Source organism: Shewanella sp. ULN5 (genome assembly GCF_030731885.1).
Lineage (GTDB): Bacteria > Pseudomonadota > Gammaproteobacteria > Enterobacterales > Shewanellaceae > Shewanella > Shewanella holmiensis.
The window spans coordinates 1-57,471 of the sequence record NZ_JAPJEE010000017.1 but is presented as its reverse complement, the minus strand read 5'-3'; the positions used below and the strand labels follow the sequence as shown (position 1 = coordinate 57,471).

Annotated in this window: 47 protein-coding genes; 38 read left to right on the top strand and 9 right to left on the bottom strand. The window is 42.9% G+C overall.

The window, feature by feature from the left end; translation table 11 throughout:
• The 34 genes from ORI98_RS14850 to ORI98_RS14685 all read left to right on the top strand — a co-directional run.
• The coding region (locus ORI98_RS14850) for a FimV/HubP family polar landmark protein (protein WP_306135749.1) at positions 1-413 on the top strand (413 nt) is incomplete at its 5' end.
• Between the two features lie 148 nt (positions 414-561).
• The gene (gene rpmE / locus ORI98_RS14845) at positions 562-774 is read left to right on the top strand and encodes a 50S ribosomal protein L31 (protein WP_261299027.1); all 213 of its coding nucleotides are present in this window, start codon (positions 562-564) and stop codon (positions 772-774) included.
• Positions 775-1,170: 396 nt separating this feature from the next.
• Positions 1,171-2,409 (top strand): malic enzyme-like NAD(P)-binding protein, encoded by a 1,239-nt coding sequence (locus tag ORI98_RS14840; RefSeq protein WP_261299026.1) that lies wholly within the window; start codon positions 1,171-1,173, stop codon positions 2,407-2,409.
• 345 nt (positions 2,410-2,754) lie between these two features.
• Entirely contained in the window at positions 2,755-4,665 is a 1,911-nt protein-coding gene (gene csrD / locus ORI98_RS14835) for an RNase E specificity factor CsrD (protein ID WP_306135748.1), read from the top strand.
• Between the two features lie 351 nt (positions 4,666-5,016).
• A complete protein-coding gene (locus ORI98_RS14830) occupies positions 5,017-5,898 on the top strand; it encodes a biogenesis protein MshI (protein WP_306135747.1) in 882 nt (293 codons plus the stop codon).
• Positions 5,895-6,500 (top strand): PilN domain-containing protein, encoded by a 606-nt coding sequence (locus ORI98_RS14825; RefSeq protein ID WP_306135746.1) that lies wholly within the window; start codon positions 5,895-5,897, stop codon positions 6,498-6,500. The genes ORI98_RS14830 and ORI98_RS14825 overlap by 4 nt, the downstream gene beginning before the upstream one ends.
• Positions 6,497-7,159 (top strand): MSHA biogenesis protein MshJ, encoded by a 663-nt coding sequence (locus ORI98_RS14820; protein ID WP_306135745.1) that lies wholly within the window; start codon positions 6,497-6,499, stop codon positions 7,157-7,159. Before ORI98_RS14825 ends, ORI98_RS14820 begins: the two co-directional genes overlap by 4 nt.
• A 28-nt stretch (positions 7,160-7,187) precedes the next feature.
• On the top strand, positions 7,188-7,460 hold the full coding sequence (locus ORI98_RS14815; protein ID WP_306135744.1) for an MSHA biogenesis protein MshK: 273 nt from the start codon (positions 7,188-7,190) through the stop codon (positions 7,458-7,460).
• A 13-nt stretch (positions 7,461-7,473) separates the two neighbouring features.
• The gene (gene mshL, locus ORI98_RS14810; protein ID WP_306135743.1) at positions 7,474-9,156 is read left to right on the top strand and encodes a pilus (MSHA type) biogenesis protein MshL; all 1,683 of its coding nucleotides are present in this window, start codon (positions 7,474-7,476) and stop codon (positions 9,154-9,156) included.
• Positions 9,157-9,180: 24 nt separating this feature from the next.
• Positions 9,181-10,134: an ExeA family protein gene (locus ORI98_RS14805; protein ID WP_306135742.1), complete on the top strand. Its 954-nt coding sequence runs from the start codon at positions 9,181-9,183 to the stop codon at positions 10,132-10,134.
• Positions 10,131-11,414 carry a lipopolysaccharide assembly protein LapB gene (locus ORI98_RS14800; RefSeq protein WP_306135741.1) on the top strand — a complete coding sequence of 428 codons (1,284 nt, stop codon included), beginning with the start codon at positions 10,131-10,133 and terminating at the stop codon, positions 11,412-11,414. Before ORI98_RS14805 ends, ORI98_RS14800 begins: the two co-directional genes overlap by 4 nt.
• Positions 11,411-13,171: a GspE/PulE family protein gene (locus ORI98_RS14795; RefSeq protein WP_306135740.1), complete on the top strand. Its 1,761-nt coding sequence runs from the start codon at positions 11,411-11,413 to the stop codon at positions 13,169-13,171. Before ORI98_RS14800 ends, ORI98_RS14795 begins: the two co-directional genes overlap by 4 nt.
• Positions 13,172-13,173: 2 nt before the next feature.
• Positions 13,174-14,388 (top strand): type II secretion system F family protein, encoded by a 1,215-nt coding sequence (locus ORI98_RS14790; RefSeq protein ID WP_306135739.1) that lies wholly within the window; start codon positions 13,174-13,176, stop codon positions 14,386-14,388.
• Between the two features lie 33 nt (positions 14,389-14,421).
• Positions 14,422-15,015, top strand: a complete 594-nt coding sequence (locus ORI98_RS14785; RefSeq protein ID WP_306135738.1) for a hypothetical protein — start codon at positions 14,422-14,424, stop codon at positions 15,013-15,015.
• A 112-nt stretch (positions 15,016-15,127) separates the two neighbouring features.
• Complete coding sequence (locus ORI98_RS14780; protein ID WP_306135737.1) at positions 15,128-15,733, top strand: prepilin-type N-terminal cleavage/methylation domain-containing protein; 606 nt, start codon at positions 15,128-15,130, stop codon at positions 15,731-15,733.
• Between the two features lie 92 nt (positions 15,734-15,825).
• Positions 15,826-16,344 carry a type II secretion system protein gene (locus ORI98_RS14775; RefSeq protein WP_306135771.1) on the top strand — a complete coding sequence of 173 codons (519 nt, stop codon included), beginning with the start codon at positions 15,826-15,828 and terminating at the stop codon, positions 16,342-16,344.
• A 385-nt stretch (positions 16,345-16,729) separates the two neighbouring features.
• Positions 16,730-17,215, top strand: coding sequence for a prepilin-type N-terminal cleavage/methylation domain-containing protein (locus tag ORI98_RS14770; protein ID WP_261299013.1), 486 nt, complete (start codon positions 16,730-16,732; stop codon positions 17,213-17,215).
• A 488-nt stretch (positions 17,216-17,703) separates the two neighbouring features.
• Positions 17,704-18,189 carry a type II secretion system protein gene (locus tag ORI98_RS14765; protein WP_306135736.1) on the top strand — a complete coding sequence of 162 codons (486 nt, stop codon included), beginning with the start codon at positions 17,704-17,706 and terminating at the stop codon, positions 18,187-18,189.
• Positions 18,179-18,733, top strand: coding sequence for a prepilin-type N-terminal cleavage/methylation domain-containing protein (locus ORI98_RS14760; RefSeq protein WP_261299011.1), 555 nt, complete (start codon positions 18,179-18,181; stop codon positions 18,731-18,733). The genes ORI98_RS14765 and ORI98_RS14760 overlap by 11 nt, the downstream gene beginning before the upstream one ends.
• Positions 18,733-19,572: a PilW family protein gene (locus ORI98_RS14755; protein ID WP_306135735.1), complete on the top strand. Its 840-nt coding sequence runs from the start codon at positions 18,733-18,735 to the stop codon at positions 19,570-19,572. Before ORI98_RS14760 ends, ORI98_RS14755 begins: the two co-directional genes overlap by 1 nt.
• Positions 19,562-20,011 carry an MSHA biogenesis protein MshP gene (locus ORI98_RS14750; RefSeq protein ID WP_306135734.1) on the top strand — a complete coding sequence of 150 codons (450 nt, stop codon included), beginning with the start codon at positions 19,562-19,564 and terminating at the stop codon, positions 20,009-20,011. Before ORI98_RS14755 ends, ORI98_RS14750 begins: the two co-directional genes overlap by 11 nt.
• 1 nt (position 20,012) lies before the next feature.
• Entirely contained in the window at positions 20,013-24,617 is a 4,605-nt protein-coding gene (locus tag ORI98_RS14745) for a DUF6701 domain-containing protein (RefSeq protein ID WP_306135733.1), read from the top strand.
• 181 nt (positions 24,618-24,798) lie between these two features.
• A complete protein-coding gene (locus tag ORI98_RS14740; protein ID WP_261299007.1) occupies positions 24,799-25,848 on the top strand; it encodes a rod shape-determining protein in 1,050 nt (349 codons plus the stop codon).
• A 78-nt stretch (positions 25,849-25,926) separates the two neighbouring features.
• The gene (gene mreC, locus ORI98_RS14735; RefSeq protein WP_261299006.1) at positions 25,927-26,904 is read left to right on the top strand and encodes a rod shape-determining protein MreC; all 978 of its coding nucleotides are present in this window, start codon (positions 25,927-25,929) and stop codon (positions 26,902-26,904) included.
• Positions 26,901-27,392: a rod shape-determining protein MreD gene (gene mreD / locus ORI98_RS14730; RefSeq protein ID WP_306135732.1), complete on the top strand. Its 492-nt coding sequence runs from the start codon at positions 26,901-26,903 to the stop codon at positions 27,390-27,392. Before mreC ends, mreD begins: the two co-directional genes overlap by 4 nt.
• 68 nt (positions 27,393-27,460) lie before the next feature.
• On the top strand, positions 27,461-28,045 hold the full coding sequence (locus ORI98_RS14725; RefSeq protein ID WP_261299004.1) for a nucleoside triphosphate pyrophosphatase: 585 nt from the start codon (positions 27,461-27,463) through the stop codon (positions 28,043-28,045).
• Between the two features lie 86 nt (positions 28,046-28,131).
• Positions 28,132-29,622, top strand: coding sequence for a ribonuclease G (gene rng, locus ORI98_RS14720; protein ID WP_188842533.1), 1,491 nt, complete (start codon positions 28,132-28,134; stop codon positions 29,620-29,622).
• Positions 29,622-33,833, top strand: a complete 4,212-nt coding sequence (locus tag ORI98_RS14715) for a YhdP family protein (RefSeq protein ID WP_306135731.1) — start codon at positions 29,622-29,624, stop codon at positions 33,831-33,833. The genes rng and ORI98_RS14715 overlap by 1 nt, the downstream gene beginning before the upstream one ends.
• Positions 33,757-34,590, top strand: a complete 834-nt coding sequence (locus tag ORI98_RS14710) for a carbon-nitrogen hydrolase family protein (RefSeq protein WP_306135730.1) — start codon at positions 33,757-33,759, stop codon at positions 34,588-34,590. Before ORI98_RS14715 ends, ORI98_RS14710 begins: the two co-directional genes overlap by 77 nt.
• 38 nt (positions 34,591-34,628) lie before the next feature.
• Positions 34,629-36,077 (top strand): metalloprotease TldD, encoded by a 1,449-nt coding sequence (tldD, locus tag ORI98_RS14705; RefSeq protein WP_306135729.1) that lies wholly within the window; start codon positions 34,629-34,631, stop codon positions 36,075-36,077.
• Positions 36,078-36,253: 176 nt separating this feature from the next.
• Positions 36,254-37,750: a TolC family protein gene (locus ORI98_RS14700; protein ID WP_371931173.1), complete on the top strand. Its 1,497-nt coding sequence runs from the start codon at positions 36,254-36,256 to the stop codon at positions 37,748-37,750.
• On the top strand, positions 37,737-38,717 hold the full coding sequence (locus ORI98_RS14695; RefSeq protein WP_306135728.1) for an HlyD family secretion protein: 981 nt from the start codon (positions 37,737-37,739) through the stop codon (positions 38,715-38,717). The genes ORI98_RS14700 and ORI98_RS14695 overlap by 14 nt, the downstream gene beginning before the upstream one ends.
• A gap of 8 nt (positions 38,718-38,725) precedes the next feature.
• Complete coding sequence (locus tag ORI98_RS14690; protein ID WP_261298999.1) at positions 38,726-39,883, top strand: ABC transporter permease; 1,158 nt, start codon at positions 38,726-38,728, stop codon at positions 39,881-39,883.
• Complete coding sequence (locus ORI98_RS14685) at positions 39,883-41,031, top strand: ABC transporter permease (protein ID WP_306135769.1); 1,149 nt, start codon at positions 39,883-39,885, stop codon at positions 41,029-41,031. The genes ORI98_RS14690 and ORI98_RS14685 overlap by 1 nt, the downstream gene beginning before the upstream one ends.
• A gap of 190 nt (positions 41,032-41,221) precedes the next feature.
• On the opposite strand, the gene ORI98_RS14680 is transcribed toward ORI98_RS14685, so the two are convergent.
• Both ORI98_RS14680 and yjgA read right to left on the bottom strand, forming a co-directional pair.
• Entirely contained in the window at positions 41,222-43,714 is a 2,493-nt protein-coding gene (locus tag ORI98_RS14680) for an Ig-like domain-containing protein (protein WP_371931172.1), read from the bottom strand.
• 72 nt (positions 43,715-43,786) lie between these two features.
• Positions 43,787-44,320 (bottom strand): ribosome biogenesis factor YjgA, encoded by a 534-nt coding sequence (gene yjgA, locus ORI98_RS14675; RefSeq protein WP_261298998.1) that lies wholly within the window; start codon positions 44,318-44,320, stop codon positions 43,787-43,789.
• 147 nt (positions 44,321-44,467) lie between these two features.
• Here yjgA and pmbA point away from each other — a divergent pair, with 147 nt between their 5' ends.
• Entirely contained in the window at positions 44,468-45,826 is a 1,359-nt protein-coding gene (gene pmbA / locus ORI98_RS14670; RefSeq protein WP_306135727.1) for a metalloprotease PmbA, read from the top strand.
• Positions 45,827-45,926: 100 nt separating this feature from the next.
• On the opposite strand, the gene ORI98_RS14665 is transcribed toward pmbA, so the two are convergent.
• From ORI98_RS14665 to cutA, 5 genes are all read right to left on the bottom strand, one after another.
• Positions 45,927-46,955, bottom strand: a complete 1,029-nt coding sequence (locus ORI98_RS14665) for an aldose epimerase family protein (RefSeq protein ID WP_306135724.1) — start codon at positions 46,953-46,955, stop codon at positions 45,927-45,929.
• 44 nt (positions 46,956-46,999) lie between these two features.
• Positions 47,000-48,145 carry a galactokinase gene (gene galK / locus ORI98_RS14660; protein WP_306135723.1) on the bottom strand — a complete coding sequence of 382 codons (1,146 nt, stop codon included), beginning with the start codon at positions 48,143-48,145 and terminating at the stop codon, positions 47,000-47,002.
• Between the two features lie 194 nt (positions 48,146-48,339).
• Positions 48,340-50,001: a cation:proton antiporter family protein gene (locus tag ORI98_RS14655; protein ID WP_261298995.1), complete on the bottom strand. Its 1,662-nt coding sequence runs from the start codon at positions 49,999-50,001 to the stop codon at positions 48,340-48,342.
• Between the two features lie 184 nt (positions 50,002-50,185).
• Positions 50,186-52,045, bottom strand: a complete 1,860-nt coding sequence (locus tag ORI98_RS14650; protein ID WP_306135722.1) for a protein-disulfide reductase DsbD — start codon at positions 52,043-52,045, stop codon at positions 50,186-50,188.
• Entirely contained in the window at positions 52,042-52,365 is a 324-nt protein-coding gene (gene cutA, locus ORI98_RS14645) for a divalent-cation tolerance protein CutA (RefSeq protein WP_261298993.1), read from the bottom strand. Before cutA ends, ORI98_RS14650 begins: the two co-directional genes overlap by 4 nt.
• A 204-nt stretch (positions 52,366-52,569) precedes the next feature.
• Between cutA and ORI98_RS14640 the strand changes: the two genes are divergently transcribed.
• Positions 52,570-53,130 (top strand): FxsA family protein, encoded by a 561-nt coding sequence (locus tag ORI98_RS14640; protein WP_306135720.1) that lies wholly within the window; start codon positions 52,570-52,572, stop codon positions 53,128-53,130.
• A 60-nt stretch (positions 53,131-53,190) separates the two neighbouring features.
• On the opposite strand, the gene ORI98_RS14635 is transcribed toward ORI98_RS14640, so the two are convergent.
• On the bottom strand, positions 53,191-53,574 hold the full coding sequence (locus ORI98_RS14635) for a hypothetical protein (protein WP_306135719.1): 384 nt from the start codon (positions 53,572-53,574) through the stop codon (positions 53,191-53,193).
• Positions 53,575-53,604: 30 nt separating this feature from the next.
• Complete coding sequence (locus ORI98_RS14630; protein WP_306135718.1) at positions 53,605-54,972, bottom strand: MATE family efflux transporter; 1,368 nt, start codon at positions 54,970-54,972, stop codon at positions 53,605-53,607.
• A gap of 208 nt (positions 54,973-55,180) precedes the next feature.
• Between ORI98_RS14630 and ORI98_RS14625 the strand changes: the two genes are divergently transcribed.
• Together ORI98_RS14625 and groL are read left to right on the top strand one after the other, a co-directional pair.
• Positions 55,181-55,471, top strand: coding sequence for a co-chaperone GroES (locus ORI98_RS14625; RefSeq protein ID WP_188842565.1), 291 nt, complete (start codon positions 55,181-55,183; stop codon positions 55,469-55,471).
• A 57-nt stretch (positions 55,472-55,528) separates the two neighbouring features.
• Positions 55,529-57,166 carry a chaperonin GroEL gene (gene groL, locus ORI98_RS14620; RefSeq protein ID WP_261298989.1) on the top strand — a complete coding sequence of 546 codons (1,638 nt, stop codon included), beginning with the start codon at positions 55,529-55,531 and terminating at the stop codon, positions 57,164-57,166.
• Positions 57,167-57,471 lie beyond the last annotated feature (305 nt).

Here is a 57,471-nt window from a genome sequence, read left to right as displayed (position 1 = left end):
CAGACACAGACACAGACACAGACACAGACACAGACACAGACACAGACACAGACACAGACACAGACACAGACACAGACGCAGACGCAGACGCAGACACAGACACAGACACAGACGCAGCAGTATTGGGCTCAGCCCCAACGATGTCTTCTGAGTGTTCAATTGATAAGCAGCCTGAAGACAGCTTGTGGCGAGTGGCGACAGCTAAGCATAAATCTTGGCACACCAGTATTTTTGGCGCCATGCTAGCCATCTATGAGGCGAATCCGAATGCCTTTGCTCAGCAGAAAATTAATATGCTTATGGCCGACGCCAAACTAAATTGCCCATCACAGGAAATACTCGATCAATATCAAGATGCGCAAGCGGATAAAATGAAGTTTGATGATTTAGTCGCTTTACATAGTGGCAGCTGAAACCGTCGTGAAGTGGTGAAAATAACCGCTTGTGTAAGCATTAAAGACGCTGTATTATCTCGCGCCTAAAACATATTCTTATTAACTGCATGTGGTGTCCAACTTCGGGTTGTGATAGCGACATGGCCTTCAATTTGAGGTAACCCCAATGAAACCAGGTATTCACCCAGAGTACGCAGAAATGACCGCAACTTGTACTTGTGGTAACGTAATCAAAGTAAATTCAACTGCAAAGAAAGATTTGCACTTGGACGTATGTGGTGCATGTCACCCATTCTACACAGGTACTCAGAAGATCGTTGATACCGGTGGTCGTATTGACAAGTTCAACAAGCGTTTCGGTATGCTTGGTAAAAAATAATTGCTTTTGCAATTATACTAAAGGCGCCTTAGGCGCCTTTTTTGTTTTCTGCATAAATGAAAACTGACTTTTTAGTTATAAATAATAGTCTTGTGTACTTAGCTAAGATTGTTGTTATTTTTACTAACATTTATGTCGTAAAACTGGCTTATTAGGGTTTAATTTTGAAAATGTTTGTTATTTTACTACATTTTTAACTTGTTGATTTTAAATAACTCGTAAGTGATAAGTTAGTATTACGTTGCTTATGCCTTTCAATGGTCGGATCGGTGGGTAAAGTTTGAGTTTTTGATTTATATCCTGTTATTTTTAGCGTATTGTTAACATTTTCCACTGCTGTATAAATCAGCAGTTATTAGATGTTGTTCACCATATAGCGCACTCAGGATTGATAAAATGTCAGATTTTCGCCAACAAGCTCTCGACTATCATGAATTTCCCGTACCAGGCAAAACTGCTGTCTGTTTAACTAAACCCGCTCAATCTAGTTATGATCTAGCGCTAGCGTATAGCCCTGGCGTTGCTGAGCCTGTGCGTGAGATAGCGGCTGATCCTGAAACGGCTTATCGCTATACCAATAAAGGTAATACCGTTGCGGTAATCTCTAATGGCACCGCTATTCTCGGCCTCGGTAATTTAGGGCCTTTGGCGTCAAAACCTGTAATGGAAGGCAAGTCATTATTGTTTAAGCGTTTTGCAAACATTGACTCTATCGATATCGAAGTAAAGCACCGCACATCGGAAGAGTTTATCAATACAGTCGAAGCGATTGCTGATACGTTTGGCGGTATTAATTTGGAAGATATTAAAGCGCCTGAATGCTTTCAAATTGAAAAAGAGCTCATTGCCCGTTGTAACATTCCTGTGTTCCATGACGATCAGCACGGTACAGCGATTGTTACCGCCGCTGGCATGTTAAATGCGCTTGAAATTCAAGGTAAAGATATCAAAGATGCGGTGTTTGTTTGTTTAGGTGCTGGCGCTGCAGCAATCGCTTGTATGACGATGATTGTTAAATGTGGTGCTTTGCGTGAAAACATTTATATGCTCGACCGTCAGGGCGTGATTCATACTCGTCGTGATGATTTAAATGAATATAAAGCGTTGTTTGCCAATAACACTGATAAGCGCACCCTGCAGGATGTGATTGATGGTGCCGATGCATTCTTAGGCTTGTCTGGTGCAAATCTACTGACTGAAGAGGACATCAAATTGATGGCACCTAATCCGGTTATTTTTGCATGTTCAAATCCAGATCCTGAAATTAAACCAGAGCTCGCCCATAGCATCCGTAAGGATCTGATCATGGGCACAGGACGCAGTGATTATCCTAACCAGGTCAATAACGTATTGTGTTTTCCGTTTATTTTCCGCGGAGCGCTAGATGTAAGAGCATCGGTAATTAACGATGAAATGAAATTGGCGGCTGTCTATGCAATTGCCGATTTAGCCAAAGAGCCAGTACCAGAAGATGTGTTAGCGGCTTATCCGAATGTGAGTGCATTAAGTTTTGGTGCTGAATATGTATTGCCTAAACCAATGGACCCAAGATTATTAGTTAATGTAGCACGCGCCGTGGCGCAAGCTGCAATTGACTCTGGCGTGGCTAAGATAACCTCCTTGCCAGTTTATTAATTGCGCGATTACAAATTGTAGCGTGTGTAAATACCATAGTATTGAAAGGGGCTTCGGCCCCTTTTAAATTTTTATTAACAATGTGATAGTGTTTAAATCACAATAATATCCACAGAGTTTAGGTATACTTAGCGCAACAATAATAATAAACCTCAATATGGGATGGCCACAGGCTATCAAAGCATCATTATTACGCCCGAATCAGATGAATTTATTGAGCGTTTAGATACGACGTCATGGATTTGTAATGAAAAGGGGGAACTTTCACTTTGATAACAAATGTGCCTACTACTCCATCTTTATCACTTGAGTTGTTATAAATAACGTCCAGCAGGAAGCGGATAGATGAAGCTGACTAAAATCCTCACAAAAAAGTTAACCAGTTTTTGGTTAGTTTCTCTGGCTGCGGTAGCCTTTGTTTTTTTATTGTCTGCGCTAATGAGCTTTGTACAACTCACTTACCGATTTCAACAAAATAAAGTCGCTGAACTGGAGTCTATGATAGTGACGCACTATCAACTGCACGGTACAGATCAATTAGATACTTGGTTGCCTGCAGTATTAAAAGCTTATCATGTGGTGCAATTTCAATTGTTGTTAGACCAACAAGCTTTATATTCCTATCAAACAGATGCGCACAGTAGTGCATCAGGGTTAACCCTTTATCATCATATTATTGATCCACAAAGCGCTTTAACCGTGAAATTTGAATTACCGTCGCCCCTAAATAATTATCAGTTTAGCTGGTATGAATTGTTGATTCTATTCATTGGCTTTGGCGCCATTAGCGTATTTGTGCGTTATGGATTGAAATGGATTACCCATGAGTTAGACGGTGTTGAGCTACTGGCATTACGCAGTAAAATGATCATAGATGGCGATATACAAGGCGCAAAGCTATCGGCGGCTAAAGGGCGTCCTAGATTAATTAACCGCGCAATATCAAAACTTATAAATGATCTGGAAGATGCTCAACAAGAGCGAGGACGCCTAGATCAGTTTATTCGTGCTAATACCTTTCTTGATCCTGTGACTGAAATAGGTAACCGACTTTATTTTGAAAATCGACTTGCAGCCTTGAGCCATGACAACAAAATGGTGGCCTATGGCGTAGTTTTTTTACTTGAATTTGATGATGATGCCTTAATGAATGTTCAAGCTGACATTGAAGCTAATAAAGCATTTATTACGCAAATCGTGGCGATTATCCCCCCGTTAGTGAGTGATTACACCGATGTAATTTTTGCAAGACGAAGTGCATTACAACTTGCGGTAGTGGTACCACAATTATCACTTGCTGAAGCAGATTTATTGGCAGACAGGTTAATTCGTCGCTGTTTGTTGGTTAAGCATCATCAAATTGCTAATCATGATAACTACTTGCACCTTGGTGCCGCATTTTATAAAGCAGGCGATCAGCCTTCACAAATTATTGAAGAAGCTGAAATGGCTTTGCGTGCAGCCCAGCTACAACGACTCAATACCTGGTTCATGTATGATAAAGGCGCCGTCGATAAAGAAATGGCAAAAGGGTCAGTCAGATGGCGTAGCTTTTTAGAATATGCCCTGGTTAACAAGCGTTTTTTTCTGCTGCATCAGCCTGTGCTCGATAGCGACAATAGCTTGTTGCATTATGAGATTTTTAGTCGAGTCAGAGACAACCAAAATACTGAAATACGTGCGACGCTATTTATTCCTATGGCCAATAAGTGCGGTTTGATGCCACAAGTTGAAAGGATGATAGTTGAGCAAGTCTTATTTAACGTTATGCCAAAAAATGACGCCATTTATTGCGTTAATTTAAGTATGGATACCCTAACAAGCCGTGCATTTATTCGTTGGATCCAATCTGCATTACTTGAGCACCGTCCTTTAGCAACCAGGCTAATTTTTGAAGTTTCTGAAGATATTTTTATAAAACATCAGCAGCATCCTCAGCTAGCCAAAACGCTGACCATGTTATCAAAGATGGGTGCTAAGTTGAGTGTCGATCATGTAGGTAAGCAAGTGGTAGGGACGCATTATATTCAAACCTATGATTTTGATTTTGTGAAATTAGACCGTTCGATCATTCGTCAGGTACATGAGCGGCCTGAAAATCAGTTATACATTCGTAGCCTTATTGGTGGTCTTTTGCGATCTAAAGCACAAGTGATGGCCGAAGGCGTTGAAATATTTGAAGAGTGGCAAACATTGAAGATATTGGGTGTCAGTGCCGCACAAGGTCCATTTTTGGGTGATATTGCCCTTGTGTAACCTTGGTTAAATATAAGGTGTTATTGACATCAAATTATGTTCAGAACTTGTTTATCTTAGTTGAGCAATCTATCTTATTAAAATAACCCAATTTTAGTATTTTTCTATAAAATTAAAATATTAGCGGTTAAACTGGTAAAAATATTACTGACGTGTCAATGTCATTTTTCGTTTCTTGATACGTTACATCACAAGATTGATGTGAAATAACACTTTTGAAGTGTGTCGGCAGTTTAGTCATGATGATTTAAGTGTTAAGGTGACTTCTGGCTAAATTAAGCCGTGATGAATATTTTCGATGAGTCTGCCCATCTAAGATGGACAATATTTAGTGCGTAAAAAGGCTTGCAAATGAATAATGGTTTTTTGAATAAATTCGCTTTTTGGCGTAAGGCAGCTAACTCCGGGGAACTGGGGGTATATGTCGGCGTGAACTCTGTGTGGGTTTATCAAGCGAAAAAATTAGAACAACCAGAGTCATTTACTGAGTTCGATTTAGTTAAAGATAATTTCTCATCCCCTTTTAATGAGATAAAAAATCAATTTGGCGCAGCCAAGTTGCAAGTTGTGCTTTCAAGTCCACACTACGAATTATTACAAGCCGATAAACCCAATGTTGATCCTGCAGAAGTTTGCCAAGCACTCATGTGGGCCATTAAAGATATGGTGACTCAACCCGTTGCAAATATTCATCTTGATTATTTTGAGTCAACCGTATCAACCAATTCAAAAGTGAATGTGGTGGTGACTCCCAGAGATAAACTGGTATCGTTAGCCACTGCGTGTGATGAACTTGGTTTTACCATTGCAGGAATTACCATTGAAGAGTTGGCCTTAACCCCGCTATTTGATGCAGATAACATGGCACATATGCTAGTGACTCATTTACCTGATGAAGAGCTATTATTTACCGTGATAAAAGCGGGTGAATTACTTATGCAGCGTAGGGTTAGGGGGTTTAATCAATTACATAAAGCAAGTGATGAACAATTAAGTTACGGACTCGCTGACAACCTGAGTTTAGAGATCCAGCGTTCTATGGATTATTTTGAGAGTCAGCTACGTCAAGCACCGGTGTCGAGCATCAATTTATTAACTGAAGGTCAGCAACAGACCTTAGTTAAATTAGTTGCCGCCAACTTTAATCAACAGGTTAAAGCCGTTACACACCATGGTGTGCCCGCTTATTTAGCACAATTGGCTTTTAACGATCTTGCAAGAGGTGAGGCGTGATTAAAACCAAAGTTAATCTTTATAGCGCCACCTTATTACCGCCAAAACAGCGGTTAAACTTTTTGACGCTTTCGGTTTCTGTCGCTGTACTGTTAGGTTTAACGGTATTGTTATACGTAGTAGAAAGTTACCAGTTTTATGAGCTTCAACATCAGGCTAGCCAAGCAGAGCAGAAAAATAGCCGCTTAGTTGAGCAAAAAGACAATTTAGAAGCACAAGTTGCACAACGTGTGCCCGATCAAGACTTAGTCACTAGAGTTGAGTTAGAGGAGCAAAGACTCACCCTAAAACGTTTACTGAAAGCAGAATTGGAAAACCGCACAGCATTGATTAGTCAGGGCTATTCGCCTATGTTGACCGACCTAGCCGCTGTCGCGGATGCCAATGTGTGGTTAAGCCGAATTTATTTCAATGAGCAGCAAATTGAATTTGAAGGATTTGGTCAACAACCTTCTAGTATTCCTCGTTGGATTGAACGCTTAAAAACCGCAGATACTTTAAAAGGCTTTGCCTTTGCCGCAATGACAATGGATAGAGGTGAAAATCAACCTTTGGCCTTTAAGTTAACCAGTGTGCAAGCTGACAAGGAGGCTGCTAAATGAAGCAACAATGGCAGCAACTTGAGCAAAAATTTAATGGATTAAGCCAGCGTGAACGCTTATTAATTGCTGTAGCCACGCTTGTGGTTATCGGTATGGTTGCGTTTATGCCATTTGAATCAAAATGGCTTGATATCAGTAAGGTTGAAAAACAATTACAAGCCATACAGCAAGAAAGCGACATTACTGAACAGCAAATCGCATTATATCAACAGCGGCTTACATTAGACCCTAATGCCGATTACCAGCAAAGGTTAACATTACTAAATACCCAAATGGCTGAGGTAGATGCTGAGCTTAATGCGCAAATGGTTGATATGGTGCCCGCTGATTATATGCCGACTGTGCTGGCGAATCTGTTATCTAACGATAAAGGGATTAAGCTGATTTCGTTTAACTCCATTGCACCGGTCGCTTTATTGCAAGTGGGGGATGATGAACAACAAAAAATGAACCTTTATAGCCATGGCATAAAACTGGTGGTCGAAGGGGATTATTTTGCGATATTAGGTTTTGTCAAAGCCATTGAATCTATGCCTGATAAGCTGTATTGGAAGCGATTAGATTATCAAGTCGAAACGCACCCCAAAGCCAAGGTCGAATTAGAATTATACACATTAAGCATCAATAGGGACTTTATCAGTGTTGCTAAACAAGATTAATCCTTACCTCTCATTAGGCTTTCTTTCCATGACGCTGGTTTTTGCTGCGCATGGACAGTCGCTACGAGATCCCACATTGCCGAGCAACACTTATCAAAGTGAGGCTGTGACAAATACACAACAAAGTTTGGTTCTCAATAGTGTCATTAATGGCGCATCATCCTATGCGGTAATCAATAACAAAATTATGAAAGTGGGCGATACAGTACAAGGTGTGCGGATTGTGTCGATTGGTAAAAGCCAAGTGAGCTTGTCTGATGGCCGTAAACTCCATTTATTCCAGTCGGTAACACAGAGATAGGACAATAACTACAATGAAAACGATTAACTATATTACCCCTCTGTTGATGCTAAGTTTGATGGCATGCCAAACGACTAATCGTCCAGATCCGAAAGATTCAAAAAGCGCGATTAATGAATCTTTAGTTCAGGCGCAGGCGCCTAAAGCGGTAACGCCCCCGCCAGCGATGATGCCTGCGGATGTACAACGTGAATTAAATAGTCAAAATAGTATGGGAGCAGGTATGTCTCCTTTGCCTGCTGAACGACGTTTTGATGTGTCAGCGCATAATGTGGATGCGCGGGTGTTTTTCCCTTCATTAGTCGAAGGCACACCATTGAGTGTCGCGGTGCACCCTGAAGTGCAGGGCACCATTTCGTTGTCACTAAAAAGTGTCACCTTAGGGGAAGCTATCCAAGTTGTGGAAGATATTTATGGCTACGAGGTAAGCCGCGAAGGGCGTGTATTACGCATATTTCCTGCCGGTATGCGCACTGAAACATTCTCATTGAATTATCTGTATATGGAGCGAGAGGGGTTATCATTAACATCGGTTAGTTCTGGACGCATTTCTGATAACAACAGTAACTCGAATTCGAACAGCAACAGCAACAGTAACTCGAATTCGAATAACAATAATTCAAGCAATAACAATAATAGCGATAGTAATAACAATGGTAGCGACAACACTAATGGCACTTTCATTCGCTCTAAAACCAAAACGGATTTTTGGGGTGAGTTAAAAGAAACCTTAACCGCTATTATTGGTGATACTGGGGGCGGTCGTCAGGTTGTTGTAACCCCGCAAGCCGGTTTAGTCACTATCCGCGCTTTCCCAAATGAACTTCGTCAAGTGCGCTACTTTATTGAAAAGGCGGAGTCACACCTGCATCGCCAAGTTATTCTGGAAGCAAAAATTATTGAGGTCACTTTATCTGATGCGTATCAACAAGGAATTCAGTGGGAGAGTGTGGTAGGCCATATAGGCAATACTAATATTGATTTTGGTACAGGCGCAGGCCAGGGGCTGAGTAATCAGATTACCAGTGTTATAGGCGGCGTGACGTCTATTAACGTTAAAGGTACTGACTTTACCACTATGATCAGCTTGCTAGATACGCAAGGTGATGTCGATGTGCTATCAAGTCCAAGGGTGACAGCATCCAATAATCAAAAAGCGGTAATTAAAGTCGGCAACGACGAATACTTTGTGACCGATGTGTCATCGACCACGGTAGCAGGTACAACCCCTGTAACCACTCCGCAGGTTGAATTGACCCCATTTTTCTCTGGTATCGCCTTAGATGTGACACCGCAAATAGATGAATATGGCAATGTTTTACTGCATGTTCACCCTTCAGTCATTGATGTAAAAGAGCAAACTAAATTAATAAAAATTAGTGATTCAACCCTCGAGCTACCATTAGCTCAAAGTGAAATTCGTGAGTCTGATACTGTTATTAAAGCAGCATCTGGTGATGTTGTGGTGATAGGTGGTTTGATGAAGAGTGATAACTTCGAAATCGTTTCAAAAGTCCCACTGCTTGGCGACATTCCTTTTATTGGTGAGGCATTTACTAATCGCAGTCGTTCGAATAGAAAAACTGAGTTAATTATCATGTTAAAACCGACAGTGGTGGGTGAGGACACATGGAAGAATGAGCTAAAGCGCTCACAAGACTTGATTGAGCGTTGGTATCCTACCCAGCAACAGTAAGATTGCTGAAGGAACTTAGCAGTTATGTATTTGCAACACTTTGGTTTACGGCAGCTGCCTTTTACACTGACGCCTAATACTGGATTTTTTTTCGGGTTAACGCCGCATGTAGAAGCGTTGCAGGTATTGCAAATGGCTCTTGAAACTGGCGAAGGTTTTATTAAGGTCACCGGTGAGGTAGGCACAGGTAAAACCTTAGTCTGTCGCAAGTTGCTTAACGAGTTACCGTCTCATTTTCAATGTGCTTATATTCCTAACCCCTACTTAACTCCAGCAGAATTACGTTGGGCTGTTGCAGCTGATCTTGGCATTGATGTTGAAGAAAGGCTTGATCAGCAACAATTAACTCGTCTGATACATGAGCGACTATTGGCGTTGAACGAGCAAGGTTTTCAAGTGGTGCTGGTGATTGATGAGGCCCAAGCTCTGCCCGACGACAGTCTAGAGGCATTACGATTATTCACCAACCTGGAAACCGAAAGCCGTAAATTGTTGCAGGTAGTGTTATTTGGACAACAAGAATTAGATGAAAGGTTACAGCAAGCTAAGTTACGTCAACTTAGACAGCGTATTACCTTTAGTTATCATCTCAGGCCGTTAAATTGGGATGAAGTACACGCTTATATGAATCACAGATTAACCATTGCAGGCTTTCAAGGCAAAGCCATTTTCAATGTTAAAGAATCGAAATTTATTGCAAATGCAGCCCGAGGTATTCCGCGTTTGGTGAATATCTTAGCCCACAAAACATTGTTACTTGCCTTTGGTGAGGGCGCTAAAAACGTCTCAATAGCGCATTGCCAAGCCGCCATAAATGACACAGACGATACAAGTGAACCTATTAACAAGCCAAGCTTTATATCGCTGAAATGGTTACTGGTTCTCCTTGGCTTTACACTAAGCATTTTTGCTGTAATGCAATTAAGTTCGGCAGCATGTTGCAGTCATTGGTTTGCTCAAGTAGGTGAGTGGTTATGAGTGTTATAAATAAAATGCTGCAAGATTTAGAGCAACGTCAGCAGAATGAAGATGGCACATCTAAGGCTGAAACTAACCAATTTATTCGACCTACACTCGAATTTACAAGTCAGGTAGCTAAACCTAAAAAATCACGTTTAGTCTGGCTAGCATTCTTGGTCTTACTGGCAATGACATGGATTGGCTTTAGTCTATTTAATCAAGCTAATCGGGTTGTGAATAACACCTCCCCATCATCGCAGCCATTATTAGATGATAAGGTTGTGGCAGCAAAGACTCCCAAAGAATCGAACGCACCAGCATACGTCACACCACAGACGGTTTCAGCAGAAAATAGCATGTTAGCTTCTCAAGATGCTGATTTATCAATGAGTCATAATGCTGAGGTCGCCGACGAGCAACAGATACAAGTTACTTTGAATGGCGATACAGCGTCATCAGCCATTTCTCAGCTAAATGATAACCAGGTTGTCGCACCTAAAACGGATAGCAAGGTGACCGTGACGTCCGAAAACGCACATAATACTCAGTTAAATACGTCTGAGTCAGAGGTTCAATCGGTTGCTAAAAATGCAGTGGAGCCTGTTAAGAATACTCCGGTTAGCGCAGAAGATACAAAAGAAGTAAAACCTGTTGTACATTCGCGCTCAGAGGATGGCAAGGTAAATAGCAGCATGACAGTGACTGAAGTTAAGCTGACTAAAAAACAACTTGCTCAAGTTCAATTTAAAAAAGCGCAAACAGCAGAAAATGACAAACGTCTTGATGACGCTGCGAGTTTATATTTAGACACTATTATTTTAGACCCAAGCTTGCACAGTGCCCGAAAGCAATTGGCAAATATTTATTATGGCCGCAACAATGCCGACACAGCATTACAACTATTAGAAAGCGGCATTGGCATGTTCCCAACACATTGGGAGTTTTATTTAATGAAAGCCAACATAGAAAATGCACTGCAAGAATATAACTCGGCGTTAATTTCATTAAGTTATATTGATGATAATAGTGAGTTCGCCAGAGATAAATGGGTATATCAAGGCGATATTGCGCAAAAAGCCGCCCAGTTCAGTGTGTCTGAAGCCGCTTATCGTTCACTGTTAAAAATAGAATCGACTCAAGCGAGGTGGTGGATGGGACTGGCTTACGCGCTAGATTCTCAGCAGGAATACATTAAAGCCGCTGCAGCTTATCGTTCAGCATTAAATTACCCAGGCTTATCAAATAGCGCGACTGAGTTTGTGAAGCAGCGTTTAGTACAACTAGGAGAAAACCAATGAAACCCAAGTTAAAGATGCGTTTAGGTGATCTTTTAGTTCAAGAACAGATTATTTCAGAAGTACAACTGCAGCAGGCATTGTCTGAACAGCGTAATACCGGTAAAAAACTGGGTCGTACGCTAATTGATTTAAACAGTATCAGTGAAAATCAGTTACTGAAGTTTTTATCTCAACAGCTAAATTTGCCATTTCTGGACATTAGCCGTCGTCCAATTACCCCAGAGGTAGTCAATATATTACCTGAGGTGCAGGCGCGCAGACATCGCGCCTTAGTGGTTGAAAGCGATAACGATAGTGTACTGGTGGCCATGAGTGATCCAGCAGACCTTCAGGCTATTGATAATTTAGAAGTGCTCGTCGCGCCCAAGCAATTAAGAATTGCCGTTGCCCCAGAGCAGCAATTATTAGACGCTTTTGATAACTTGTACCGCCGTACTGATCAAATTGCTCAAATTGCCGGAAAATTAGAAGAAGAATACGCCGCAGACGACATGTTTGATTTGGCGAATTTGACCCAAGGTGACAGTGATAACGAAACAACCGTTGTTAAGTTATTGCAATCTATTTTTGAAGATGCGGTACAAATGCGCGCATCGGATATTCATATCGAACCCGGTGAAAAAGTTTTACGTATCAGACAACGTGTTGATGGCCAATTGCATGAAAATACCTTAAACGAGGTCAATATTGCCTCGGCTTTGGTATTACGCTTGAAGTTAATGTCCGGTTTAGATATTTCAGAAAAGCGTTTACCTCAGGATGGCCGTTTTCATATTGAAGTCAAAGGCCATAAAGTAGATGTGCGTATGTCGACGATGCCGATTTACCATGGTGAGTCAGTGGTAATGCGTCTGTTAGACCAAACCGCGGGCTTACGTACTTTAGATGAAACCGGCATGCCGCCGCATATCGTCGCGCGTATTCGGAAGCAGATTAAACGTCCCCATGGCATGCTGCTCGTCACAGGGCCAACAGGTAGCGGAAAAACCACCACCTTGTATGGAATTTTGAGTGAGTTAAATACCGCTGACCGTAAAATTATTACTGTCGAAGATCCAGTTGAATATCAATTGCCTCGTATCAACCAAGTGCAAGTAAACCATAAAATTGGCTTAAACTTTTCCAATGTTTTACGCACGACCTTGCGTCAAGACCCCGACATTATCATGGTGGGGGAAATGCGCGACCAAGAAACGGTAGAGATTGGTTTACGAGGCGCATTAACCGGTCACTTTGTATTATCGACTTTGCACACCAACGATGCGGTAACCAGCGCACTTCGTTTGCTTGATATGGGCGCAGCCAGTTATCTGGTTGCCAGTGCTCTACGCGTGATCATCGCGCAGCGTCTTGTTCGCCGTGTTTGTCATAACTGTAATGTCGATTATCAATTAACTGCAGCCGAAACCAGCTGGCTAAAAAGCGTTTCAAAAGAAGACTTTTCTCAGGCCACCTTTAAAGTGGGGACGGGTTGTCAAAGTTGTAACGGTTCAGGTTATCGTGGCCGAATTGGTATTTTTGAAATATTAGAGCTTGATGAAAGCATGATTGATGCAATGCGTACCGGCAATCCGCAAGACTTTGCCCGTGCAGCCTTAAAAAGCCCTAATTTTGTGCCATTAGCCAAATCGGCGATGGAATATCTGTTTCAGGGCACCACAACCATTGAAGAAGTGTCTAGACTGGTAGAAGATGTCACTGAATCTTCTATTCCGTTATCACAAGATGTGATAAACCAACAAGTAATTGAGGCGTAACTATGCCCATTTATTATTATCGAGGTCGAAATGCGCAAGGTCAGGCTGTGACTGCGCAATTAGAATCAGCGAATGAAAACTCCGCTGCAGATGCCTTGATGAGCCGTGGCATTATTCCGCTTGAATTGAGAGAAGTTAAACCGACAAGAACCTTTTCATTGGGCAGTTTGTTAGGCAGTAAAGTGTCGTTGGAAGAATTACAGATATTTAGCCGCCAAATGTATTCTTTAACGCGCTCAGGTATTCCTATTCTTCGTGCCATTGCGGGTTTATCTGAAACCACCCATTCAGTCAGAATGAAACAAGCGCTAGATGATATTTCAACCCAGCTAACTGCGGGCAGACCTTTATCATCGGCAATGAACCAACACCCAGACGTGTTTGATTCGTTATTTATCTCTATGGTTCATGTGGGAGAGAATACCGGTAAATTGGAAGATGCTTTTATTCAGTTGTCTGGTTATATCGAACGGGAACAAGAAACCCGCCGTCGGATTAAGTCGGCTATGCGATACCCTATTTTTGTGTTGATTGCCATCGCCATTGCCATGGTCATTTTGAATATAATGGTGATCCCAAAGTTTGCCGCAATGTTTTCCCGCTTTGGTGCGGAGCTTCCCTGGGCCACTAAAATTTTGATTGCTACCTCAGATCTTTTTGTTAATTTTTGGCCGCATATGCTGGTGGGGCTTGTTGGCATGATTGTGGGGATCCGTTATTGGCTGCATAGTGAGAAAGGTGAAAAGACCTGGGATCGCTGGAAATTACATATCCCAGCTGTTGGTTCAATTATTGAGCGCTCAACACTGTCACGTTATTGCCGTAGTTTTTCTATGATGTTGAGTGCAGGCGTACCCATGACACAGGCATTAAGTTTAGTGGCGGATGCTGTCGATAATGCATACATGCATGACAAAATTGTTGGCATGCGTCGCGGCATTGAATCTGGCGAGTCAATGTTACGGGTGTCTAATCAAAGTAAATTGTTTACGCCATTGGTTTTACAAATGGTGGCTGTAGGTGAAGAAACTGGCCAAATAGATCAACTGTTAACCGATGCGGCTGACTTTTACGAGGGTGAAGTCGACTACGATTTAAAAAATCTTACCGCAAAGTTAGAGCCGATTTTAATTGGCTTTGTGGCCTGTATTGTGCTGATTTTGGCTTTAGGTATTTATTTACCAATGTGGGATATGTTGAATGTGGTTAAGGGCTAGGTTGTTGCACACATTATGCCTTATGGCCCCATTATGCTGAAGCAACAACAGGCAGAGGGTGATCTCATCAAGGTTTATGGTCGGATGATCGCCATCGGCGTTTTGTTATTAATTCTGGCAACACTGGGGTTTAGGCATTTAAATTCAATTCCCAGCATGACGGGCAAAAGTTTAGCTCTTGAACATAATCGACTGCTTAATATCACTGCTATGATAAAAAGCCAGTGGCTATCTACAGGCAGACCCAAGCAGTTGCTGCTGAATTGGAAGAGTATGGCGCCAGATGTGCTCACAAATAGCCAAGCAGAGGAATATGAAGTAAGTCAGGCAGAATCGCTAAATATGGCGCCGTTACAAGCAAAAGATGAATTCGATACTCAGTTAGTGGCAACAGGTAACTGGATTAGCTTGTCAAATAAAGGCTGGCCGGTGATTAATAGTTTAGATGTCATGGGATGTGAGCGCTTATGGTATCAATTACTCGCCACACAACTTAATGATATTGCTGTAAGTTATGATGCCGATACCCATGTTTGTCGTTATTTAGCAGAAGACTCCACCAGTATCAGTTATCAATTCTCTACGGGAAGGATACTTTTTTTCCAGGGTGATAGCACAAAAGGCTAAATTAATTTTAGCAAATACCAATAAGCTGCTAATATCAGTAGATATATACGAAAATTAGTGCGATGCTAATTTTCAGTTGAAATAGTGGGACAATTGAAAGAGTGAATAACTTATGAAGTTGAATCAAAAAGGCTTTTCTTTAATCGAGTTGGTGATAGTTATTGTGATCCTCGGTTTACTTGCCGCTACCGCGATTCCACGTTTTTTAAACGTGACTGACGATGCTGAAAATGCCAGTGTAGATGGTGTTTCCGGTGGTTTAGCCACAGCCGTTGGTTTTGTTAGAGCCCAATGGGAAGTTGACGGTCGGCGTAATACCTCGGTGATATTAGATGGCACCAGTGTCTCGTTAGATACTCGTTTTGGTTTCCCAACAGGTGTGACGAATACCGACGTTACCTCTATGACAGACCAGACATGTCAGGAAGTATTCAACAGTGTATTGCAAAGTGCACCTCGTAACGTACTTTATACTCAAGATGCACGCAATCAGCGTTATACTGTCAGAGTGTTAGATAATGTCGGTGGTTCTGCGATCAGTATCAATGGCACAAATGTAACCGGTATCGATTTGTGTGTTTACCATCAAATTGCATCGTTGACTGTCGATCAGACTTCAGGAATCGCCACTCCGGCGCCTGACTTAACCACAAGTGGTGCTAAGGGTGTGACTTATAACCCAGGTACAGGACAAGTGTTGTCTTTCACTAACAACTAATTCATTTTACTGTTGTGTTATTGAATATAATCAAATATAACAACAGTTAACGGTTCTAGATTTACTTTTAAGAGGTTTTTATGCAAAAAATTATGCAAAAACAACAAGGCTTTACCCTAATTGAATTAGTGGTTGTGATCATTATTCTGGGTATTTTAGCGGTAACCGCAGCGCCTAAGTTCATCAATCTGCAAGGCGATGCGCGCGTGTCTGCTTTGGCAGGAATGAAAGCGGCAATTCAAGGTTCAAATACTTTAGTTTATTCTAAAGCCGCTTTGGCCGGTGAAGAAAAGAAAGCTAAAAATGCTACGCCTGCTCCTGCAGTTGATATTGGTACTGGCACAGATGCGGTTACGCATTATGGTTATTTACAAGGGCTACAAACAGAACTTGAAAATGCAGTTGAAGTGACCTTTAATGTTGGCACAAGTGCAGCCGATCCTACAATAGCTACTGATAACGGTGCAGATTGGACAATTTTTGTCGATGATGGTACCGCTACTATTTGGCAAGCGGGTGCTCCAGCAGACTGCACTTTAGTATACACAGAAGCCACTAATGCAACTTCACAACCTACATATGCGTTAGAGTCTGATCCAGCTAACTGTTAATGAGTTAGATTTTATTGACACAAAAAGCCTGCATTTTTGCAGGCTTTTTTGTTTTTGATTTGAGTTGTTTTTACCGCTAACATCAATTTCTTTCCTATGATCATCCTTCGCAATAAAAATTCTAATCACAATAAAATCATTTAAATTTATCAACAAATTATTGTTAAGCATTTGTTTTAAAATGATTTGATACAAAGTGTTACGCTAGGCGACGAGACAGAAAATTGACGAAATGCGATAATTTGCCACTTACATGGGGTATGGCTTAGTTAACCAGCTAGGCTAGCTGTGATGACGGTTTGCTAAGTGCTTAATGGCGCCAGATTAGGGATGTCATAGTTTGTCATAGCCCCCTTTATTTTATTGTGTCCTACAGGTCGTATTTATGCAAAAGCAACAAGGCTTTACTTTAATTGAATTAGTAGTAGTGATTATTATTCTTGGCATTTTAGCGGTAACTGCCGCGCCTAAATTTATTAATTTGCAAGGGGATGCCAGAGTGTCAACTTTGCAAGGCGTAAAGGCGGCTATTCAAGGGGCAAATACCTTAGTGTATTCAAAAGCGGCCTTGGCTGGAGTAGAGAAAACCGACAGTACCTCAATTGCCATTGATGCCACAACTGATGTCAATATTGCCTACGGTTATATTACGGCTCAAAAAGATGATATCGTTGCTGCAACCGACATTTCTAGCGCAGAGTGGGTATTAGATGAAAGCGTTGCTGGGGAAGTAAAAATTAGCCAAAATGGCGCACCAGAAAAATGCTATTTCATTTATAAAGCCGCCGCTGGCGAAGGGTTATTGCCAACTTACACTTACGATTTACCCGTATTGTCCGCTAAAGCATTTCCTGAACCTGAAGATTGTTAACAGAGCTATGCATTAAAGGCTTGGGAACAAGCCTTTTTTGTTTTTGTTTAAACCTTTAAATACCTTGGGCACTAATTGTTTAGCTGTTATCCAGCTGCGCTAGTATGAAGGGCTGCACCTTCAAGATTACTTCATCCGCAAATTGTTGGCCGTAGAACATTATTTAAGCAGATTTCAGCTTGCTGAGATTGAGGTCTGATTGACTCCTATCAGTTTGTACGCACTTATCTTGGTGTTAATTCAACTACAAAATGTCAACATCGCGCGTTTAGGTGCAATATCTCGCTTTCGATGCATATCAACCACAGTGATTTGGCTTAGCGATGCTATATATTAATCCTAATCGAGGTTGAAGCGCCTTTGTTTTATGGATTGAATGCCATAACGCCCCAATAAAAAGCAACAAATAGGCAGACAAAGCGTAAAAAAATTTGCCATACTATCAGGAGTTAACCGCCAAGATTACGATGAATTAATAAAAGGGTGACATGAATTTTAATCGCTCATCATTAAAGCAAAATGGGTTTAGTTTAGTTGAACTTGTTACCACTATTATTCTTATCGGCATTATTGCGGTTGTTGTTTTACCGCGTTTTTTTTCTGACTCCAGTTACAGTGCTTACTCGCTCCGCAATGAATTTATTTCAGAATTACGTCAGGCTCAATTAAGAGCGCTCAATAACACCGATCAATGCTTTGATGTAAACGTCACTCCTACAGGCTATCAATTACGCCATTATTCAGGTCGTGCAGGTAACAGCTGTACTAACATAATTCGTGCCGAAGCCTTCCAAGCTTTTAGTGGCAGGGCATCAGTGAGTTTGACTGCATCAGCTAGCCAATCTTTTACTATTACATTCGACAGTCTAGGGCGGATGTTATCACCCAGTTGTGCGGGGATGTGTTTCAATATTAATGCGGATGAAACCTTGCAAGTTGGCGTTGAGTCAGAGGGGTATATTTATGCTCTCTAATCTGCACACTCTATGTTATCAGCGAAAATCAATGGATGTTGCTCGGGGGCAATTGGGTTTTTCATTAATCGAACTTGTGGTTGGTATGCTGGTGATCAGTATCGCGATTGTGATGCTGACATCGATGTTTTTCCCTCAAGCAGATAGGTCGGTTGAGTCGCTATATCGAATGCGCTCAGCTGAGCTGGCGCATTCAGTGATGAATGAGATTTGGGGTAAACGCTATGATCAACAAACTAACCCCAATGGCGGCGTGCCAGCGTGTAATACTGGCACTCCATTAGTGCCATGTTCATCAGCCTTAGGGCCTGATGGTGAAGGACGTGATGATTATAATGATGTCGATGATTATCACGGACTCAATATCAATTCATTTATGTTCAATTCCAGCCAAACCTATGCCGCTGTTTACACAAACTTTAACCTAAATGTTAGCGTGACCTATGTTGATGCAACCACTCAGGCAGCTAAGCTCATTACCGTAGCGGTTACCACCCCAAGCAGCGAAGTCATTACTTACCAGTCTGTAAGGAGTAATTACTGATGCCATATTTGAACGGTAAACGTGGTAAGCAAACGCAAGGTTTTACGCTGGTTGAAATGGTCACTGTGATTCTTATCCTCGGCATTATTGTGGTGGGTGTTAGCAGTTTTGTGATTTTTGGTACACGTATTTTTGTTGAGTCTAGCGCGGTGGATCAAGTGTTAAGTCAAAGCCGTTTTGGTGTTGAGCGCATGACAAGAGATATTCGTAGTGCCTTGCCCAACTCAACAAGATTAATAACGGCTGTTGATGGAAGCTATCAATGCATTGAGTTTGTGCCTATTGCAGCAAGTACATCCTATGTGAGCGCCCCGATAGCGCCTGCACCAGCGAGTAATGCTGTTAGTGCCATTGCAACCAATCAAACCATTGCAGCAGGTCAATGGGCAATGATTTACCCGTTAACAGCAACTGAGATTTATAATCCAACAGGCAGTATTGCTAAACGATTTTTGATTGCAAGTGTTGCCACGATTGCTGATCAAGTGAACATCACCTTAGCAGCCTCAGTGCGCTTTACTGAAGATTCGCCACTAAAGCGCCTGTTTTTAGTGGCGCAGCCAATAAGCTATTGTGTTGAAAAACAACCCAATGGCACGTCAAACTTAAAACGTTATGCGAACTATGGTTATCGCACGGCGCAGCCTTCGCCCTCAATAATGGCAAATGGGGTGATTATGGCGCAAAATATTATTAATAATTTGCAAGTTGAGCCAGCAATCGTGTTAACGCCTTCAAGCCTAATAACAAATGCGATAGTGCATGTTGAGCCACGCTTTAGTGTGAATGGCGAATCATTCAAATATCAGCATCAGGTGCAGGTGATCAATGTTCCTTAAATCATCGATAAAATATAAACAACAAGGAAGCGCGCTCATTATTGGTATTTTTGTGCTGATTGTGATGTTTATGCTTGCCGCAAGTTTGATTCGCATCGTGGCTGATGGAGATGAAGCTATTTCTATGGAAGTGTGGGGGGCAAGAGCCTTAAACAGTGCAAATAGTGGTGCAGATGCAGCATTAGCGCAGTTGTTTCCGTTGACGGGAGGCGCAGCTTCTTGCACCAATGTTAGCGCGACGTGGATACCACCTGTGAATGAAGTTGGATTTCATGGTTGTCGAGTCAATATTACCTGCAGTAGTGCAACTGTGGGTACGCTTACTCAGTATCGAATAAATAGCAAAGCGATTTGTGAAACAGGCGGATGCGGTATCGATAGTAGTACCAACTGTTTAAGAGTGCAAAGGCAAGTAGAGGTGGAAGCCCGTGGTGATTAGTATGTTAAAACAAGATTATTTGTCATTCATTTTTAAACTGATTGTGGTGATGTTTTTATTCTTTTTTTCATTGAATTCCGCAAATGCAGATTGGAGTGAAACTTTTAAAGAAGGTGTAAATAATTACACTCCAAACGGTATCATAAATTTAAATACAGCAACAATAAAAAATGCGCCAATTAACGGCCAACTTCCTACCTTTAATTACATTCAAGAAGGGGATTCAAAATTTAAGGGCTGTATTCCTGCAAATGATAATGCAAAAGTTTGTAAAGAGGGTAAATATATAGTCTCTTTGCCGGCAGATAGGATTGAATTTTCGCAATGTAAGTCATCGAGTTATACTGATATATTGCCACCTTGGGAAAATATCACTACAGAGATTCCAGAAGGTGAGTATCGAAATATAGAGCTGGATTTTGGAGATTCTCGAAGTATTGAATTTACTTCAGAAAGTGAGTCTGGGGTATATAAGATAAAAAGTTTGAATATAGGTTCGGGTACTTTGAAGCTCGCAGCAGGACAGTATTGGATTGAAACTCTAGTTATAAATTCAGGAGTAAATTTAGTTTTTCCTGATTCAGGATCAGTTAGTTTCTTTATTGGTAATAATTATACTCACAATAATATAACGTTAAGTGAAGATGCTGAACGCTTCTTGTTGTATAACTATGGTGACTTCATCTTAAATGGTGCTTCGAACTTAACAGCTTATGTTGTCGCAGAAGGAAATGTTACTATTTCAGGTAGCGCTAATTTAGAAGGCGCTGTCACTGGACTAAAAATTAGTTTAAAAGGTACTTCAAATGTAACCTTTTCTGGAACTGCTTCAAATATTGATGTTATACCGAATTGTGACCTTCCGCCAGAGCCGGTTACGCCTTTTCATATTCAATATGGAAAAGCGACATCTAATAATATCGTCTTTGATAATCCTTTTCCCGCGGGATCAACGCCACTCATCTTTTTAATGCCAACAATTTCAAAAAACAATACCAACAACGATGGGCCGGCGTCGGTATTTGTGAAGCCAAACTCAGTTAGCATAGCAGGCTTTAGTTGGCAGCCGCTAGTGCCAGACTTTCCACCAAGTAGCTATGTACCATCGGCAAATATGCCTGAGATCCATTGGATTGCGGTGACTCCGGGGACCCATGATTTATCTAATGGCACCAAATTAATCGCGGGTTCGGTTAATTATAATCAGGCGATATTTGGTTCTAAATCATCCTATACCCAGGTCGTCTTACCAGCCAGCCAAGATGTGTTATTGAATCAACTGCAAACTCGTAACAATAATTGCTGGTTTACCAGTACTTCCAAATTTACCGCCACAGGCGTTGAACTGGCGTTAGATACTTCCGAGGTGAGAAGTAATAATGACCAATGTCAGCCAGGAAATTTCAATAATACGCAAATACAGAATGAGACGATAGGTTATTTATCTGTGGCATCGGGTAGTGGTGCTATGGTGTTAGGTGGTGAGAATACTAATTATCATTTTGGTAAAACTCAGACCTTTAATGTGGGTGGAGTACAAGACCTTAATTATCAATGTGGTTTCACAACACCGTTAATCGGATTTACTGTTCCCCCGGTATTAGTCGCTGGTAAGAATAGCCGTAATGGTGGCGATGGTGGGTGGCTACGGCGTTGTCAATTAACCAATAGTTTGGTCAGTATGGTCGTGGACGAAGATACGTATCGTGACTCTGACCGTGGTCATATTTGGGAAAATTATAGCTTTGTTGCTATTGAGCGACTAACTAAAATTAAACAATGTTTTACTGATGATTTCCAACGTACCGATATTGGTAATGATTGGGTGGTATCAAGCAGTGGTGGTGGTTTTACTCCGTCAATAGTTAACAATCGCTTACGGGTAACAGAGGCGCGGGGGAATCAAGCGACGTCATCCACCTATCAACGTTTATTTCCAGCAGCAAACAATTTAGTGGAAATTGAGTTTGATCATTATGCTTATGGCGGCAGTGGTGCAGATGGAATCGCATTTGTGCTTTCGGATGCAGCCGTTACTCCGCAAGCCGGTGCTTATGGCGGCCCTCTAGGTTATGGTGCTCGTTCGAATGTCAATGGTTTTGCTGGTGGTTGGCTAGGATTTGGTATTGATGAGTATGGTAACTTCTCAACCGAAGGTGGTCCTAGTGGTCCTGGGCGCCGTAAGCAATCTGTTGCTGTGAGGGGCTCGGGGTCGGGTACCAGCGGTTATCCTTATTTGCGAGGCTCTTGTAATAATGGCACCACGAATACGACTGGCAACTGCCTTGCGCCAACGGTAGATAATAATAATGTGACTCCGGCGCATCGATATCGCATCACCGTCGACTCAAAAGTTGTCGGTCAGTCTATAGTTAAAGTTGAGCGTAATACTGGCTCCGGTTTTGTTGAAATCATTCCTGCGTTTGATGCCGCTGCGATCAATACTCAGGCGGCTGTGCCCGCTGACTTTTTATTATCGCTGACAGGATCTACGGGTGGCGCCACTAACAACCATGAAATCGATAATGTTGAAATTTGTGCATTAGAGTCACGGCCTATTGGTGTGGTGATTGATCATTTTGAATATACCCACAGCGGCAGCGGATTGACCTGTGGCCCAGAAACATTAAACCTTAAAGCTTGTGCTAATCCGGATTGTACTCAAACTGTGCCTGATTTTATTACTGCGACATTAAGCCCTGCCACTGTTGCTGGTGGCGGAGGTTGGGTTGGTGGTAATACGGTTAGCTTCAGTGGTGGCTCTACAACCGTTCAGTTGAACCGAAATACTGCAGGTCCGGTAACCGTTGGCGTGACAGGTTCAACACCAGGCGCGAAACCTTTTAGTCAAACCTTGTGTCGTATCGCTGGTGGTGCAGCATCTGTAGCTAACTGTACGCTTAATTTTGCCGATAGCGGCTTTATCTTTGATGTGCCCGATAAACTCGCGAATAAGCCAGCAACAGACATAGTAGTCAGCGCGGTTAAAAAGGATGACATCACCAAGCAATGTGTTCCAAGCTTTGCCAATGTGTCTAAAAATGTGGCTTTTTGGAGCACATACACCAGCCCATCAGCGCCGATAAATGCGCAAAGTGTGTCGGTCAATAACACCAATATCGGCAAAACCAGCGCTACGGCAACCACCATAGCACTTGCCTTCGATGCTCTAGGAAAAGCTAACATTGCTGTGAATTATCCGGACGCTGGCCAGCTTCAACTCGATGCAAGATATACAGGCACGGGTGATGAGCAAGGGTTAATCATGGTCGGTAATGATTCTTTTGTGAGTTTTCCGGTAGGGTTATGTATTACGCCGCAAGATGCAGCTGCTCAATGTGCTGCTGGTAATAGTACTTGTAACGTGTATAAAAAAGCGGGTGAGTCATTTAACTTATTGATTCAAGGTAAAGCATGGCAAGTAGATGGTGATACGAATTATTGTGATAATCTCAATACTCCAAACTATGTTCATAGCGGCATCAGTTTAGGCAGTAGTCTAGTGGCGCCCTCAGGTGGTGTGGCAGGTGTCATTTCTAATACCGACTACAATCATGTGTCCAATATCACCAACACCAATACCGTGTCGCAATCCATTAGTGAAGTGGGGGTATTTAAGTTTAGTGCCAAATCGCCTGCCAGTTATTTAGGATCAAGTTTTTATAATATACCACTCGCGCAATCTGCCAACATTGGCAGGTTTGTTCCTGATCGGTTTGTGGTTAGCGGCGTGAGTGTATTACCTGCCTGTGGTTTATTTAGCTATATGGACCAACCGTTCCCTATGGCAATGAATATCAGCGCCTTTAATACCTTTACGAGTGTTACCCAAAATTATCAAAATAGCTTTGCAAAAGGTACTGCGCAGTTAGTCGGTGAAAATAGTAATAATGGCACTGAACTATCAAATCGCCTGAGTAGCTTGCCTGTTAATGCTGCTTCATGGGTGGCGGGTGTGGCAACGGTCGATGCAAGTTATCGAGCCAAGTTTGCTCGCACAACGGCGCCTGATGTTGATGGACCTTTTAGTGTGTTAGATATCGGCGTGCAGGTTTTTGATAATGACACCAATATTGCTTTTGTTGCCGATCCAGATATGCGCCCCGATACGATAGGCAATTGCACAACACCATCCAATACCTGTACGGCTAAGCGAATATCGACGCAAGACCTGCGTCATGGACGTATGTTGATGGACAATACCTACGGGCCTGAAAATGAAATATTACGTATGCCAACCTATGCACAATATTGGAATGGCAGTCAGTGGGTTGTCAATGTTGGCGATAGTTGTAGCGTAATCAATGGTAGTCTAACTGGCACTGAAATTTATACACCAGCCAAAGCCAGCGCTGAAATGGTGACTCGAACAAGTAATAGTTCGACAGTGTCAGCAGGAAACACGTTATTACTTTGGCAAAATACTGCGGTGCAAATGTACCGCGGCCAAGTTAAAGCCCCTTTAGCCGTTGACAGCTGGTTACAGTGGTACTGGAACTATGATACCAGTTCGCCCAATTTACTCGTAAATCCACAAGCAAGTGCATTTTTTGGCCGATATCGTGGCCACGATCGGATTATTTATTGGCAAGAGGTGCGTAATTAATCAGATATGTTTGGGGTTAATGTTTTTTCTACCGACGATTTTGGGGTTTTATGAGCTGTTTTTAAAAAAATATAGCCAGATTAGCAATTGTTAACCCTCCCGGTCTTGTAGATTGCGGGTGTGGTTGATAAAGTTAGCTGATTTTTCTTTCTTCTGACTTCACAGAATACAGGCCTGATACATGTTCAAAAAGCTGCGCGGCATTTTTTCTAACGACCTATCGATCGATTTAGGTACGGCAAACACTCTTATTTATGTTCGCGATGAAGGTATCGTGCTAAACGAACCCTCTGTTGTTGCTATTCGTGGTGAGCGAAATGGTAACGGCCCAAAATCAGTGGCCGCAGTGGGTACCGAAGCTAAGCAAATGCTTGGTAGAACACCGGGTAATATTCAAGCAATTCGTCCTATGAAAGACGGCGTAATTGCAGACTTTTACGTAACAGAAAAAATGTTACAGCACTTTATTAAGCAAGTGCATAACAATAGCTTTTTCCGCCCAAGCCCTCGTGTATTAGTGTGTGTTCCTGTTGGAGCAACGCAAGTTGAACGTCGTGCGATTCGTGAATCAGCAATGGGTGCAGGCGCGCGTGAAGTATACCTAATCGAAGAGCCAATGGCTGCTGCGATTGGTGCCGGTTTACCCGTGTCAGAAGCAACAGGTTCTATGGTTGTTGATATCGGTGGCGGTACGACCGAAGTGGCGATTATCTCGTTAAACGGTGTGGTGTATTCATCATCTGTGCGTATCGGTGGTGATAAGTTTGATGATGCCATTATCAACTATGTGCGTCGTAATTACGGCAGCTTAATTGGTGAAGCTACAGCAGAACGCATTAAGCACACCATTGGCACCGCTTATCCTGGCGATGAAGTGCTAGAGATTGAAGTGCGTGGTCGTAACCTTGCTGAAGGTGTACCAAGAAGCTTTACCTTAAACAGCAATGAAATCTTAGAAGCGCTGCAAGAGCCATTATCAGGTATTGTCAGTGCGGTGATGGTGGCCTTAGAGCAGTCTCCACCTGAATTAGCGTCAGATATTTCTGAGCGCGGCATGGTGTTAACTGGTGGTGGTGCATTATTGCGCGATCTAGACCGTTTATTAATGCAAGAAACCGGCATTCCGGTGATGGTTGCTGATGACCCATTAACGTGTGTTGCACGTGGCGGTGGTAAAGCATTAGAAATGATCGATATGCATGGTGGTGATTTGTTCTCTGAGGAGAACTAATCAACCCATTAGGCGGTGATGTTTGTTAGTGGGTTGCCATGGGCAAGTACGACTTCCAAGCTCACCGCGTAATTTTATATGAAACCAATTTTTGTACGTGGTATCTCTCATCAATTCCGCTTAACACTGGCAATTATATTGTCGGTGGTGTTGTTTATTGCTAACGATCGCCTCGAGCCCGTTCGCCAATCCCTGTCTTCTGTATTAAGCCCATTGCAATATTTAGCCAATGTTCCAGGTGTGATGCTTGACTGGACTGCTGAAGCATTTGCTACCCGCAATATGCTAGCGGCACAGAATAAAGTTTTGATGGATCAACAGCTATTGATGTCTGAGCGTTTGCAACGCTTTGAGCATCTTCGTCAAGAAAATGAAAGATTGAGAGCGCTACTAGGGTCACCAGTTCACATGGACTCGCGTAAAGTGGTTGCCGAAGTGATGGAGGTTGCAAGTGACCCTTTTCGTCAGCTTGTGGTGCTTAATCATGGCGAACGTACAGGCGTGTATGTGGGGCAGCCAGTGGTGGATGCCAAAGGCGTAGTGGGTCAAGTGGTTGAGGTCAGTGAATTAACCAGCCGGGTACTATTGGTGTCAGACACGACCCACGGTATACCTGTGCGGGTGACACGTAATGATGTAAGAGCCATTGCGAATGGAACGGGCGATATTGACGACATTGAGCTGCGGCATGTGGCCAAAAGTACCGACATTATTGCCGGTGATTTATTAGTGACCTCTGGTTTAGGAGATCGTTTCCCTGAAGGTTACCCGGTTGCGCGAGTCATGTCAGTTTCGCGTGATGATGGCCAAAGCTATGCGGTGATCAATGCCCAGCCCTTAGCCGCATTAGACCGTATCCGTTATGTATTATTGATTTGGCCAGATGAAGTGGACGATAACCCTATCATTCCAATCTTGCCTGACGCCGGTGTTAACCAAGCAGCAGAAAACAATACCTTGCCAGCAGAGCTGACAACAACAGATACCCCTGTAATCGATACACCTTCTGATGTATCAAGCGTTGAAAATCCACCCACTCAAGAGGTGAGTCAATGAGTGCTCACATAGCCAATGGCCGTTTTGTTGTTTGGATTACCCTATTCATTGGTATGATGTTCCAAATTATGCCATTACCGCATATTGCTGCAGCATGGCGACCCGATTGGTTGCTGATGGTGATGATTTATTGGGCGGTAGCTTTACCGCATCGATACAGTATTCTTACAGCTTGGCTGTTAGGTGTAATCCTAGATGTGCTCTTAGGGGCGACATTAGGGGTAAGAGGACTGGCATTTGCTTTAACAATTTACATTGTGGTACTGCATTTTCAACGATTACGTAATTTTCCACGATGGCAGCAATCCATTTTAGTCTCGGTATTTGTGTGCATTTATCATTTAGTCATTTATTGGACTGAGTTTGCCATTGTTGGCGGCACGCCTTTTAATACTGATATGTTTTTACCAGCTTTCTCAAGCCTCATCATTTGGTGGTGGATATTCTGGTTTTTACGCAACATACGTCGTCGTTATAAAGTGCGTTAGTAAAAAATTAAGATTGAGATTGAGATATCTAACAAATTCAGCGTGTTGTTAAAGAGAGTACAATTTAAATGACTTGGGTTTTGGCTTCAACTTCTCCTCGACGTAAGCAGCTTTTTGCCCAGGCTGGTTTTTCAATTGCCCATTTTTCCTTTGAGCAAGTTTCCCCTGATATTGATGAAACCCCCTTTGAAGATGAATCCGCTGCGGATTACGTAGTACGCCTGGCGTTAGAAAAAGCTCAGGCAGGTCTGGTTTTGGCGGCACCATTCACACACGCTAAAGTGTTAGGTTCAGACACCTCTGTGGTGTTAAACGGTAAGATTTTAGGCAAACCAAATGACGCTGCCGATGCAAAACAGATTTTACAACAGCTTTCTGGGCATACTCATCAAGTGATGACTGGGGTGGCGGTAACTGATGGGATCCGCTCTTTTACTCGATTATGTGTTACCGATGTCACCTTCTGTGATATTAGCGATGCCGACATTGAAGCCTACATTGCCACACAAGAGCCTATGGACAAAGCTGGAGCTTACGGCATTCAGGCCTTAGGTGGCTGTTTTGTTGAGTCGATTAATGGCAGTTATTCCGCGGTTGTCGGTTTGCCGTTAGTTGAGACAAGACAGTTAATGCAATTAATGGCTAAGGCATAAAAACGAATTTATTACTTTAAATTTTCATAGTTATCTCTATCAATATAATGAATTGAGTATCTATGTGACCTGAATACTGGTGGCTTATGAATATCAAAGCTCAGCGTAAAAAAGGCTCGGAGTTACTGATCAATGTTACCCCTACAGAGGCTCGTGTTGCCTTAGTAGAGCATGGCGTTTTGCAAGAAGTGCATATCGAGCGTCGAATGAAACGAGGCTTGGTAGGCAATATCTATAAAGGTAAAATTAGCCGAGTGTTACCGGGCATGCAGGCCGCTTTTGTCGATATTGGTTTGGATAAGGCGGCTTTTTTACATGCGTCAGATATTGTGCCGCACACTGAATGTGTGGCCGATGTCGAAAAAGGTAATTTTGTTGTACGTGATATCGCTGAGCTTGTGCGTCAAGGTCAGGATATTATGGTACAAGTGGTTAAAGACCCCTTGGGCACTAAAGGGGCTCGATTAACCACCGACATCACCCTGCCATCGCGCTATTTAGTCTTTATGCCTGGTTCAAGCCACGTAGGCGTATCACAACGGATTGAGTTAGAAGAAGAGCGCGCGCGACTGAAAAAGATCACCTTGCCTTATGTTGATGAAGATGGCGGGTTTATCATACGTACCGCAGCTGAAAACGTCGGTGAAGATGAATTAGCTCAAGATGCCGCATTTTTACGTCGTGTATGGGCAAAAGTCAGTGAGCGGCGTAAGCGTAAAGGTGCTTGTTTGCTTTACCAAGATCTGGCGTTACCCGTAAGAATTATTCGTGATTTTGTGGGTACTGAACTCGATCATATTCAAGTGGATTCCCGCCGAACCTTTGCCGAACTACAGCAGTTTGCGCAAGAGTTTATGCCAGAGATTGCCGATAAAATTGAACACTATGGCGGTCCTGCACCTATTTTCGAACTGTATGATGTTGAGAATGAAATTCAACGGGCTCTTGGGCGTAAAGTCGAATTAAAATCGGGTGGTTATTTGATCATAGATCAAACCGAAGCCATGACTACGGTAGATATTAATACCGGTGCATTCGTTGGGCATCGCAATCTTGAAGAAACGATTTTTAACACTAACCTTGAAGCCACTCAAGCCATCGCAAGGCAGCTCAGATTACGTAATCTTGGCGGCATTATTATTATCGACTTTATTGATATGCTCGAAAGCGATCATAAAGCGCGAGTGTTAGAAAGTCTCAACGCAGCATTAGCGTTAGACAGAGTCAAAACCAGTGTCAGCGGTTTCTCGGGGCTTGGCTTAGTTGAAATGACCCGAAAACGCACCCGTGAAAGTTTAGAGCATGTAGTGTGTGGCGAGTGCCCAGCCTGCCTAGGCACAGGTTCGATGAAGACCATTGAAACCGTGTCATATGAAATTTTTCGGGAGATAATCCGTCTAAATCGTGCCTATAAAGCGGATGAGTTTTTGTTGTATTGCTCGCCAGCGGTGTACATGAGTTTAAGTGGTGATGAAAGCCACTTACTTGCCGAGTTAGAAGTGTATATTGGTAAGCGTATTCGATTACAAAATGAAACCATGTATGCACAAAACAAATATGATGTAGTGATGATGTAGTGACTTCAAAGTACCTGACGACCATAGGGCGAACCTTGTTACAAGCACTTGCAATTTTGTTGGTGCTTTTTGCGCTTGGTGTCAGTCTAGTTAGAGGTCTACTGCCCCATGTGCCTGAAGTCAGGCATGAAATATTAACGTATGTTGAAAGCCGTTATGGGGTGGCCTTAGAAATTGGGGAAATATCCGCAAAATGGCAGGCTTATGGGCCCTCTTTAACGATTAAAGATTTAATATTACCGCCTCAACCCCACCTGCCAGTCACGCTGATTAGTGAGCAGGTGCATATCAAGCTCGACTTCTGGGAGTCTTTTTTAACGCTATCACCGCAAATTGAAACCGTCAGTTTTGATAAGGTTCATTTAGCGATAAATTTGGATCAATTGCCGAAGAAAAATGTCGTTGAAGAGGCTGCTGAAGAAACCATAGCAGATCCCAACGTCCCCTTGGCTTCGAACAAAAATCTCGACTGGTTATATGCCTTACTATTGGAGCAACTGGAGCATTTTTCTATCAATGATGTTTCAGTTCAATTATTTAGTTCGCAGCATGACTTTCATCCTATTTATTTAGAAAACTTGGTTTGGCTGAATCAAGAGGGTAAACACCAGGGCCAAGGTTCAGTGTTTATCGATCAAAAAGTATCGGCGAAAGAGTCCCTATCACTACAAATCGCCTTAACTGGAGATGGCTATAAACCGGAGACTATTAGCGGTGATATTTATGTCGTTGCAGATGATTTGGATTTAGGTGAGTGGGCCTCAAGACGAAAAAATCCATTAATTAACCAAGATAAAATCGAATTTGAAGGTGTTGTCAATCTAGAGGCTTGGCTTAAATTTGAAAACCGAAGCATTCAAGATGGCTTGCTCACCTTTAAGCCCAGTTGGCTGCAGTGGCGTGATAAAAAAAACCTACCGCATACTGGGGCTAGCGCATCATCAGCTGTGTCTAATACGTCAGCGGATAATGCAACAAAGATAGTCTCAGCCCCTGTTTCTGACATGCAGCGCTTTAATATTCAATCGGGTGTATTAACTTGGCAAACAAGCCAAGCAGGTTGGCAAATTAACAGTCATGACTTTGTTATTGAATCAAACCAGCAATCATGGCCGGAATTGTCATTATCATTAGCCTATCAAAATGCGCAATTTTTTGGTCAGCTAAGCCAAATTAATGTGCAAATGTTGGCTCCTTTATTGCCGCTTATACCCAATTTGGGGCGTGAGCATGTGGCCTTATGGCGCAATGTTGATTTACAAGGTGATATTGGCCCTATCAAAGTGTACAAAGCACAAAATCAACCTTGGCAAGCAACCGCGAAGTTAACCCAACTTGAATGGCAACCTATTGCACAAGTGCCGGGATTGAGCCCTATCGACATCCAGTTGGCTTGGGCAGATAGCAGCTTGCAGGTTGTGTTGCCTGAGCAACAATATCAAATTGACTTTGCCGGTGGCTTTAATCAGCCATTACAGCTAACAGGTAAAGCTTTAACAGCCAGTTTTAATGTTAATGACATGCAACTGTTAGTACCCAATATTCATTTTTTCAACGAAGAAATTAACTTGAAAGCTGCCTTAAATATGCACTTTTTAGAGCAAGCCGATATGGCGCTTGCGGCAAATGTGGATATTTATGATGTGGCTAAAGCCAGTAATTACTTCCCGCTCATGGCCATGTCTCCAGGCTTAGTTGATTACTTAACTGCTGGTCTACAGGCTGGAAGTATTCATCATGCTAATGTACTTTGGCGAGGGGCATTTAATCGTTATCCCTACACTGACTTTGATGGTGTGTTTCAGGCTGAATTTACTATTGAACAGGGGGTGTTTAAGTTCCAACCTGATTGGCCAGCGGTGAAGCAACTTGACTTGCACGCGTTGTTTGAAAACAAACTGATGGACTTAACGATCAACAGCGGCAATTTAGGTCGAGTGAAGGTCGATGGTGCAAGAGTATGGATCCCTGAGTTGGGTGCAAATTCTTTATTAAGGGTGACGGCCGATTTAAACACTGATGCTAAGGCCGCTGCGCAAGTGATGAATGCATCGCCATTGCGCCAAAGTGTTGGTGAGACCCTAGCGGTCGTACAAGTCAGTAAAGCCATTAGCACACAATTAGATTTAGCCATTCCACTTTATGACGGCGATAAACCTGTCATTAAAGGGACGGTCAACTTTGATAACAATCCCGTTTATATCGCCAAGCCGGGGATTCAACTCAACCGCGTGAAAGGGGCTATTAGCTTTAATAATAACCTTGTTTCAGGGCAAAAATTACAGGCCAAATTATTTGACCAAGATTTTACATTTAGTTTTGCAACCAAAGAACGCAAGAAACAGCAGGTGTTAGATGTTGATTTTGATGGTCACTTTGATATTGGAGAATTACCGCCATCATTTACCACACCATTAAGTGACTATTACCAAGGTAACTTTGACTGGAGTGGCCATTTAATGATGATGTTTGGTGAGCAAGGCTATAGTTTCCGTGCCCAAGCCGACACTGATTTACGCGGCGTCAGTTTTGCTCTTCCTGTACCATACACTAAATCGGCAGATGAAATTAAACCGCTTTCAGTCGAGGTGATTGGTGATAATAAGCAATCTTCATTAAGCATAAAGCTTGCGGAACAAGCTGAATTTTGGGGCGAATTTGGCAACCATGAGAATGTTCATCATCTACAGTTTTATGAATTAATGCTAGGGCGTAAGTTTAAATTAGGCGATACCTTAGTAAAACAAGACGGCCGTATCACTATTGATATGAACCAAGCCATGTTTGCTGAGTGGTTACCTATTATTACCCGTTTTACAGAAACTAAACCCGATGCTCAGGTAGCAGAGGATAATCCGCCAGCATCAGTATTCCCATCTTTAGTACAGATTAATGCCAACATTAACAAATTCAACTTGTTAGCGCAAAGTTTTAGCCAATTTAAACTTGCGGCGGCGCCTAAAGATGACGTTTGGCGTTTTGATGTTAACTCAGATCAATTTGTTGGACGAGTCGACTTTTATAAAAGCTGGCGTGAACAGGGGCTAAAAATTGTGGCAGATAAACTGCACTTAACCCCAAAAATAAAATCGCAAACCGATGCTGAGTTTAGCCCAGACACCTTGTTAGACAACATGCCGCCTTTAGCGATAGATGTAGATGATTTTAAAGTGTTTGATATGCAGTTTGGTCATTTAGAAATGCAAGCAACTCCGTATGCTGAAGGATATCGTTTTCAAACCATTTCTTTAACGAATCCAACTTCAAACATCACCGCACAAGCTAAAGGGGTATGGCAAAAGACTGAAGATGACAGCATGACTCAGTTTGATGTGAGTTTGAAAGCGGATAAATTTGATGAAATATCGAGTCTGTTAGGGATTAACCCTGGTTTAAAAGATGCTCCGCTCTCGTTGGCAGGGGATTTATCATGGCAAGGCGCACCCTATAGTTTTTCGCTAAAAACCCTTGATGGCAAAATAAAGTTTGATTTTGGAAAAGGACATTTATCTGAAATTAGCGATAAAGGTGCGCGCATATTTTCTTTATTCAGTTTAGATTCTATTTTACGTAAATTGTCCTTTGATTTTTCTGATGTATTTGGTTCAGGTCTATACTTTGACAGCTTTCAAGGCCATTTAGATATCGCAGACGGCGTGGTTAAAACTACCGACACAGAAATGGACACAGTGGCAGGCGATATGAAAGTCCGAGGTTACGCCGACTTAACCACCCAAAGTTTGAATTATGATGTGCGTTTTTTACCTCAACTTGCTTCAAGTGTGCCTACTGTGGTGTTTTTAAGTACCAGTGCATGGACCTTGGGAATTGGAGCGTTTGCGCTGACTAAAGTATTAGAGCCAGTTATTGAAGTCATCTCTGAAATTCGTTTTAGAATTACGGGCACTCTGGACAATCCTCAAATTCAAGAATTGGAGCGTAAAAGTAAAGAGATCGAGATCCCTGAGGCAATTCTTCGCCAAAAAGGCATCATACCCGCAACAGATGCTCAAGATAGCAAACCAAATGATGTGCCAGAGCCGACCAAGGTTGACCCTCAAAAGCCATCAGCCACCCTGCAGAAAACTGACAATATCAAGGTAAGTAACCTGCGACAAGTGAAAAAGGACAGTCATGCAAATCAGTTTGTTACAGTGTCAAAGCAGTCGAGACGTTCAGGCGAATTTAGCGTATATCGACACGCAGCTTAAACAGTTACCCAGACACACTCATCAGGCACAAATGGTGGTGCTACCCGAGTGCAGTTTGCTATTTGGTGGTCATGAATCGCAACAGTTGCAATATGCCGGCACTAACGATGAAGGTGAGCTAAAACAAGCTTTAGCGACGTTAGCCAAACGTTACCAAGTGTATATGGTGGCTGGTACTATTCCTATGCGCGCGGATGACCATAGAGTATATAGTCGCAGTTACGTGTTTAGCGATACCGGAAAAACAATTGGCTCTTACGATAAATTACATCTGTTTGATGTGGATGTTGCAGATGGTACAAAAAACTATCGCGAAAGTGATACTTTCCACCCAGGCTCGCGTATTACCGTAGTAGATACACCTTTTGGTAAACTAGGTTTAGCCATTTGTTATGATATTCGTTTTCCGGATTTGTTTCGCGCGCTACGCCTTGCAGGAGCCGAGATCATTGCATTACCATCAGCCTTTACCAAGGTGACTGGCGAAGCACATTGGCAGGTTTTATTACAGGCCAGAGCGATTGAAACTCAATGTTATTTATTAGGTGCCGGACAATGGGGGCAACATAATGAGGGCAGCCGTGAAACTTGGGGACATAGTATGATTGTCGACCCATGGGGCAAGGTGATTGCTGAGCGTCCAGAAGGATTAGGTTGGGTTCAAGCAGAAATAGATTTACAACAAGTTGCAAAAATTCGCCAACAAATGCCTGTGTTAGGGCATAATCGTTTTATTGACCCCATGCTTGCAAACTAGCAACTGTGGGCTGATTAGATTGAATAAAGAGAATATTAATGCCTTTTTTATCACAAGTTGAGCAAAGCTTATTTCAAGGTGGTTTGACATTAGATGGCCTGCAAGATTATTTAGCCATTATTCACCAACATCAAATTGACTTCTCTGATCTGTATTTTCAAGGCAGTCGCCATGAGTCCTGGGTGCTAGAAGATGGCATTATCAAAGAGGGTAGCTTCCACATTGAACGTGGTGTGGGCGTTCGTGCGATTACTGGCGAAAAGACTGGTTTTGCCTATGCAGATGAAATCACGCCTGCGGCGTTAGACGCTGCGGCTAGGGCGGCCAGAGGTATCGCTTTAGCAGGTGAGCAACATAAAGTAAAAGCGTTTAGTCGTACGCAAAACATTGCTTTATATGACAGCGCCGATCCGATTGCGGCAATGGATGAAGTGAAAAAAATTGAGCTATTAAAACAAGCAGACGCTTATATTCGCAGCTTAGATAGTCGAGTGATTCAAGTGGTTGTCAGCTTATCAGGCGTACATGAAGAAATTCTGGTTGCTGCCAGCGATGGAACGTTAGCGGCAGATGTTCGGCCTTTAGTCCGTTTTAATTGCAGTGTGATTTTAGAAGAAAATGGCAAACGTGAACGTGGCAGTGCCGGTGGCGGTGGACGTCATGACTACAGTGTATTTTTAACCACAGATGATGCTGGGTTACCGCACAGTTTTGAGTTTGCCAGAGAAGCCGTTCGCCAAGCGCAAGTTAATATTCACGCAGTAGATGCACCCGCGGGTGAAATGACTGTGGTATTAGGTAGCGGTTGGCCAGGTGTATTGTTACATGAAGCTGTCGGACATGGCTTAGAAGGTGACTTTAATCGCAAAGGCAGCAGTGCATTTAGCGGTAAAGTGGGGCAACCTGTGGCATCGAGTCTGGTGACGGTTGTTGATGATGGCACCATGCAGAATCGTCGTGGTTCACTGAGCATTGATGATGAAGGCGTGCCAACACAAAAGACCACCTTAATAGAAAACGGTATTTTAAAAGGTTACATGCAAGATAAGCTTAATGCGCGTTTAATGGGGCAGGCATCTACCGGTAACGGTCGCCGTGAATCATATGCCCATTTACCTATGCCACGTATGACAAATACATACATGGAAGCAGGTAAGTCAGATCCTGCCGAAATTATCAAGTCGGTGAAAAAAGGCATTTATGCACCTAACTTTGGTGGCGGACAAGTGGATATTACGTCGGGTAAATTTGTGTTCTCGGCATCTGAAGCGTATTTAATTGAAAATGGTGAAGTCACTCAAGCTATTAAAGGTGCTACGCTTATTGGTAACGGCCCAGAGGCCATGAGTCAAATATCTATGGTAGGCAATGATCTTGCTTTAGATAAAGGTGTGGGTGTGTGTGGTAAAGATGGCCAAAGTGTTCCGGTAGGTGTGGGGCAGCCAACATTGAAAATTGATAAACTCACTGTTGGTGGCACGGCATAAATTATCGAGGTTCAGCTTAGGTATACATAGCCTAAGCTGAAGCTCTTTAAGCTATAAATGTGCGTCTTCAACAAAGCTGCTATTGATTTGAGTTTGGTATATTCTCTGGGTAATTAAACGTAAGTCATTTATACTTGAAGGATTATTAGAGTTAAAACTCTATTTACGGTGGTAACATGGAAATATCGTTTAATCGACAACCTTTAAATCAAACGTTGCAGCAAGCTAAACAGACATTGATACGCTGTTTAATGGCATCAATATCCTTTTTGACTGTGTGTATTGCCCCATTGGCGTATGCTGACTCTCCAAGCGCGCAATATAGTCAACCCGCTTCGGCGCTAACCTTTGCTCAGGCTTGGCAACAACTGCAGCAAGTCAGTGATAAATTTAAAGCTGAAACTCAGCAAGTCAACCGTGCTCAGGCTGAGCAAGAGGCCAGTAACTCGCTAAGCTACCCCGCACTTGATATTGCGGGCAGCTATACTCACCTTGAAAAACCCATTGAACTTGATTTACGCGATTTAAACCCATTAGCATCCATTGATCCTAGTGTCTTACCGCCTCAATTGGGTCAAGCTCTTGCCGCTATTCCAGGTTCAATGTTTGTGACCCCCTTTACCGAGCAAGATGTGTTCCGCGCGAGTTTACAGGCGATGTGGCCTATTTATACCGGCGGTAGAATATCTGCAGCGCAAGGTATTAAAGCTGCGCAAGTGGCTGAAAAACAGCAAGAGCTTGCTTTAGTACAGCGTGATTTATTCACCTTATTAGTCGATAGGTATTATGCGGTAACCGTTACTCGGGTGTTAACTGAGACTCAGCAGCAACTGGTGGATTCATTAACTGTTCATGCCAGCCATGCTGAAAAATTAGAGCGCGAAGGTCAAATCGCTACCGTTGAGCGTTTAAATGCACAAGTGGCATTAGAAAACGCCAAGGTCTCGCAACGCAGTGCTAGCCGCCAATTTGAAATGGCATCAATTGCGTTGAGCCGTATGTTACAAGCAAGTCATGTCGAGCCCTTATCCCCTTTATTCATGTTAGAGCATCAGCCGGCATTAGGGCCATTAAGCCAGTTGACTATGACACAACATCCCGCCTTAAAACTGTTAGAGGCTAAAGAGTTACAGGCTAATGGTTTAGTCGATTTAGAAAAGGGTGGCTATTACCCAACCGTGTTTTTATACGGTAATTACACTTTATATGAAGATGATAGTTTGTTCTCTCAAATTGAGCCAAATTGGATGGTGGGCGTTGGGGTTAAAGTGCCTTTACTGAGTCGAGATGGTCACAGCGGTAAAGTCAAAGCAGCTAAAAGCGCCTTGCTTCAGGCTCGACATACCAAAGCACAAACCCAGCAAGATTTAGGTTTGTTGGTTGAGCAAAGTTATCGACAACTGTTACAAGCGCATGAAGAAGTTGCGGCATTGAATACTTCATTAGCCTTAGCGACTGAGAATTTACGCTTACGTGAGTTAGCCTTTAATCAAGGGTTATCGACCTCAGTAGATCGCGTGGATGCCGAGCTAAAGCTGAACGCCGTTAAAACACAGCAATTGGGTGCCAAGTACCGTTATTTACAAGCTTATGCCAAATTAATGGCAATCAGTGGTCAGTTAGATGAGTTTATTGGACGAACGCAGCAGGAGAATTCACATGCGAGCAAATAAAATCTTAGCCGTGTTGGCGGTGATAATTTTGGCTATGATTTTAGCTTATGGTGTTAATTTAGCGTTTGCACCTAAGCCGGTATTTTTACAGGGACAAATTGAAGCCCGTGAATACAATATTTCATCTAAAGTGCCAGGCCGCATTGAGCAGGTGATGGTTCGTAAGGGAGATAAAGTTGCCGTTGATGACATTTTATTTGTGATTGACAGCCCTGAGCTAAACGCCAAACTGATGCAAGCAGAAGGCGGTCGTGACGCTGCGAAAGCGATGCAGCAGGAGGCCGATAACGGTGCCAGACAGCAACAAATTACCGCATCTAAAGAACAATGGTTAAAAGCGAAAGCCGCCACAGAATTGATGCAAAAAACCTATCAACGTATTGAGAATCTGTTTAATGAAGGTGTGGTGCCTCGCCAAAAGCGTGATGAGGTTTATACCCAATGGCAAGCGGCAAAATATACAGATCAAGCCGCTTTTGCCATGTACCAAATGGCACAAGAAGGCGCCAGAGTTGAAACCAAAGCCGCGGCCGAAGGCAATGCCAGAATGGCTGAAGGTGCGGTAAAAGAGGTTAGCGCGATTTTAGCTGATAGCCAAATGCGCTCACCTAAAAATGCTGAAGTCAGTGAAGTGCTATTGCAAGCCGGTGAATTAGCACCAAGTGGCTTTCCTGTGGTTAGCCTAATTGATATGTCAGATGCTTGGGCTGTGATGCAAGTGCGTGAAGATCAATTAGCGCATTTCAAACAAGGTACTGTTGTTGCATTGCGCCTACCTGCATTAGATAAAACGGTCGAGTTTACTGTTGAATACGTCAGTGTGATGGGTAATTTTGCTACTTGGCGTTCAACCGAAAGTGGTCATGATTTTGATATGCGCACCTTTGAGGTTTTATTGCATCCTAACCAGCCCATTGCCGACTTACGTGTAGGTATGTCGGTATTGTATCTCCCTGATGCAGAATAAGCGCTACCATGACTGTCAAACAGCGTTGTCTCTCTGAGCTAAATAAACTTTGGCGCTCACCATGGCAGCTTGCTATGGTGAGCTACATTCCTTTGATAAGCATGCTGTGTTTATGGTGGTTGTTCAGTGCTGGTTTACCAAGACAGCTTCCGGTTGCCGTGGTCGATCTGGACAACAGTCAGGTATCGCGTATGTTGACGCGAAACCTACAAGCTAATGCGGTTATTTCACCGCAATCTTACGCCAATCTCGCCACTGCAGAAGCCGATATGCGCCAAGCAAAAGTTTACGCTTTAGTGGTGTTTCCTGTTGGCATGAATAAAGACTTAGTTACCGCCAATAAACCATTGATAGACATCCGTTATAACAGTCAATTTTTATTAGTGGGTAAGCTGTTATCCAGTCAAATTCAGTTGAGTTTAGGCAATGGTTTATTAACACTGGGCGCTAAAAAGCTATTGCTTAGCGGCACCCATAGTGAAAGCCTTGCTGTCAGTTTATCCCCTGTCACCAGTCAAACCACTGCGCTGTTTAATCGCAATAACAACTACGTAGGATTTTTAGTCCCACCGGTATTGATAGCCTTATGGCAAATACTCTCTGTATTTGTCTTTATGAATTCACTTAATGCTGAGCTCAAGCCTGCTGAGGGTCAGCCTAAGTTGGCCGCTGATTTTTGGAAAACAGTGATAGCAAAAGTGCTGCTATTAACCCCAATTATGTTAATACATGGCAGCTTTATTTTGGTGTGGTTATATCTTTACTTAGCCTTGCCGATAGCCGGTTCAATAGGATTATTAATAATTGCCCAATTAGTGATGTTGTTAACCCTGTGGCTAATTGCCTGTTTGATTTTTTTAATAATACGAGAAAAAGCCAGTTGTATTAGTATTTGTACGGCCTTATTTGCCCCTGCATTCGCCTTTATGGGGATAACTTTCCCGGTAAATGAAATGCCATTAATCGCCCAGTGGTGGCGCTTAATTATGCCATCGAGTCATTACATTGACTCACATGTGGGGATTGTTAGTTATGGTGAGACCTTGCCACAACTGTTGGCTCAGCTCGGCTCATATTGGATTTTTCTGCCGCTTATTCCGATTATTTTTATACTCAGCCATTTTGCTCTTGAGCGTCGTCCCATTGAAAAAGAAGGGAGTCAATGATGACTTTATGGCAACTGATGTGGCGAGATTTAAAATCGATATTGTCTGATAAAGACTTGGTGCTGACCATATTTGGTGCGGTATTATTTTATTCGGTGTTATATCCGCTGCCATACCTAAACCAGGTTCCGACTGAGCAGAACATAGTGGTTGTTGATCATGATCATTCATCATTAAGTCGTCGGGTAATTCGTCATGCCGATGCCAGTTCGAAAATCAGAGTGCAGGCGGTTCTACCGAGTGTCGATGAAGCCAAACAATGGATAACCTCAGGTGAAGCACACGGTTTACTGGTTATTCCTGAAGGGTTTCGACGCAGCTTGTTATTAGGTAAAGGTGCGACGTTAAGTTATGGCGGTGATGCCAGTTATTTTTTAATTTACTCAGCGGTTGTTGAAGGCCTAGTTAGTGCGGGCATGGACGCCAGTAAACAGATTCAAATGGTGGGGCTATTAGCGCGCGGTCAAACGGCTGCACAAGTTGAAAAGTCCTTAGATTCCATCACCATCAACTCAGTACCTGCATTTAATCCCAGCTTAGGTTACACGCCTTATGTGGTACCTGGGCTATTTTTACTCATATTACATCAAACTATGCTGATTGGCATTTGTATTTTGGGTGCCAGTCAGTGGCGAACAACAGGTTATTGGCAGTCGGTGTCACCGCTGTTATTGGTGTCAGCGCGAGTGCTAACCTTTAGCAGTATTTATGCGGTTTTAGCGATATTTTATCTAGGTTATTGTTTTTATTTTTATGATGTTAGTGTGTTAGCGACCATGACTGAAGTGAGTTTGTTTATGCTGCCCTTTATTCTCGCTACTGCCGCATTAGGGACGGCAGTGAGTAGTCTGTTTGTTCGTCCAGATTTGCCGACACAGTTCTTTTTATTGATCTCTATGCCAATCCTTTTTGTGGCAGGATTTGTATGGCCATTGGCATTAATTCCTGAGCCACTGCTGTTGTTATCACAAATCATCCCTGCTGTGCCAGCGATTAGCGGTATGTTAAATCTCAATCAAATGGGCAGCGGTTGGCTGGCTGTTTTACCACAATGGCTGCAGCTTTGGGGGATGTTTGCGTTGTTTTCGTGCTTAGCTTTAGTGGGAGTTAAATACCGTCAGCAACAAGCGTTAGCAAATGGTCATTAATCGTAAGTGACTGCTAAGTACTGAACCAGAATAATACTTGCCCACAACAGATCTGTTAATTTCTTTGAATGAGTGAATTAACTCTGATGACTAGCCCTGTTGGTGGTTTTGTCTCTATATGAAAAAGCCCACAAAAAGTGGGCTTTAACATCTCAACTGTGTGATAAATTTTTCATCATATAGAGCTAATCTATAACAGTATCACATCAAAGCTAGTATTTGTTTTTACGCCACTTGGCGTCGTCACTGTTACCGTTACGGTACTAATACCCGCAGTGCCGGTATTTTCTAATGTGAACGAAGTGCTGGTGCCACCTGCAATGGTGCGATTTGGAACCGTGTAGCTATCAAATAATAAATTACCCTCAGTCGCGGTTACCGTTACCGTGGTATTTGCAGGTAATATTTGGTTAGCATCATCGGTTAAGCGTACCACGAACTTCGAGCGAGCATTGGTGGCAATCGGGGCGATATTACTAAAATCAGCGACTAAATCAGTACCGTCCTGGTTAAATTGCATCACAGCAGTAGAGCCTGACATAGTGAGCACAAACGCTTTACGTATATAGGTTTTGTTGGCTTGACCAGTACCACAGCGTCCATCATCGCGTAAACATTGCGGGCCATTAAACTTAGTATCTGGGCCGCCGTAGATAGTGCCGCCCGTCGCGCTAAAGAACTTTTCGCCAGCGCTATGCATGCCGGTTTCATCATCATCTCTATAGGCATCACCTAAATCGACAAACCCATCTGGATGGTAGGTATCGATATCCATACCGTTGCCGCTACAGGCAACATAGATATTGTTGCCGCCTAAACAGGCTAAGGCGATAGCATTACCGTCATCATCGCCAAACATGTTGTCGCCATCGGTGTCAAAGAAGGTTTCATGGCCTAGGGCGTAAGCTAAAATGGTCACTCGGTTGTCTGATACGCGGGGGTTAGCCGATGTCCAGGTGACATTACAGGTGCCGTTTAACGTTGTGCATGAAGGTTGTATTTGACCGCCTTCAGCGGTGAAGTTAACCACTGTGTCATCTGGCGCAGGGTTACCAAAGCTGTCTGAAGCATAAATTGAAATAGTGACCGTTTCGCCATTTTTGTTACTGGCTTCAGGGTTGAAGGTTGAAGGTGAAATACTAAAACCTAATTGTTGTGGTAAACCTGTGTTGACGGTCAGTTGTTCCGACTGGCTAGTAATAACATCAGTGGTATCTTTATCGGTAGCAGTTGCAACAACCCTGACAGGGGTGGGAACAGTGCCAGATAACACTCGCACACTCACTAAGCCTTGTGCATTGGTTATGCTGCTGTCAGTTGGGTTACCGTTAGCAAAAGATAAGCCACCAATCACTGTGTCCAGGGTGAAGTTAACGGTTTGCTGCGCGGTAGGCTGGCCGTTGGCACTGGTCACCATAAAAGTCACTAGAGAAGATTCACTTGATCCCGTGCCGCCAGCGCCTTTTATGCGAATTTGATTTGGCTCTGCTGAAATAAAGCTTAAGCTTGCCAAGGTTTGACGACTTAATGAGAACCCTAAGTTAGCCGTTAATGCCGTAGTGCCAACCGTTGCGGTGGCGATAATTTGATCGCTACGCTCACTGTTGCCACTGCAACTTGTATCTGAGAATGTCGCCCCCGCTGCGCCAGACAATGTTGTTACTGGCGAATCTAAACTGGCTTTGTTGTTAGCTGAGCAATCTGAACTGAACGTTACGCTGGTTGGTGTTTGTAAGCGAGTAAAAGTGCCATCATTATTATCTGTTACTATGGTTGCCGTCACGCCAAATGTACCGCCTGCGCTGAGTTTGTAGGCGCCATTATCCAAAGGTAAGGTGGTGGCTAACTCGTTTTCATAAAATTCGGTTTCAGACACCCAACGTCCCATCTTAAACAATCCAACTGGCGCAATATCATCGGCAGATAGGACTTCGTAAAAACTAGATTGGGTGATTTCTTTACCCTGATAATTTGTACTAACCACTAAGGTGCTTGCACCTAATTCGGTTAAGGCGGGAGTATAGGCAACAATGGCCTTGCCATCACTGTTGGTTAACGCCGTTGCCGGAGACAAACTGGCGCTGCCAGCAGCAAAGCTCACCAATTGGTTGGCAATACCTTGATTGCTGCTATCCAATAAGGTGGCTTGCAGTTGAACTGCTTCATCCACTTTAAAGCGGGTGACCGTGCCAGTAGCATTGTTAATGCTAGCGGCAATGGTTACCGATTCAATTGGGGTGACAGAGTCAAGTGCCAGAAACTCAAAGTTACGACTGGCGCTGACGGTATCACTGCTAGCTGGATTAAATTGAACGCTTAGCTCTCCCGCATTAGCTACAGTAGAACTAATAACAGATGTGGCTTGACCATTGCTGTCAGTTAACTTTGAGGCTGGTGCTGCATCACCAAACGGTAATACAAAATCGACCACTTGGCCTGTTACTAGGGTGCTACCATTCTTTAATGTGGCCACAGCGCAAAACTGTTCATTTAAATAAAATGATTGTTGGCTAGTGGCTTGGGTACATTGTCCGTCTACTATCGCTTGAAAACTTAAGCTGATAGCGTAATTAGCATCAGGTGTTTCAGTTTCGGTTCCATCCGCGGCGCCATTGCAACCGCTGACCAGTAAAGCTGAAGCAAACACCAATGAAATACTACGATTCAATGTCATTATTTGCATGGGTAACATCCTAGTTTTATTGTTATTTAAGTCGTAAGGCTTATTGTCTGCTTACGTTATAGCCTGAGTATATTACCCAGTGATCTCGCTGCGTAAATATTTAAACAACTCTTTGGCTGATTTTGACTCAGGGCCTTTAGCCAGTTCTTTGTTTGCCTGACGTATTAGTTGACGTAACTTTTGACGATCAAGCTGTGGATTCTCATCCAGTAAGGCTTGGATCTCCGTGTCACCATTAGCTAATAAGCGTTCACGCATTTTTTCAAATATTTGCAACTGAGCCGCTTCATTATTGTTTTTATTCAGCACTTTATCTAGTGCTGCTTCTATCGGTTCGTGATCAAAGCCACGCATTAATTTACCGATATACTGTAAATGACGGCGGTAAGCTTCGGTTTTTTGCTTAATCACTTTGCTTTTTAAAATCGCGTCGTACAAAAACTCGTCAAGCTCCATCTTGTCGAGTTGGCTTTTACTTAGCGCCACAAGACGCATGCCTAAAGCCTGCGCTTCTTCGCTTTCTTTTTTAAATCCAGTACGGCTGACGTATTCGTCATCGTTGTCGTAGGGTTGCTGAAAGTGCTCAGAATCACCAACAATTTTCATAATGTTAAACCTCAAATAAATATCTGCTAATGATAGCATTTATTTTGCTGATGTATCTGGTAAAAAAGATGCTGAAAACGTGTTGTTATCAATCGGGAAATGAATTTGCTATGCTAATGCTAATTTAGGCCATTTAAGAGATTATTTGTGACTTCTCATCAAGCACCTTCAGCCACTATCGACAGTGAATTACCGGCATTAAAAAACGCGGTTAGCGTTGCACTTGAATATGCAAAGCAGCTAGGTTCTAGCGCCGCCGAAGTAGCAATCAGTAAGCAGCAGGGACTTTCGGTTTCTACGCGAAATAAAGAAGTGGAAACGGTTGAGTTTAATAAAGATGGTGCACTGGGTATTACGGTTTACCGTGATGGCCGTAAAGGCAACTCATCGACATCAGATCTCAGTCCAGAAGCCATCCGCCAAGCCGTGAAAGCCGCTGATGATATAGCAAAATATACATCAGAAGACCCTTTCAGTGGACTTGCCGATAAAGCTTTGATGGCACAAGATATTCGTGATTTACAGCTGTATCACCCGCAAATATTAACTGCCGAAGAATTAGCTGAAATTGCGATTCGTTCAGAAGATGCTTGCTTACAAAGTGATAACCGTATTAAAAGTTCTGATGGTGCAACAGCTAATGCCCACACCAGCGCTAAAGTGTATGGTAACAGTCATGGTTTTTTAAATGGTTATTGCAGTTCGCGCTACAGCTTAAGTTGTGTCGCGATAGGTGAAGAGTCTGACGGCAATATGCAACGTGATTATGATTATACCGTTGCTCGTAAATATCAAGATTTATTAAGCCCAGAAGCCGTAGGCAAACAAGCCGCACATAAAACCTTAAGCCGCTTAGATGCGCGTAAAATTGCCACGGCTAAAATGCCGGTATTGTTTGCGCCTGAAATCGCCACAGGGTTAATGGGCCACCTAATTGGCGCCATTAGCGGTAGCAGCTTATACCGTAAGTCGAGTTTTTTATTGGATTCGATTAACACCCAGATTTTTCCCGATTGGTTCAGTATTGAAGAACAACCTCATCTGTTAGGGGCTTTAGCCTCAGCTAATTACGACAGTGAAGGCGTGGCAACCCAAAGCCGTAAAATCATTGATAATGGAACCTTAGCTACTTACTTACTCACCAGCTATTCGGCACGTAAATTAGGTTTAACCAATACGGGGCATGCTGGCGGCATTTATAACTGGACCCTAAGCCATAGCAACCAAACCTTTGATGAATTAATTAAAGCAATGGGAACCGGTTTAATTGTGACCGAAGTGATGGGCCAAGGCGTTAATGGAGTGACAGGCGATTACTCTCGGGGGGCAGCGGGGTTCTATGTTGAAAATGGTCAGGTGCTATATCCGGTGGAAGAAATCACCATAGCGGGTAACTTAAAAGACATGTTTATGGGCATTCAAGGTGTGGGTAAAGATCGTGATTTACGCTCATCGATTCGTACTGGCGGGATTTTACTCAGTGAAATGAAAATAGCTGGTAATTAACCGCTGCATTAGCTGACCGCTGCGATTGCTAGTAAAACTGATGTTAATTAAACAGGGGTAAGTGAAGACTTACCCCTGCTTTTTATTGAGTCTGCAGTGTTTATGCTATTGAAAACTCATACCGTGAAATATGATGGTAAATCGCATTGGGGGTTAACCAAGCATTACCCGGTAAATCAGGCTGATTAGGTGAGTCTGGTAGCATTTGTGGCTCGATACATACCGCTTGATGGTTAGTGAACACTTGCTGTTTTTTACCTACTACTCCACCTAAAAAGTTAGCGCCGTACAATTGCACACCCGGTTGATTAGTATAAACCGTCATCTTCACGCCATTTTGAGTGCTTGAAATCGCGCCAAAACGTTGTAAATCACCGTCTATGTTATCCATCACAAAGCAATGATCAAATCCGTGGGTTGCGGCTAAAGCGGGTCGCTGTGTTTGTACTGCCATAGGTGTGATAGCGGCTAAATCTAAATCTGTACCAGCCGTGGCTACCATCGCTGTGGGCACACCAACATCGTTCATGGTGAGATATTGCTTGGCATCCACTTGAATGTGGTGCGTGGTATTACTGTCACCACCGTCTAAATTGAAGTAACTGTGCTGAGTTAAGCTAACGGGGCAGGCTTTGTCTGTTGTCGCCAGTATTTCAACATATAGGTTATTACCCACTAAGCGATAATCTAACTGAACTTTACAATTACCCGGAAACCCCATATCGCCATCAGGACTGTGCAGGGTCAAGCGCACACCATCATTGGTGGTGCCTAATTGCCAATGTTTGCGGTTAAAGCTTTCGGTGCCGCCGTGTAAGCAATTTGTGGCTTGATTAACGCTGAGTTGATAATCAACGCCGTCATAAGACAATTTACCGTTTGCGATACGATTGGCATAACGGCCAGCGATAGCCCCTAAGTGAGCTGACTGGGCTAAATAATCCGCTATATTGTCACAACCTAAAACCACATTTTGACGTTCGCCATTTTTGGTTGGCACCCACAATGACCGGATTATGCCGCCTAAACTCAAGACTTCCATTGCGATAGTGCCATTGTCTAAACGTATGCGTTCGACTTCTTCACCACGGGGATCTTGCCAAGATTCAAGCACACTAAAACGTACCATTGAGGCCTCTCTGGTTTGTATTTAAGGTTCGGGTTATTGAGCTTTTATTTACTTATTCTGCCTGCGCCAGCACTGGCTGAACACAGTAAAATACGAGGTTCTAGCCCCGTTTTCTGGGTGTATTCTTGTTCAACTAAATTAATCACGTCATCGGTAAGTTCATGCTCGATCAGCGCAAGTACGCAACCGTCACTCATGCGCACACCACCCCGTTCGCCAATATGTTGAGAAATCATCGATACGAGGATGTCGACTTCGGGGGCGATAACTTCAAAATCATCACGTAACGACACATGTGATTGGGTCATTAATTGGCTAAAACGCGCAATATCATTTTGTTGAAGCGCTCTGGCAGCATTACTTGTGCGGGTGTTTTCGGTGATCACATGGCGAGCTCGTCTAAACTGTTCAGAAGATAAGGTGTCTCTTTGCTGTTCTAGATAGCTTAATGATAAATCCCGTAAAGAATCTAACCCAAGTAACTGGGTGATGATCGCACAGTCTTTTTTACGTTCTTCAAACTGCATCATAAAGGCTTTGCGGTTGATATTAGGGTCAATTACTACCATGCTGAGGTCTTCAGGGATCAAAATCGCTTCGCTTTCTAACTCTAAGCAATCAATTAATAGTGCATGATCTTCTTCCGCTAACGCGCTGATCATTTGATCCATAATGCCGCAATCAAGGCACATATATTGGCTTTCGCCGCGTTGGGCTAATAATGCAATTGCCGAAGGGGATAAATGTAATTGGCTGGCATAGCTAATTGCAGTGCCAAATGCGATCTCTAATGCGGCAGATGAAGATAACCCTGCACCAAGTGGCACGTTACCCACAATGGCCAAATCCAGTCCTTTGGCTTGCAGTCCGGACATATGCATTGCCGCGGTTACGCCTTTTAAATAGTTTGCCCAATCATCATTAGTAGAGACAGAGCCTTCCTCACCAAATTTCCACTGCTTAATTTGCCCAGGAAAGGCATCCGTTACCGCGCGAAATAAATTGTCCTCACGATGCTTAACCGCAATCACAGTATGAAAGTTAATGGCTGCAGGCAGGACTAATCCTTCATTGTAATCGGTATGTTCACCAATAATATTTACCCGGCCAGGAGCCTGGTATAAATCATCCGCTTTTGTGCCAAAAGTTTGCACAAATAATTTAGTTGCCCGTTGCGCTGGGTTAGACATACTTCGAAAATTTCCAACAGAAAGTGATCACGTGATTACCTTGATTTATATCACGACTCAGTAGTAACTGTAACTGAGATTTTTTTAACTAAGTGCAAATTGAAAATACGCTGACAGAAACAAAAAACGCCTCGATATTTTTCGAAGCGTTTTTAATTAACAATCACTTAGTACTATTAGGCGTGATGTTGGGATTAAACTGATGATGTAGATGCTGATTCGTTGGCCGCTTTTGATTCATTGGCCTCTTTATCTGCACGATTAACTTGCTCTTGGTTTTCGTCTAACAGTTCATAAATAACATGGTCAACAAAACCGGCACCCGCTGCTTCATAAAGGTTGTAAGCGGTATCAACCCCCGCAGCCTTTAACGCATCGGCATCTTCAGTGTATTGCACAATAGCACTGATTTTGCCCTCGTAATTCAGCTTCTTAAGTTGTTCTACGGCAAATAAGTTACCCACATGATGCGGAATCGCCAACAGTACTAATTCAAGATTGGGCGCACGTTCTAATTTTTCCCAAAAATCGGTATCGCCAGCATCGCCTTGCACCACATTACGGCCTTGAGTACGATGAAAATCAACTAACTCTTGTTTATGCTCAATCCCTAAAATTTCGCCATCAAAACGCAAACGAAGCTCGTCATACGCACCACTACCAATTCGCCCCATACCGAATATCAAAAAGCGAGGATTACCAATTTTAATTTGGCGGTCTTCAGGGTGCAGTGGATGTTTTTCCATTTTTACTAAATGGCGTTGAAAGCGCTGGTAAATCTTATTCACACTGGTGTTAAGTGGTGCTGCAAATAAAAAGCTAATGCTTAATGCCACAGCAATAATAATTAACCATGATGCTGGCAACCAACCTTTGTGGGCTGCAACGGCGGCAACAATCAAACCAAACTCACTGTAGTTACCTAAGTTGAACGAGGCTAGCAATGAGGTACGTGAACGTAACTTAAAGCGTGTCAGCAAGTAGATGAACATGACGATTTTTACGGGTACTAACAAGACTAAAATAGCGGCTAAACCTATGTCTGACCAAGTCGGTAAACCGTTAAGGCCAATGGTGAGGAAGAAGGCGACCAGGAAGAGTTCTTTAAAGTAATACATCGACTTGGCTAACTCAGACGACTTAGCGTGTCCGGCAAGTAAAATACCAATAATCAATGCACCTAAATCAGGTTTTAGTCCTACCGCTTCAAATAGCCAAGCGCCAACCACAAGTGCCATCACAAGGCCAAATAACACCAGCATTTCACTGTGACCAACGCGGTCAAAGACCTTGTAAATAAGTGGTCGAGTAAACGGCAGTAATAATAACCCCAGCGCCCAAATGGATGGGATATCACCTTTAGAGATAGTTAAAAACACCACGGCAAAGATATCTTGCATAATCAAGATACCAATAGCGACGCGGCCGTATAGCGACTTCATGTCACCATTATCTTCAATCACTTTTACTGCAAATACGGTACTGGAAAAACTTAAAGCAAAAGAGATCAGCAATAACTGGTTCAGGCTATAACCTTCCAGTTGCTCTAAGCCTGCCATGCCCAATAACTTTAAAACGGGAATAAAAAAGAGGATAGAACCCACTAAGTGGATACTTGACGTGGCCAACACCTCGGCTTTAAATAAACTTTTTAAATCCAGTTTTAATCCAATTGAAAACAATAGAAGGGTGACGCCTAAATCAGCAAGTTGCTTTAATAAAGGTAGGCTTGAGTCTTGAATGCCAAATGTGAATAAAACGAATCCTGCGCCTAAGTAGCCAATAAGTGGCGGTAACCCGACTTTACTCACAAGCAGGCCGCAAAGTAAGGTGATAATTAAGATTGCCGGTTCCATAGCACTCCATATTTAGCGATAAATGAAAGATAGCTAACATTGTATAAGAAAAATCGCCGAAGGGGGATTTTTCGTCACAATATAAAATAAGCACTTGGATGAAAATAGGTGCCTTAAAATACAAAACAAGCGCCTTTGTAGAAAAAGGCGCTTGTTTTCATCAAGTAAAGTAATTGCTAAATAACTATTTCAACAGCAAGTCTAAGTGATTCGCGAAGTCTTTAGGCCCCATAAAACCAGTTACACGTAAATCATCGCGTATAGCACCATTTTTATCGAACATTAATAATGTCGGTAAGCCCAATACTCCGTAATGCTCAAGTAACTCGATATCAACTGCATCACTTTTAGTGACATCTGCTTGCAGTATTACCATCTGATCCATGCGCTCAAGTACTGCGCCATCAGCAAACGTAATCGCTTCAAACTCTTTACAGGCCACGCACCAGTCAGCATAAAGATCTAACATGACAGTTTTGCCACTGATGCTGGCTTTATCCAGCTCAGTTTCTAAATCTGCTAATGATTTAATCCTGATAAAGTGATGGGCTTCAGCTTTTGCTGTGCCATTTGTTGTCGATTGGCTTATTGCTGGCGTTTGGAAGCCAAAGTGGCTCATTACCGCTTGAAAACCGTAAGAGAAACTCGCCAGTAAGGCCAGTAACAGCAACACACTGCGCACTGTTTGTTTCCAGTTAAATTGAGTGAGTTTGTTTTGGTGCATTAAGTAACCCACCAAGCTTACCCCCCAAATTGCCCATAGCACATCAGAGACTAAACCTACCCAAATACGGCCAATCATCATGATAGAAACAGAGATCAGTAAGAAGCCGAAGATGGTTTTAATAATATCCATCCACGCACCGGCTCGAGGCAGAATTTTTCCGCCAGATGTTCCTAATACTAATAGCGGAACCCCCATACCCATGCTTAATACATACAGTGCTAGGAAGCCTTGTAGCAGATCACCACTTTGCGCCACGTAAATGAGTGCGCCAGATAAAGGGGCAGTGGTGCAAGGTGATGCCACTAATCCAGAAATAACCCCCATTAAAAATACGCCAACTAAGTTGCCGCCTTTTTGGTTGTTAGATAGCGAGTTCATTTTTTCTTGCCACTTTGATGGCAATTTTAAATCGTACATGCCAAACATCGACAAGCTGAGTAGCACAAACATTACTGCCAGAAATATCAAAATGGCCGGGTGTTGTAGCGCTGCTTGAAACTTCATGCCCGCACTGGCAACCACAAGACCAAGTAACGAGTAGGTAATTGCCATGCCTTGAACATAGGCCATCGACAGAGTGAAAGCTTTTGCCGTTGATAGCTTTTGCCCTTGGCCGACAATAATCCCCGACAAAATGGGATACATAGGGAACACACAAGGGGTTAATGCCAAACCAATACCTAAGCCAAAAAAGATTGCCAACGTCCATAACAGGCTGTCGTTTTGCAGCATTTGGCTTAAGGTATCTTGTTGGGTTATTGGAGTGGTTGAGCTGGAGGCATTATCAGTCTCGGATGCTTCAGGCGCACCGATGACTTTTTTAGCCTGGGCAACTTTGCCATCATTGGTTGCAACTTCAGATAAAATAACATCGCGAGTAGTAGGCGGGTAACACAGTGTGCCTTCAGCACAGCCCATAAAGGTCACTTTAAAGGTGGCTTCTTTACTGGCCTCTTTAATGCCGACGGGGATCTCTACAAATGAGTAAAAGACCTCTTGCTCACCAAAATATTCGTCGTTATGGGTTTTACCTCGGGGTAAATTGATATCACCAATCACCGCACCGTCAGCAGCAAACGTCAATTTGTCACGGTACATATAGTAACCATCGGCAATCACCCAGCTTATCATCAGCTGATTACCTTGCTGTTTAAAATCGAATGAGAAAGCCTCATTCACAGGCAAAAGTTCAGGTTCACTGCTTAAAAAATTAAATTTACTCTTACTAAATACCCCTTCACTTTGCGCCAAAGGGGCAATAGCAATAGAGGACACTAGTAGTAATGAGGTTAAAACAAAGGCGAATATTTTTTTCATGATGTAGTGGTTTCTTTTATCCATGTTAAATAAGGCGCAAGCCCATTGATAATAGGTGTCGCGATTAACTCTGGTACTTCATACGGGTGTAATTGGATCACCATTTGTTCAATTGCTGAGTAATGTAAGCTAAGACATTTGATTTGCAATTGCACTTCTTGTGACTGACACACTTGGTTATCCCAATAATAAACTGACTCAACTGATGGGCTAAGTTGCACACAAGCCGCCAATTTTGCATCCACTAATGCACGCGCAATGTGGTCAGCGGTGGTTTTATCAGGACAGGTTGAAAAAATCAGTAAAAAGTCTGCGGTCATTGTATATCTTCTAAACTTAACGTTAGCTTAAGCTAAAATGGGCAGTATTGGGTTACTTTACGGTTTTTAGATGCAGATTTCACTGTTATGTTTAAGAACCGTGACGTCTCTTGAAAATAGACCGTATAATCCCCATATAGTTTTCATTAACTTTTGATTATTTTATTAATTAATTCCGATAGTCACTGTTTAACCGAGGTTTACATGTTTTTGATTTTATTATTAGTGTTCATTATTGTACCCGCGCTGGAACTGTCGGTATTAATTCAAGTGGGTGATGCCTTAGGGGTATGGCCAACAATCGGGTTGGTATTCTTTACTGCCATTGTTGGGGTATCACTGGTAAGAAGCCAAGGATTACACACCCTAATGACAGTGCAACAAAAGCTGGCACGTGGCGAAGCGCCTGGGCAAGAAATTGTTGAAGGTATGATGTTAGCCGCCGCTGGTGTGTTGTTATTAATTCCGGGGTTTGTCACTGATGCGTTAGGGCTATTGCTACTGACCCCGTTTACCCGTGCACCGATTGCAGCCTTTATGTATAAACGCATGCAGTTACAAGTGGTGGCAAATGGTGGTTTTAAGCCTGGGTTTGGCCAACAAGGGCCGTTTAATCAAGGGTCATTTGGACAAAATCCTTTTGATCCCACTCGTGGTCAAGATAGTCATACCTTTGAGGGCGATTTTGAGCATAAAGACGACCCAAGCCAAAAACGACCTGAAAGCCATCAAATCGATCATCAACAAAATGACGATCGTAAATAATTGAACAAAGCCAGCGAACAGCTGGTTTTTTTATCCAAAAAATATGATGCCCGCTGCGTTTTATGACGCAGTCTTTTTTGCCATTAGATAAGCCGTAATAATACTGGTTAGCCAATTGGCAACAAATAGCCAGGTTATCCAAGTGCTTATTTGTGCCATATTACCATCAGGTGCCTGAGTAATTTGTGCGTAAATGGCGCTGTATTCTAATGCCACTTCACCAGCTAAAATTTTATCTGCAATAACCTGTGCCCGTTCAATGGCGAAGTTCATCATTACCGCCAAACATACAAAAGACAACGCCATAAACCCAATACCTTGCCATTTTTTTCCTAACCACATTTGGCCACTGCCGGGACAAATAAGGGCTGACATCAGTGCCGCCTTTAATGGCCGTTTTATTGATGGGGGGTGATTTGATGTTGGGGTATTTGGGATAGCCATGGCATGCCTATACAGTGACGTTGCTAATAATTACTCGACAATGACTGCAGTCGTGTGATGGTGTTTAACGGGCTCGGTTATCTTAGTGGCTAAAATATAGCAAGCTATACCCATAATAGTATTGGTAATGGGTAACGCCAACATCAAGCCTTTTACGCCACCAATGTACGAGCCTAATGCCGCCAAGGGAAGCATTAACAGCATTAACCGACATAAATTAATGACCAGTGAACTCATCGGTCGATGGTATGCATTTAAGCTGGTGGCAAAAATAATCACAATACCTAAAGGGCCATAGGCGGCGGGCAAGGCAATAATATAAAAGGTCAACCAATCAATCACTATTGGATCATTTGAAAACTGCTGGGCAATTGGGTGGGCAAAAAAGTACATCGGAATATAAAGCAAGGTTTGAAACACCAGCACAAACCGCAGTGATGTCAATAATGCATCCTTGGCCCGCACATGCTGACCAGCACCTAAATTTTGCGCAATAAACGGCATCAAGCTAGATGATAACGCCATGACAACCAGTAACAGCACCGATTCTAAACGCATGCCCGCCCCAAAAGCGGCTACCCCCGCATGGTCAATTCTGGCAAGCATGGCCATTAAAATACCGTTAGCGATTGGGTTAATCATATTCATTAATGCGGCGGGTCTGGCAATGTGGGCTAACGCACGCCAATGGCTCACCATACGGTCTTTTACCAGGCTAGCACTGTGCAACAGTTTGCGTTTAACAATCAGTAACCGTCCGGCTAATACTAAGGCGATGACCCAAGACAACATGGTCGCAATTGCCGCGCCTTGAACTTCTAAACGTGGAAACGGGCCCAAGCCAAAAATCAGTAAAGGGTCTAAAACCAAATTAACGATGGCGGCAAGCATCATTATTTTTGCCGGAGAGCGGGTATCGCCAGTGGCCCGCAAGGCTTGGTTTCCCACCATTAACAGCACCAGTGCTGGTGCACCGCAATACCACCACATCATATAGTCATGAATGTAAGGTAGGCTGTGCTTATTCGCTCCTAAAAGGCTAAATAATGGCTCAATCAACACGCCACCCAACACACTCAGCACAGTAATGATGGCCAATGTCAGCACTAAGGTATCAAACAAAAACAGCTTGGCTTGCTCAGCTTGTCCCGAGCCGATTAATCGGCCTAAGTTAGTGGAAACCCCCGCACCAATGCCAATGCCAATACTGGTAATGACTAAGGTAATAGGGAAAGTAAAGCTGACCGCGGCTAAGGCTTCAGTACCTAACTGACTGATAAAATAGATATCCACTAAGCTACCGCCCAGAATGGTGAGAATACCAATCAGGTTAGGAAGGGTCATGTTAAACAGTACACGACCTATTGGTGCAGTAAGCAACCCGTGTTTATCTTTCATGGAGGCGTCAATTTGCAATATTAAGGAGGCGAATTCTATCAGGCTTTGGGGCGGTTTAATAAAAGAGACATAAAAATTCTGTAGTTTTTTTATGGTTTGCCCTTGGAAGTGTGATGTATCACCCCCATATAACTTCCATCAAAGGTAAAAGCCTTTTCCATAAAACCGCCTCGATTTTTGGGCATCAAATCATTAGGAGAGTTCATAGATGAATATTCGTCCATTACATGACCGAGTTATTGTTAAGCGTTTAGAAGTTGAATCTACTTCAGCGGGTGGCATCGTGCTGACAGGCAGTGCAGCTGAAAAATCAACTCGTGGCGAAATTCTTGCAGTAGGCAACGGTCGCATTTTAGAAAATGGCACAGTTAAACCACTTGACGTAAAAGTGGGTGATGTTGTGATCTTCAACGAAGGTTATGGCGTTAAAAAAGAGAAAATTGACGGTGAAGAAGTGTTAATCCTGTCAGAAGCTGACCTGATGGCTGTTGTAGGCTAAGCCTCCAGTATCATTAGACTGTCCACTTAAACTATTCATTTAAAGGAACATCACAACATGGCAGCAAAAGAAGTATTATTTGGTAATGACGCACGTGTAAAAATGCTTGCGGGCGTTAACATTCTAGCCAATGCAGTTAAAGTTACTTTAGGCCCTAAAGGTCGTAACGTTGTACTAGACAAAAGCTTTGGCGCACCGCTAATCACTAAAGATGGTGTATCAGTAGCCAAAGAAATCGAACTGACAGACAAGTTTGAAAACATGGGCGCACAAATGGTGAAAGAAGTTGCTTCTAAAGCCAACGATGCCGCCGGTGACGGTACCACTACTGCAACAGTATTAGCTCAGTCTATTGTTGTTGAAGGCTTAAAAGCGGTTGCAGCGGGTATGAACCCAATGGATCTTAAGCGCGGTATCGACAAAGCAGTTATCGCAGCAGTCGCTGAGCTTAAACTACTTTCTCAAGAATGTGCCGACACTAAAGCGATTGCACAAGTAGGTACGATTTCTGCTAACTCTGATGAGTCAATCGGCGACATCATTGCTACCGCAATGGAAAAAGTCGGTAAAGAAGGCGTGATCACCGTTGAAGAAGGCCAAGCGCTTGAAAACGAATTAGACGTTGTTGAAGGTATGCAGTTTGACCGTGGTTATTTATCACCATACTTCATCAACAAGCCAGAAACAGGCAGCGTTGAATTAGACAGCCCATTTGTTTTATTAGTAGACAAAAAAGTCTCTAACATCCGCGAATTACTGCCAATCCTTGAAGGTTTAGCTAAAACCGGTAAGCCATTACTTATCGTTGCAGAAGACGTTGAAGGCGAAGCATTAGCAACGCTAGTTGTTAACAATATGCGCGGTATCGTTAAAGTTGCAGCGGTTAAAGCGCCAGGTTTTGGTGACCGTCGTAAAGCGATGTTACAAGACGTGGCTATCTTAACTGGTGGTACAGTTATCGCAGAAGAAATCGGTCTAGAGCTTGAAAAAGCGACCCTAGAAGATTTAGGTACAGCGAAGCGCGTTATCATCACTAAAGATAACACAACCATTATTGATGGTAACGGTGACCAAACTCAAATCTCTGGTCGTGTTAGCCAAATCAAACAACAAATTGAAGAATCAACTTCAGACTACGACAAAGAAAAACTACAAGAGCGTATGGCTAAACTAGCTGGCGGTGTTGCAGTAATCAAAGTTGGCGCAGCAACAGAAGTTGAAATGAAAGAGAAAAAAGCCCGCGTAGAAGATGCATTACACGCAACTCGCGCAGCGGTTGAAGAAGGTGTTGTAGCAGGCGGTGGTGTTGCACTGGTTCGCGTAGCAAGCAAAATCAAAGATGTTGAAGTGCTAAACGAAGACCAAAAACACGGTGTGGTAATCGCATTACGTGCAATGGAAGCGCCATTACGTCAAATCGCTACTAACGCTGGTCAAGAAGCATCAGTGGTTGCAAACACAGTGAAAAACGGTACTGGTAACTACGGTTACAATGCGGGCAACGACACCTACGGTGACATGCTAGAAATGGGTATCCTAGACCCAACTAAAGTGACCCGTAGTGCATTACAGTTCGCCGCATCGATTGCAGGCTTAATGATTACTACCGAAGCTATGATAGCTGAAGTACCACAAGATTCTGCGCCAGATATGGGCGGAATGGGTGGTATGGGCGGAATGGGCGGCATGATGTAATTTACTGGTCTAAATCGGTGATTACTGCGTTGCTTCACCACTCGTTTATGAAAAACTAAACGTCGTGGTAAAGCGCCTTGTACTAACACGATTTATCCTACGTAAATGCTCTGTTGGTCTATAGCCTAAAAGCTAAACCAAACTTCTTGTAAAAGAATTGAAAGCCCCGATTCCTAAAGGTATCGGGGCTTTTTGTTATTGGATATTTGTGTTTATAGAATAAGTTAGCTCTGACCCTGACGAATCCCCACAAAAGAATGAATAAAAATAATGAGATAGGTTAAAAACTGAGGAACATTCATGGC

Bases quoted from the DNA above. Each gene is read 5' to 3' on its own strand.
- ORI98_RS14740 (WP_261299007.1), top strand. From the start codon at position 24,799: ATGTTCAAAAAGCTGCGCGGCATTTTTTCTAACGACCTATCGATCGAT.
- ORI98_RS14770 (WP_261299013.1), top strand. From the start codon at position 16,730: ATGCAAAAGCAACAAGGCTTTACTTTAATTGAATTAGTAGTAGTGATT.
- galK (WP_306135723.1), bottom strand. From the start codon at position 48,145: ATGTCTAACCCAGCGCAACGGGCAACTAAATTATTTGTGCAAACTTTT.
- tldD (WP_306135729.1), top strand. From the start codon at position 34,629: ATGCCTTTTTTATCACAAGTTGAGCAAAGCTTATTTCAAGGTGGTTTG.
- ORI98_RS14780 (WP_306135737.1), top strand. From the start codon at position 15,128: ATGAAGTTGAATCAAAAAGGCTTTTCTTTAATCGAGTTGGTGATAGTT.
- ORI98_RS14805 (WP_306135742.1), top strand. From the start codon at position 9,181: ATGTATTTGCAACACTTTGGTTTACGGCAGCTGCCTTTTACACTGACG.
- ORI98_RS14665 (WP_306135724.1), bottom strand. From the start codon at position 46,955: ATGGTACGTTTTAGTGTGCTTGAATCTTGGCAAGATCCCCGTGGTGAA.
- rng (WP_188842533.1), top strand. From the start codon at position 28,132: ATGAATATCAAAGCTCAGCGTAAAAAAGGCTCGGAGTTACTGATCAAT.
- ORI98_RS14650 (WP_306135722.1), bottom strand. From the start codon at position 52,045: ATGAAAAAAATATTCGCCTTTGTTTTAACCTCATTACTACTAGTGTCC.
- ORI98_RS14625 (WP_188842565.1), top strand. From the start codon at position 55,181: ATGAATATTCGTCCATTACATGACCGAGTTATTGTTAAGCGTTTAGAA.
- cutA (WP_261298993.1), bottom strand. From the start codon at position 52,365: ATGACCGCAGACTTTTTACTGATTTTTTCAACCTGTCCTGATAAAACC.
- ORI98_RS14725 (WP_261299004.1), top strand. From the start codon at position 27,461: ATGACTTGGGTTTTGGCTTCAACTTCTCCTCGACGTAAGCAGCTTTTT.
- ORI98_RS14700 (WP_371931173.1), top strand. From the start codon at position 36,254: ATGGAAATATCGTTTAATCGACAACCTTTAAATCAAACGTTGCAGCAA.
- ORI98_RS14755 (WP_306135735.1), top strand. From the start codon at position 18,733: ATGCCATATTTGAACGGTAAACGTGGTAAGCAAACGCAAGGTTTTACG.
- ORI98_RS14765 (WP_306135736.1), top strand. From the start codon at position 17,704: ATGAATTTTAATCGCTCATCATTAAAGCAAAATGGGTTTAGTTTAGTT.
- ORI98_RS14760 (WP_261299011.1), top strand. From the start codon at position 18,179: ATGCTCTCTAATCTGCACACTCTATGTTATCAGCGAAAATCAATGGAT.
- ORI98_RS14695 (WP_306135728.1), top strand. From the start codon at position 37,737: ATGCGAGCAAATAAAATCTTAGCCGTGTTGGCGGTGATAATTTTGGCT.
- ORI98_RS14815 (WP_306135744.1), top strand. From the start codon at position 7,188: ATGACGCTGGTTTTTGCTGCGCATGGACAGTCGCTACGAGATCCCACA.
- ORI98_RS14630 (WP_306135718.1), bottom strand. From the start codon at position 54,972: ATGAAAGATAAACACGGGTTGCTTACTGCACCAATAGGTCGTGTACTG.
- ORI98_RS14785 (WP_306135738.1), top strand. From the start codon at position 14,422: ATGCTGAAGCAACAACAGGCAGAGGGTGATCTCATCAAGGTTTATGGT.
- ORI98_RS14800 (WP_306135741.1), top strand. From the start codon at position 10,131: ATGAGTGTTATAAATAAAATGCTGCAAGATTTAGAGCAACGTCAGCAG.
- ORI98_RS14685 (WP_306135769.1), top strand. From the start codon at position 39,883: ATGACTTTATGGCAACTGATGTGGCGAGATTTAAAATCGATATTGTCT.
- ORI98_RS14690 (WP_261298999.1), top strand. From the start codon at position 38,726: ATGACTGTCAAACAGCGTTGTCTCTCTGAGCTAAATAAACTTTGGCGC.
- ORI98_RS14775 (WP_306135771.1), top strand. From the start codon at position 15,826: ATGCAAAAACAACAAGGCTTTACCCTAATTGAATTAGTGGTTGTGATC.
- mreC (WP_261299006.1), top strand. From the start codon at position 25,927: ATGAAACCAATTTTTGTACGTGGTATCTCTCATCAATTCCGCTTAACA.
- mreD (WP_306135732.1), top strand. From the start codon at position 26,901: ATGAGTGCTCACATAGCCAATGGCCGTTTTGTTGTTTGGATTACCCTA.
- ORI98_RS14710 (WP_306135730.1), top strand. From the start codon at position 33,757: ATGCAAATCAGTTTGTTACAGTGTCAAAGCAGTCGAGACGTTCAGGCG.
- ORI98_RS14745 (WP_306135733.1), top strand. From the start codon at position 20,013: ATGTTAAAACAAGATTATTTGTCATTCATTTTTAAACTGATTGTGGTG.
- ORI98_RS14635 (WP_306135719.1), bottom strand. From the start codon at position 53,574: ATGGCTATCCCAAATACCCCAACATCAAATCACCCCCCATCAATAAAA.
- ORI98_RS14820 (WP_306135745.1), top strand. From the start codon at position 6,497: ATGAAGCAACAATGGCAGCAACTTGAGCAAAAATTTAATGGATTAAGC.
- rpmE (WP_261299027.1), top strand. From the start codon at position 562: ATGAAACCAGGTATTCACCCAGAGTACGCAGAAATGACCGCAACTTGT.
- ORI98_RS14750 (WP_306135734.1), top strand. From the start codon at position 19,562: ATGTTCCTTAAATCATCGATAAAATATAAACAACAAGGAAGCGCGCTC.
- ORI98_RS14655 (WP_261298995.1), bottom strand. From the start codon at position 50,001: ATGGAACCGGCAATCTTAATTATCACCTTACTTTGCGGCCTGCTTGTG.
- mshL (WP_306135743.1), top strand. From the start codon at position 7,474: ATGAAAACGATTAACTATATTACCCCTCTGTTGATGCTAAGTTTGATG.
- groL (WP_261298989.1), top strand. From the start codon at position 55,529: ATGGCAGCAAAAGAAGTATTATTTGGTAATGACGCACGTGTAAAAATG.
- ORI98_RS14640 (WP_306135720.1), top strand. From the start codon at position 52,570: ATGTTTTTGATTTTATTATTAGTGTTCATTATTGTACCCGCGCTGGAA.
- ORI98_RS14680 (WP_371931172.1), bottom strand. From the start codon at position 43,714: ATGCAAATAATGACATTGAATCGTAGTATTTCATTGGTGTTTGCTTCA.
- csrD (WP_306135748.1), top strand. From the start codon at position 2,755: ATGAAGCTGACTAAAATCCTCACAAAAAAGTTAACCAGTTTTTGGTTA.
- ORI98_RS14840 (WP_261299026.1), top strand. From the start codon at position 1,171: ATGTCAGATTTTCGCCAACAAGCTCTCGACTATCATGAATTTCCCGTA.
- ORI98_RS14790 (WP_306135739.1), top strand. From the start codon at position 13,174: ATGCCCATTTATTATTATCGAGGTCGAAATGCGCAAGGTCAGGCTGTG.
- ORI98_RS14795 (WP_306135740.1), top strand. From the start codon at position 11,411: ATGAAACCCAAGTTAAAGATGCGTTTAGGTGATCTTTTAGTTCAAGAA.
- ORI98_RS14830 (WP_306135747.1), top strand. From the start codon at position 5,017: ATGAATAATGGTTTTTTGAATAAATTCGCTTTTTGGCGTAAGGCAGCT.
- yjgA (WP_261298998.1), bottom strand. From the start codon at position 44,320: ATGAAAATTGTTGGTGATTCTGAGCACTTTCAGCAACCCTACGACAAC.